Here is a 52899-nt window from a genome sequence, read left to right on the forward strand (position 1 = left end):
AGTTCCCGTTCCTGTTCCCCGGGATGCCGGAGCGGTACCGGGGGCGGGAGGAGATCCGGGCCGGCTACCGGGCCGCCGTGGCCGGGTCGCCGGTCGGCTGGGCGGGCGCCGGGGCGGGCGCGGGTTCGCCCGTCGGTGCCGACGTCGGCACCGGCTCGGTACCGGTCGCCCCCGGCGAGGTGGCGACCGCGCTCTGCGAGGCCGCGCCGTTCGCGCCGCCGTCGTCGGTGCCGACCATCCGGACGACCGCCACCACTCCCGCGATCAGCAGCAGCACCACGATCACGGTGGCGATGGCCAGCCGTCGCCGGCCGGTGCGCGGATCGGCCCCGGCCGCCTGGGTCGCGCCCATCGTCCACTCGCTGGTCACCGGCCGGATCGGCTCCGCGCCCGGCTCCTCGGACGGCGTCCCGGCGGGCTCCGCGTCCTGGGCCCGACTCCCGACCCGGACCGTCCCCAGCAGCCCGCCCACCGACCGCTTGCGGCCGTTCCCGGTCTGCTCCGGTTCCTTCGGCGAAGACTCCGAGGGCTCCGCGGACTCCGCCGAGGTCGACGCCGACGGCTCGGACGGCTCCGCGGCGTTCGACGCCTCCGCCGGCCCCGCCGCCTTCGACGGCCCCGACGCCTTCGAGGCCTTCGGCTCCGGCTCCTCGGCCGGCTTCTCCAGCGGCACCGCGTGCTCGGTGGTGGACTCGGCCCGCGCGGTCGCCTCCGCGACCACCCGCTTGAGCATCGACCGGGTCTGCGAGGCGTCCAGCCGCTCGGCCGGGTCCTTCGCCAGCAGCCCCTCGATCACCGGCTGCAGCGGCCCGGCGTTCACCGGCGCGATCAGGTCCTCGGTCATCACCGCGGTCAGCGTGGCCAGCGCCGAGCCCCGGTCGTAGGGCGGCCGGCCCTCGACCATTGCGTACAGCGTGCCGCCCAGCGACCACAGGTCGGCCGGCGGCCCGGGCTTCTGCCCGCGGGCCCGCTCCGGGGAGATGTACGAGGGCGCGCCGACGAGCATCCCGGTGGAGGTGACGGAGGCGTCGCCCTCCACGCTGGCGATGCCGAAGTCGGTGAGCACGACCCGGCCGTCCTCGCCGATCAGCACGTTGGACGGCTTGACGTCCCGGTGCAGGATGCCGAGCGCGTGCGCCGCGCTGAGCACGCCCAGCACGTCGAGCGCGATCTCCGCCGCCCGGGCGGGGGCCAGCGGCCCGTCTTCCCGGACCACGTCGGCCAGCGAGCGGGACTCGACCAGCTCCATGACGATCCACGGCCGGTCGTCCTCGTCGACCACGTCGAAGACCGTCACCGCCGAACTGTGCCGGATCCGCGCGGTCGCCTTGGCCTCGCGCAGCGTCCGGGTGATCAGCCGGTGCTTCTCCTCCTCGTCGACGCTGGCGTTCATCCGCAGTTCCTTGACCGCGACGGTCCGGCCCAGCATCTCGTCCTCGGCGCGCCAGACGGTGCCCATGCCGCCGCGCCCGAGCACGCCGTTCAGGCGGTAGCGGCCGGCCAGGAGGCGGCCGGTGGAACCCTGCGCCTGGGTCATTCGGAACGTTCCCCCATGTGCTGCTGGCGGTCGTGGTGACGGCGCGTCGGCCCGACCTGGGGCCCGGACGCCCAAGCCTCCATCATCTCCTGTCCGGAGGGCCCGCGACCACCCGGCCCCCGCATCGAGCCGGTACGAACCGGAACGGAGGCGGCGCTCCGTGCCCGATCTGTGATCGAAAACTCGCCAAGATCTGTCCGGACCACTGCTACCGTTCGGCAGCTCATCGTATTCCGGGGGGATTCGACGCCCATGACCGCACCCGCACCGGGCACTGACGGCCCATCGATCCGGCCGCACACCGCCCAGCACTACTCGGTCGCACCACCCCCCGTCTCCCCCGAGGGCTACGTCGCCCCGGGCATGCCCGGCGCCCCCGTGGCCGGCTTCGACCCCGTCGAACCCACGCCCAGGACCACCCCCCGCCACCGCACCGCCCTGGCCGTCTCCCTCGCCCTCCTCGCCATGCTCCTCGGCGGCCTCGCCTACGGCAGCGCCCCGCTGCGCGCCGCCGACAGCCTCGGCTGGCTGGCCATCGCCCCGGCCGGCCTGGTCGCCCTCCCGCTCGGCCGGCTCGGCGGCCAGGGCCGCTTACTCCCGCCGCTCGGCGCCCTCCTCGCGGCCGGCGCCCTGCTCCTCGGCCAGCTGATCGAGCACCTCCGCCGCGTCCGCGCCGACGGCCCGGCCCCCGGCGGCCTGCTGCACGACACCGTCACCGCCTGGCGCGCCGACCTCCGCCCCCTCGACGCCGCCTTCTACGCCATCGCCCTCATCGGCGGCTTCCTCCTCACCCGCCGCAGCGCCACGCGGAGTTGACCGCCCGCCCCGTCCCCTCCCCGCACCGCACCGCACCCGCCTCCCGCACCGGGAAAAGGAGAAGGCCCCCGCCGTCACCCGGCAGGGGCCCCTCGATCAGGTCAGGTCAGGACTCAGCGGTGGTCGAGCGCCGGGTTGACGGTGACCTCGACCCGCTGGAACTCCTTGAGCTCCGTGTAGCCCGTGGTGGCCATCGCCCGACGCAGCGCGCCGAACAGGTTCATGGTCCCGTCCGGCGTGTGCGAGGGCCCGGTCAGGATCTCCTCGGTGGTGCCGACGGTCCCGAGGTCCACGCGCTTGCCGCGCGGCAGCTCCTCGTGGACGGCCTCCATCCCCCAGTGGATCCCCTTGCCCGGGGCGTCCGTCGCCCGCGCCAGCGCGGCACCGATCATGACCGCGTCCGCGCCGCAGGCCACGGCCTTCGGGATGTCCCCGCTGTAGCCGACGCCGCCGTCCGCGATGACGTGCACGTAGCGGCCACCGGACTCGTCCATGTAGTCGCGACGGGCGGCCGCCACGTCGGCCACGGCGGTGGCCATCGGCACCTGGATGCCCAGGACGTTCCGCGTGGTGTGGGCGGCGCCGCCGCCGAAGCCGACCAGCACACCGGCGGCACCGGTCCGCATCAGGTGCAGGGCCGCGGTGTACGTGGCGCAGCCGCCGACGATCACCGGGACGTCCAGCTCGTAGATGAACTGCTTGAGGTTGAGCGGCTCGGCGGCGCTGGAGACGTGCTCGGCCGAGACGGTGGTGCCGCGGATGACGAAGACGTCGACGCCGGCGTCCACCACGGCCTTGGAGAACTCGGCGGTGCGCTGCGGCGAGAGCGCGGCGGCGGTGACCACGCCGGAGTCGCGGACCTCCTGGATCCGCTGCTTGATCAGCTCGGCGCGGATCGGCGCGGCGTAGATCTCCTGGAGCCGGCGGGTCGCGGTGGACTCGTCGGTGATCGCGGCGATCTCGTCCAGCAGCGGCTGCGGGTCCTCGTAGCGGGTCCACAGGCCTTCGAGGTTCAGCACGCCCAGACCGCCGAGGCGGCCGATCTGGATGGCCTGCTGCGGCGAGACCACGCTGTCCATCGGGGCGGCCAGGAACGGCAGCTCGAAGCGGTAGGCGTCGATCTGCCAGGCGATCGAGACCTCCTTCGGGTCCCGGGTCCGGCGGCTGGGGACGACGGCGATGTCGTCGAAGGCGTACGCCCGTCGGCCGCGCTTGCCTCGCCCGATCTCGATCTCAGTCACTTCGAGCCCTTCTGCTTTGTTGCTCATGCCCGCCGGGTCACCCCGGCCGCCCCCCAGTATCCCGTACTGCCGCTGGTCCCGCCCCGACGGCCCGCGCCCGGGCACACCGGCAGGGGCCCGCCGCCGCGGTGCGGCAGCGGGCCCCTCGGTGGCCGGTGGCTCAGCGGGCCGAGTAGTTCGGCGCCTCGACGGTCATCTGGATGTCGTGCGGGTGGCTCTCCTTGAGGCCCGCCGAGGTGATCCGGACGAAGCGGCCCTTGCTCTCCATCTCGGCGACGGTGGCGGCGCCGACGTAGCCCATGGTCTGGCGCAGACCGCCGACCAGCTGGTGCAGCACGGCCGACAGCGGGCCGCGGTAGGGCACCTGGCCCTCGATGCCCTCGGGGACGAGCTTGTCGTCCGAGGCCACCTCGGCCTGGAAGTAGCGGTCCTTGGAGTACGAGCGGCCCTGGCCGCGGGACTGCATGGCGCCCAGCGAGCCCATGCCGCGGTAGGACTTGAACTGCTTGCCGTTGATGAACATCAGCTCGCCCGGGGACTCCTCGCAGCCGGCCAGCAGCGAGCCGAGCATCACGGTGTCGGCACCGGCGGCCAGCGCCTTGCCGATGTCGCCCGAGTACTGCAGGCCGCCGTCGCCGATGACCGGCACGCCGGCCGCCAGGCAGGCCTGGGCGGCCTCGTAGATGGCGGTGACCTGCGGGACGCCGATGCCGGCGACCACGCGGGTGGTGCAGATGGAGCCGGGGCCGACGCCGACCTTGACGCCGTCCACGCCGGCGTCGATCAGCGCCTGGGCGCCGTCCCGGGTGGCCACGTTGCCGCCGACCACGTCGATCCCGACGGCCGACTTGATCTTCGCGATCCAGGCCAGCGCGTTGTGGCTGTGGCCGTGCGAGGTGTCCACCACCAGGAAGTCCGCACCGGCCTCGACCAGGGCCTGGGCCCGGTCGAACGCCTCGGCGCTGGCACCGACGGCGGCGCCGACCAGCAGCCGGCCCTCGGCGTCCTTGGCGGCGTTCGGGTACTGCTCGGCCTTGACGAAGTCCTTGACGGTGATCAGGCCCTTGATCCGGCCCTCGTCGTCGACCAGCGGCAGCTTCTCGATCTTGTGGCGGCGCAGCAGGGCCATCGCGTCCACGCCGGAGATGCCGACCTTGCCGGTGATCAGCGGCATCGGGGTCATGATCTCGCGGACCTGGCGGGTGCGGTCCGACTCGAAGGCCATGTCGCGGTTGGTGACGATGCCGAGCAGCTTGCCCGCCTCGTCGGCGATCGGCACGCCGGAGATGCGGAACTTGGCGCACAGCGCGTCGGCCTCGCCCAGGGTGGTCTCCGGGCCGACCGTGATCGGGTCGGTGACCATGCCGGACTCGGACCGCTTCACCAGGTCGACCTGGTTGGCCTGGTCCTCGACCGAGAGGTTGCGGTGCAGCACGCCGACGCCGCCCTGGCGGGCCATCGCGATGGCCATGCGCGACTCGGTGACCTTGTCCATCGCCGCGGACAGCAGCGGGATGTTGACGCGCACGTTCCGGGAGACCCGGGAGGAGGTGTCCACCTGGTTCGGCAGCACCTCGGAGGCCCCGGGCAGCAGCAGGACGTCGTCGTACGTGAGCCCGAGCATGGCGAACTTCTCGGGTACGCCTGCGGCGTTGTAAGACATTTGGGGGGTACCTTCCGTGGCCGGCCTAATCCGCTCACGCCCTGAGGGTGGGGGCGCATTCATCGCTCACTCGCGCAGACCGCCGAAGCCGGGTACGAATAGGAGGATCCTCCAAGGGGACCCCGCGCGCACCCGTCAAACTTTGGCAACCCGCCCAGGCGCCGATACCCCATGGTACTGGCACCGCGAATGTGTCCTCGTGTGCCCTTGACAACAACCCCGCCCCGTGGATCATTCCGCCCGCAACCGGCGGAAACGGCACGCAACGGGAGGAGTGGTCAGGAGGACTCCTCCGCGAGCGCCCGCAGCCGGCTGAGCGCCCGGTGCTGGGCCACCCGGACGGCACCCGGTGACATCCCGAGCACCTCGCCGGTCTCCTCCGCCGACAGCCCGGCGGCCACCCGCAGCAGCACCAGCTCGCGCTGACGGGCCGGCAGGTTGGAGAGCAGCTCCTTCGCCCAGGCCGCGTCGCTGCTCAGCAGCGCCTGCTCCTCCGGGCCGAGCGCCTCGTCCGGCACCTCCGGCAGGTCGTCCTGCGGCACGACGGTCGAGCCGGGCCCGCGCATCGCGGCCCGCTGGAGATCGGCGATCTTGTGCGCGGCGATCCCGTACACGAAGGCCTCGAACGGGCGCCCCTGGTCCTTGTACCGGGGCAGTGCGCAGAGCACCGCCACGCAGACCTCCTGCGCGACGTCGTCCACGTGGTGGCGGGCCCCGCCGGGCAGCCGGACCAGCTTGGCGCGGCAGTACCGCAGTGCCAGCGGGTGGACGTAGGCGAGCAGCGCGTCGATCGCCGGGTTCTCGCCGCGCACCGCGGCCGCGACCAGTTCGCCCACCAGCGGCGAGCCGCCCGTGCCGAGCACCGGCCGGCGGCCCGGCCCGGTCCCACCGGCGGAACCGCCGGGTTCGGCGTACGACGGACCGTGGCCCGGACCGGAGGGCTCGGCCTCCACCGGGTCCGCCTGGCCGGTCGCACCGGCGACGTCGTCGCGCATCGGTCCATGGTGCCTGGTCGAGCGGGAAAACGCGGCACCGCGTCCGGAGTTGTGCACCGGAACGTTATGCGCTGCGGCACCGTCCGGCGTCCCGCGCACCACCGGCCCCTCCTGCACCGTGCCGCCTCCCGCCCCGCCGCCGTCGGCGGTCCCGTCCGTCGCGCCGTCCGCCGAGTGTCCTGCGGCTGCGTGGTTCGCCGCAGTGCCTGTCCGCTGGTCCCCGAGGTGCTCCACTCCTCCATGGTGCAACCTCGGGACCGTAACGTCACACGCCCGTGCGGCGCCCGCTCCGGGAACCTCCGGCGGCACGCCGCAACCGGCGGCGCCGCCGGTGGTCAGCGGACCAGGCCCCAGCGGAAGCCCAGCGCCACCGCGTGCGCCCGGTCGGAGGCCCCGAGCTTCTTGAACAGCCGTCGGGCGTGGGTCTTCACGGTGTCCTCGGAAAGGAACAGCTCGCGGCCGATCTCGGCGTTGCTGCGGCCGTGGCTCATGCCCTCCAGCACCTGGATCTCACGCGCCGTCAGGGTGGGCGCCGCGCCCATGTCGGGGCTGCGCAGCCGGCGGGGAGCGAGCCGCCAGGTCGGGTCGGCGAGGGCCTGGGTGACGGTGGCCCGCAGCTCGGCGCGCGAGGCGTCCTTGTGCAGGTACCCGCGGGCGCCCGCGGCCACCGCGAGCGCGACCCCGTCGAGGTCCTCGGCGACGGTGAGCATGATGATCCGCGCGCCCGGGTCGGCGGACAGCAGCCGCCGGACCGTCTCGACCCCGCCGAGGCCGGGCATCCGGACGTCCATCAGAACGAGATCGGAGCGGTCGGCCACCCAGCGGCGGAGGACCTCCTCCCCGTTCGTCGCGGTGGTGACCCGGTCCACACCGGGTACGGTCGCGACCGCGCGGCGAAGCGCCTCGCGGGCGAGCGGGGAATCGTCGCAAACGAGAACGGAAGTCATGACCGTCGTCCTCCGCAGCTGATCCGCGTCACGTTGAGCCTCCTGGCTGGTACGAACCTCTACGACACGGCCGATCGGCGACGGACTCCGCGGTGATCGCCCCAACCTGCCCGCGATCGTTCCCGACGTCCGGCGCCCGCTAACCGCCTCCGCACTTCCAACGACCGTCACTCGAATGAGTTACGGCCTTCGGGGCCATCTCCACCACTGTACGTGGCCAACCCATTACCGATCAGCCGCATCGCGGTGCACACGCCGCTCTTTTGCGCAGCTCGCGCGCGGTCGGCGTACGACCCGCACATCGATTCGGCACCCCGCGCGCCCGTCGACCACCCGATTGCCACGTCCGCGCCCGCTGGAGCCCCTTGCCCACTATGCCCGTTTTTATAGCTTTCGTATGGTCATTGACTGTTGTGCCAGTGTGTGGGTGACTTGTCCATGGAGTTGCCTTAAGTCATATTTCCAGGTGTCCACACCAGTGCATCGAAGCCCCGCCGCACCGCTCGGCAGCAGCCCCGCCGAACGCCCGGCCGACGGCCGACAGCCTCTGAAGGGAATGAGCCATGGCAGATTTCTCCCGCCTCCCCGGTCCCAACGCGGACCTCTGGGACTGGCAGCTCTCCGCAGCCTGCCGTGGCGTGGACAGCTCGCTCTTCTTCCACCCCGAGGGCGAGCGCGGGGCGGCGCGCAGTTCGCGCGAGGCCAGCGCCAAGGAGGTCTGCATGCGCTGCCCGGTGATCGCCGAGTGCGCGGCGCACGCGCTGGCGGTCCGCGAGCCGTACGGCGTGTGGGGCGGGATGACCGAGGACGAACGCGAGGAGATGCTGGGGCGCTCGCGGCACCGACTGGTCGAGGTTCCGCTGGCCCCGCCGGCGGTCGCCCAGCGGTAGACCCGTCTCCTTGAGCGCCGTGAAGAAACGTTTCTTCGCGGCGCTTCAGTCTTCTGGCTCACCGTACGTACCGGACCCCGGCAGCCCCGTCACCCACCGTCAGCGGTCGGCGGCCGCCCCCGCCAGCCGCTCCAGCATCAGCGCCACGGCCGGCACCTCGGCCAGGTCCGGGAGGGTCAGCGCGACCACCTGGCGCACCGCGGGCGCCCCGGAGGCCGTCCGTACCGGCACCGTCGACACGCCGTCAGGACGCACCGACCGCAGCGCCAGCCGGGGCAGCACCGCCACCCCGAGACCGGCCGCCACCAGGCCGACCACCGCCGGGTAGTCGTCCGTCGCGAAGTCGATCCGCGGCTCGAAGCCCGCCCCGGTGCACAGCTCCACCAGGTGCCCCCGGCACTGCGGGCAGCCGGCGATCCACTGCTCCTCCGCCAGCTCGGCCAGCCCCACCGCCCCGCCCCGCCCGGCCAGCGGATGGCCGGCCGGCAGCACGCCCACCAGCGGGTCGTCCAGCAGCGGGGTGACCACCAGGTCGGACCAGTCGGTCCCGGCGGTCAGCTGCTGCGCCTCCAGGTTGGCCTCGGCCCGGGCCTCGCGCGGCGTGCCGTGAGCGGGCGCCGGAAGCGCGACGGCGCCGTCGGACTGCGGGTAGCGGAAGGCCAGCGCGATCTCGCACTCGCCGCCGCGCAGCATCGCCAGCGACTCCGGCGGCTCGGCCTCGACCAGCGACACGCGCACCCCCGGATGGCTGTCCCGCAGGCGGGCGACCGCGGGCGGCACCAGGGTGGAGCTCGCGGTCGGGAAGGAGACCAGCCGCACCCGTCCGGCCCGCAGCCCGGCGATCGCGGCCACCTCCTCCTCGGCGGCGGAGAGCCCGGCCAGGATGCCGGTGGCATGCTTGAGCAGGACCCGGCCGGCCTCGCTGAGCTGCATCCCGCGGCCCGAGCGGACCACCAGCGGGGTGTCCACCGACTTCTCCAGGGCCTTCATCTGCTGACTGATGGCGGGCTGCGTACACCCCAGCTCGCGGGCGGCGGCGGAGAAGGAGCCGGTGCGGGCGACGGCACGCAGAACGCGCAGATGGCGGGCCTCGATCATGCCTTAGTTATAAGGCAATCTTTGCATTCTGCAAAATTCTACTGATAGTTGAAGCCTCAAGCGGAACCGCGGACGGAACGCCGGAGGCCCGGCCCGCCCCCCGGGGGAGCGGACCGGGCCTCCGGTCAGGCGTCGGAGCCTCAGTGCGAGTGGCCGTGGCCGTGGCCGTGACCGTTGTCGGCCTCCTCCTCCTTCTTCTCCACCACGAGGGTCTCGGTGGTGAGAAGCAGGGAGGCGATCGAGGCGGCGTTCTCCAGGGCGGAGCGGGTGACCTTGACCGGGTCGATGACGCCGGCCTTCACCAGGTCGCCGTACTCGCCGGTGGCGGCGTTGTAGCCCTGGCCGATCTCCAGCTCGGCGACCTTGGAGGTGATGACGTAGCCCTCCAGGCCGGCGTTCTGGGCGATCCAGCGCAGCGGCTCGTGCAGCGCCTTGCGGACCACGGCGACACCGGTGGCCTCGTCACCCGACAGGCCCAGGCCCTCGTCCAGCACCTTGGCGGCGTGGACCAGGGAGGCGCCACCGCCGGCGACGATGCCCTCCTCGACCGCGGCGCGGGTCGCCGAGATGGCGTCCTCCAGGCGGTGCTTGCGCTCCTTCAGCTCCACCTCGGTGGCGGCGCCGACCTTGATGACGCAGACGCCGCCGGCCAGCTTGGCCAGGCGCTCCTGCAGCTTCTCGCGGTCCCAGTCGGAGTCGGTCGCGGCGATCTCGCCCTTGATCTGGGCGACGCGGCCGGCGACGGCCTCGGAGTCACCGGCACCGTCGACGACCGTGGTCTCGTCCTTGGTGATGGTCACGCGGCGGGCGGTGCCCAGCACGTCCAGGCCGACCTGGTCGAGCTTGAGGCCGACCTCCTCGGAGATGACCTGGCCACCGGTCAGGACGGCCAGGTCGCCGAGGATCGCCTTGCGGCGGTCGCCGAAGCCCGGGGCCTTGACGGCGACGGCGTTGAAGGTGCCACGGATCTTGTTCACGACCAGGGTCGACAGCGCCTCGCCGTCGACGTCCTCGGCGATGATCAGCAGCGGCTTGGAGGCACCGCCCTGGAGGATCTTCTCCAGCAGCGGCAGCAGCTCCTGGATCGAGGAGATCTTGCCCTGGTTGATCAGGATGTACGGGTCCTCGAGGACCGCTTCCTGGCGCTCGGCGTCGGTGACGAAGTACGGCGACAGGTAGCCCTTGTCGAACTGCATGCCCTCGGTGAAGTCCAGCTCCACGCCGAAGGTGTTCGACTCCTCGACGGTGATGACACCGTCCTTGCCGACCTTGTCGATCGCCTCGGCGATCAGCTCGCCGACCTGGGTGTCCTGCGCGGAGAGGGAGGCGACGGCGGCGACGTCGTCCTTGCCCTCGATCTCGCGGGCGACGGACAGCAGGTGCTCGGAGACCGCGGCGACGGCCTTGTCGATGCCCTTCTTCAGGGCGGCCGGGCCGGCACCGGCGGCGACGTTGCGCAGACCCTCGTTGACCAGGGCCTGGGCCAGCACGGTGGCGGTCGTGGTGCCGTCACCCGCGACGTCGTTGGTCTTGGTGGCGACCTCCTTGACGAGCTGCGCGCCAAGGTTCTCGTACGGGTCGTCCAGCTCGACCTCGCGGGCGATGGTGACACCGTCGTTGGTGATGGTCGGGGCGCCGAACTTCTTGTCGATGACGACGTTGCGGCCCTTGGGGCCGATGGTCACCTTGACGGTGTCGGCCAGCTTGTTGACACCGCGCTCCAGCGAGCGGCGGGCGTCCTCGTCGAACTGCAGGATCTTCGCCATGTTCCCTATTCCCTCGGGGCTGCGGCCGGCCCACCGGCCGCCGAACTACGTGAACCAACAACCACGCCCCGGGCCCCTGTCACTGGGACACGGATCCGGGGCGGGTCGGTACGTCTTACTTCTCGATGACCGCGAGAACGTCGCGGGCCGAGAGGACGAGGTACTCCTCGCCCTTGTACTTCACCTCGGTGCCGCCGTACTTCGAGTACAGGACGATGTCGCCGACGGCGAGGTCGAGCGGCAGACGCTGACCGTCCTCGAAGCGGCCCGGGCCGACGGCCAGGACGACGCCCTCCTGGGGCTTCTCCTTGGCGGTGTCCGGGATAACCAGGCCGGAGGCCGTGGTGGTCTCGGCGTCGAGCGGCTGGACCACGATGCGGTCCTCGAGCGGCTTGATGGCAACCTTGCTGCTGGTGGTCACGTCCGAGCTCCCCTTCGGAGATTACGGGGTTTTCTAACGGGTAGGGGCGATCCTGCGGGCCTGCCGTCGCGGGGGTCAGACACACGTCGTCGCGTTAGCACTCCCCTAGTGGTGAGTGCCAAGGATGACCATAGGGCCGTGTTAGCACTCAGTCAACCAGAGTGCCAACGGCGAGTCCCGGAAGTCCCCGGTTCGCGAATGAGTAGCCGTACTCATGTACGACCGGGCCCGGCCCCGCCAGACTCCTGCCATGACCTCGATCCCGGTGCGCATCGGCCCGTCCCGGCCCAAGGACGCCGCCCTCGCCCTGCTGTCGCTGCCCCTGCTGGGGGCCGTGCTGCCGTTCGTCGCCTTCCTCCTCGTCGCCTGCCTCGGCAACATCCCCGGCTACGGGGACGACGGGGACGGGCGCGGGTGGGCCTTCTTGGGCATCGGGATGCTGGCCGCCCCGGTGGTCGCCCTGGCGGCGGGCCTCGTGGTGGCCTTCCGCAGCCGGCGGTCCGGCTACCGGCTCCTCCCGGTCGCCGCCGGGCTCGCCCCGTTCGCGCTGCCGGCGGTCCTCTCCTCGGGCGTGCTGTGGCGGTGAACCGGCTGCCGCTCGCCGACCCGCTGCGCCCGGTCGGCCGTCCGACGGACCTGCTGCTCGCGCTGCTGACGGTCCTGGGGGCCGCCTCGCTGCTGGGGTTCGGCTGGATCGCGGCCTTCCTGGCCGCGCTCGCGCTGGAGGCCCACCCCGCGATCGGCGGCTGGGCGGCCCGGGGCGCCGCGACCGCGCTGCTGCTCGTCCCGGTCGTGGCGGTGGCCCGGTACACCCACCGGCGGGGCTACCGGATCACCCCGGTCGCCGCCGCGGTCAGCCCCGCCCTGCTGACCGCCCTCGCCGGCGCGGGGTGGCTCCGGTGAGCCGGCCCCACGGCGCGCCCGGGCGGCCGCCGGTCCACTGGGCGCCGGACCTGGTGCTCGCCGCGGTGGTGGTCGCCGGGGCCGTCGCGGCGGCGTCCGTCGGGTCGTTCGTGCTCAACTGGCTGAAGCTGCTCGCCCTGTACGGCCCCGGGGTGGAGGCCCTGGACGTCTTCGGCGTCGTGGTGATGCTCGTCCTGCTGGCACTGACCGGCCGGGGCACCCGGCGGCTCGGGTACCGGATCACCCCGTACGCCGCGCTGGCGGCCGCGCCGCTGATGCCGCTGGTGTTCTGGCTGACCTCCGACGTCCCCGTCATCGGCCGGTGAACGCCGCGCGGCCGCTCCGGCCGACCGGCCACCCGGCCGACCCGCGAGAATGGCCCCGTGGACACCGAGAACCTCCAGCCGCTGCTGACCCCCGAGGGCCAGGCCCTGCTCGCCGAGCTGCGCGAGTTCACCCCCGAGGAGGAGCTCGCGCTGGCGACCCGCCTGCGGCGGGAGCACCCGGCGGAGCTGGTGTCGGCCGCGTTCGGGCAGGCGCGGCTGCGGCAGCGGGCGCGGGCGAAGTTCGGGGCGGACGCCGACCTGATGTACTTCACGCCCAACGGGGTCGAGCAGTCCACCCGGCGCAGCGTGGCCGAGTGGCGGGCCCGGCGGTTCGCCGACCTGGGCGTACGGCGGCTGGCGGACCTGTGCTGCGGCATCGGCGGGGACGTGCTGGCGCTGGCCCGGGCCGGCATCGAGGTGCTGGCCGTCGACAGGGACCCGGCGGCCTGCGCCGCCACCGCGGCCAACGCGGCCGCGCTGGGCCTGGCCGACCTGGTCGAGGTGCGCTGCGCGGACGTCGCCGAGGTGGACGTCGCCGGCTACGACGCGGTGTTCACCGACCCGGCCCGGCGCACCGCGCGCGGCCGGGTGTTCGACCCGGAGGCGTACGCCCCGCCGCTCTCCTGGGCGATCGAGGCCGGCCGGCGGACCCCGATCGGCGCGCTGAAGGTCGCGCCGGGCATCCCGCACGAGGCCGTGCCGGAGGACGCCGAGGCCGAGTGGGTCTCGGACCACGGCGACGTCAAGGAGGCGGTGCTCTGGTTCGGCACCAGGGCCACCAGCCCGCACCGCGCCACCCTGCTGCCGCACGGCGCCAGCCTGACCGGCGGCGACCTGCCCGACCCGCCGGCCGGCCCGGTCGGGCGCTACCTGTACGAGCCGGACGGCGCGGTGATCCGGGCCCACCTGGTGGCCGAGGTGGCCGGGCAGGTGGGCGGCCGGCTGATCGACCCGAAGATCGCCTACCTGACCTCGGACGAGCTGGTCGCGACGCCGTACGCGCACGCCTTCGAGCTCACCGACGTGCTGCCGTTCAACATCAAGAAGCTGAAGGCGCTGCTGCGCGAGCGGGCGGTCGGCACGGTGGTGATCAAGAAGCGCGGGATGGCGATCACCCCGGAGGAGCTGCGCCGCCAGCTCAAGCCCTCCGGGCCGAACACCGTCACGGTGATCCTCAGCCGCACCGACAACGGGCCGCTGATGATGCTGGGGCAGCCGGTCTGACCCCCGACGCGGCGGCCCCAGGACCGGGACGGGGCTACGAGGCGGGCGCCTGGATGTAGTCCTCCAGCCGGGCCACCGAGAAGCCCTGCTCCTGGATCCGGGCCAGCAGGTCGCCGAACATCTGGGTCATCGTGGCGCCCTTGAGCTCCTTGGGGCCGCGGAAGTGCGCCAGGACGATGTCGCCGGGCTTCAGCTTCTTGTCCGCGGCCTGGTACTGCATGTCGTGGATCTGCATCGACTCGCGCCAGAGCACGATCGCGCGCGGGCCGCACTGCTGCACCGAGGTGTTGAGCATCGGGGTGTTGGCGCCGTCGCCGAACGGCGGGCGGAACAGCAGCGGGGCGGTGCCGTACTGCTGGGTGAGCGCGGCCTGGTCGTCGCAGATCTCGGCCTTCTGCTTGTCGGCCGACAGCTTGCTCATCACCGGGTGGTCCACGGTGTGGTTCTGGATGTGGTTGCCCAGCGCCTGGAGCGGCTTGAAGTAGCCGTAGTCGTTCTTGACGATGTCCTTCGTCAGGAACATCGAGATCGGCACCTTGAGGTCGGTGAGCATCTCGACGAACTTCGGGTCCTTCTCGGCGCCGTCGTCGATGGTGATGAAGACGACCTTGTCGCTGGTCTTCACATCGCTGAACACCGGTACGGGGCCGGTCCGTTCGAGCTTGATCGGCTTGTCGGCGGGCGGCGCCGGGGCGGGGGCGAGCGGGGTGAGGTTCCACTTGGCCCAGGCCGCCGCGTCCGCGCCCGCCGGGGCGCCCGCCGAAGGGGGCGCGGACGCGCTGGTCGGCGCGGCGCCGGTGGGCCGGGGCGTGGCCGCCGCCGTCGTGGCGGCGGGAGCGGCACCGCCACCGCCCCCGTTGTCCCCGCACGCGGTGGCGAAGGCCAGCAGGGCCAGCGCCCCCACCCCGTACGTCCTGGTCCTGCTCCGCCTGATCACCGCTGCGCGCTCCCGGTTCCCGTCCAGCCTTCTCTCAGCTATGCACGGTACCGACCGCCGCGGCGGTTCCCGGCCAGGGGCTACTCGACGTGCTCGCTGGTGAAGGACCAGCGGTGCACCGGACGGCCGAGCAGCCCGGCCGGCGGGTCGGCGACGGGCACCGGCTCACCGTTCCACCAGGTGATCAGCAGCACCCGCTCGTCCGGGGCGGAGAGCAGTTCGAGGCGCTCCAGCCCGGCCGAGCCGCGGACCGCGGGCAGCACCGACTCCCGTACCCAGGCGGCGAGTTCGTCGCCCCGGCCGGTCGCCGCCCGGGCCTCCCACATCGCGGCGACGGTCATGCCGCGCCGCCGCCGAGGGCGTCGTAGGCCTGGCCGTGGAAGTCCGTGTGGGGCACGTGGGTCTCGGTCACCGGCAGCGAGGAGTCCGCCGACAGGTCGAGGGCGGACGGCGTGCGGTCGCGCCACACCATCTCGGCGCCCAGTGCCGCGACCATCGCGCCGTTGTCGGTGCACAGGCCCGGCCGGGGCACCCGCAGCCGGATGCCGGCCCGGTCGCAGCGCTGCTGGGCCATCTCGCGCAGCCGCGAGTTGGCCGCCACGCCGCCGCCGATCATCAGGTGGTCGACGCCGTTGTCCTTGCACGCCTTGACGGCCTTGCGGGTGAGCACGTCGGTGACCGCCTCCTGGAAGGACGCCGCCACGTCGGCGACCGGCACCTCCTCGCCGGCCCGGCGCTTGGCCTCCACCCAGCGGGCGACGGCGGTCTTCAGGCCGGAGAAGGAGAAGTCGTACGCCGGGTCGTTGCGGCCGCTCAGCCCGCGCGGGAAGGCGATCGCCTTCGGGTCGCCCTCGCGGGCCGTGCGGTCGACGATCGGGCCGCCGGGGAAGCCGAGGCCGAGCACCCGGGCGACCTTGTCGAATGCCTCGCCGGCCGCGTCGTCGATGGTCGCGCCGAGCGGGCGGACGTCGCTGGTGATGTCCTCGCTGAGCAGCAGCGAGGAGTGCCCGCCGGAGACCAGCAGGGCCATCGTCGGCGAGGGCAGCCGGCCGTGCTCCAGCTGGTCGACGCAGATGTGCGAGGCGAGGTGGTTGACCCCGTACAGCGGCTTGTCCAGCGCCCAGGCGTACGCCTTCGCGGCGCTGACGCCGACCAGCAGCGCGCCGGCCAGGCCGGGGCCTGCGGTGACGGCGATGCCGTCCAGGTCGCTCGCCTTGATCCCGGCGGTGTCCAGGGCGCGCTGGATGGTCGGGACCATCGCCTCCAGGTGCGCGCGGCTGGCGATCTCCGGGACGACGCCGCCGAAGCGGGCGTGGTCGTTGACGCTGGAGGCGACCGCGTCGGCCAGCAGCGTGGTGCCGCGCACGATGCCGACGCCGGTCTCGTCGCAGGAGGTCTCGATGCCGAGGACGAGCGGTTCGTCAGCCATGGCGGGTGTCCTCAATGTCCTTCGGGTCAGTGCTGTCAGTGCTCGGGTGGTCGAGGCGCATCACCAGCGCGTCGACGTTGGCGGGCTGGTAGTAGCCGCGCCGGATGCCCACCGGTTCGAAGCCGTGGCGCTCGTACAGCCGCTGGGCGCGCGGGTTGTCCACCCGCACCTCCAGCAGCAGCTCGGCGCACTCGCGCCGGGCGGCCTCCCGGATCAGGTCGGTGAGCAGCGCCGTGCCGAGGCCGGCGCCCTGGTGGCGCTCGTCGACGGCGATGGTCTGGACGTCGCCCTCGCCGGCGATCGCCATCAGTCCGGCGTAGCCGACGATCCTGCCGTCCGGGGCGGCCGCGACGGTGTAGTGGCGGGTGCCGCCGGGGTGGGACTCGGCCAGTTCGGACCAGAACATCCCGGCGGACCAGGCGTCCTCGGGGAAGAGCCGCAGCTCCAGCTCCAGCACCGGCGCGATGTCCCACCAGCGCATCGGGCGCAGGGTGGTGCCGTGGTTCACGCCGGGAGCACCGCCTTGCCTCCCAGAACGTTCTTGTAGGCCGCGGGGACCTGGGCGTCCGGGCGGCGCAGGTACAGCGGGTGGTTGGGCAGCAGCTCGCGCCCGGCGGCCAGCTCGGCGGCGGCGAAGCCGGCCAGGGCGCCGGCCGAGACGTGCTCGGGGCCGTGCGCGCCCGGGAAGGCGTCGGGGTAGAGCAGCGCGCCGGCGCCGACGGAGCGCGGCTGCGGGGTCAGCTCGGCCGGGCGGTCCACGGCGGGGCCCTCGGTGCGGCGGCCCTCGGCGTCGTACGAGGCCCAGTAGACCTCCTTGCGGCGCGCGTCGGTGGCGGCCGTGAACGGCTGCCCGGCCAGGCCCTCGGCGCGGGCCTGGAAGGCGATCGCGTCCAGCGTGCAGACGCCGTGCACCGGCAGCCCGAGGGCGTGGCCGAGCGCGGCGGCGGTCACCAGGCCGACCCGCAGGCCGGTGTACGGGCCGGGGCCGACGCCGACCGCGATGCCGGTCAGCCGGTGCTTGTCCACCCCGGCGGCCCGCAGCACCTGGTCGATCGCGGGCAGCAGCAGTTCGCCGTGGCGCCTGGCGTCGACCTGGTGGGTCTCGGCGAGGACGGCCGTGCCGTCGTGGACGGCGGCGGTGACGGCGGGGGTAGCGGTGTCGAACGCGAGCAGCAGCACGGGTCAAGGTTAGACCGACGTTGGGCCGACCGGCCGATCGGCAGGGTGTACCAGGCGGGAACACAGATCCGAGGCACTGCGACCCGCGCGGATGAACCTGGCACGATGGGGCCGTACGTAAAGGGACGGCGGCGGGAGCGGCAACGTGGCGAAGATGGGTCCTGGAGTGGTGGTCACGGGGTTGACCCTGGGGGCCCTGGCGGTGGTGAGCCTGCTGGCCTTCCAGGCCAACGGCGCCCAGGACCGGGCCGGCGGCCCCAAGCCCACCGCCACCACCACGGCGACCGGCACGGCCACCGCCGCGGCGCCCACCGCCGCGGCCACCCCGACCGTCCCCCCGCTGCCGGCCACCTCGGGCACCGGCACCCGGGTGGTGTACTCGGTCGGCAGCCACTACGTCTGGCTGGTCGACCCGAAGAAGAGCCCGCAGGTCGCGGCCGCCTTCCCGGTCACCCCGGGCTCGGTCGAGCCGGCCCCGGGCAGCTACGCGGTGTACAGCCGCACCCCGACCACCACCGGGACGGACGGCAAGCAGATCGAGCACGTGGTGCGCTTCGCGCAGCAGAACGGCGTGGTGTTCGGCTTCAGCGCGGCGGTGGACGGCGCGACGCCGACCACCGACCCGAGCGCCAAGACCGGCGGCATCCGCAGCGGCCGCGCCGAGGGGCAGTTGCTCTGGGACTTCGCGCCGAAGGACACCAAGGTGGTCGTGATCGCCTGAGCCCGGACGGGACCGGGCGGCCCGGATTCGGGTTCGAATTCGGGTTCGGTTTCGGGAGGAGCGGCCTCAGGCGGCCCGGGGCGTCCGCGCCTCGGGCCGTTCGTCGTGTCCGGGCCGCGGTCCGTCCTGCCGGGGGCGCGGTCCGGGCGGTGTGGACACCGCCTCGGCGGCCGCGCAGGCGGCCAGCAGCGCCCGCATCGGCTCTCCCGGAACGCGACGGGCGGACTCTCCGGCCCCGGCGGCGGTGACCGCGCGCTGCGGGGCGGGGGTGGTGCTCGACATGGCGCCTCCCTAGTTAGGCAGACCTAACCGCAGCACCCATCCCACCACGCCCGGCACCCCGGCCGCAACATCTTGCCGACAGTCTGTCGGCAAGATGTCGGCGAGTCGTCGGAGCCCCGTCGGCGGGTCGTCGGCGCCCTCCCGGCTATCCGAGTTCCGCCAGCGCCGCGTCCGCCCAGCGCGGGCCGATGCCGGTCAGCACCACCCGGCGCGGGTCCTGGTCGTCCCCGCCCTCGGTGCCGCCGATGGCGCGCTCGATCCGGACCTCCAGCCGGTCCTCGGACAGCCGCTCGACCTTGCCCTCGCCCCACTCGACCACGACCACCGACTCGGGCAGCGAGACGTCCAGGTCGAGGTCCTCCATCTCGTCCAGGTCCCCGCCCAGCCGGTACGCGTCCACGTGCACCAGCGCCGGGCCGCCGACCAGCGAGGGGTGCACCCGGGCGATCACGAAGGTCGGCGAGGTCACCGCCCCGCGGACCTGCAGCCCCTCCCCCAGGCCCCGGGTCAGCGTGGTCTTCCCCGCCCCCAGCTCGCCGGAGAGCAGCACCAGGTCACCCGGCCGCAGCAGCGCGGCCAGCTCCCGGCCGAGCCGGCCCATCCGCTCCGGGGTGGGGACGGTGAGAGTGGCGTGCGAGCCCATGCGCGTGTCTTGCCCTTCGGTCCGTACGGCGCGCCGACCACCGGCCGCCACCGCTACCGTGCCACATCGGCGGGCACCCGCGCGGCGGGTGGGCCCTCCGGGCGGGCACCCGGGCCTCAGGCGGGGTCGACGACGGTCTCCGCGGTCCGCTCCCCGGCCAGGTCGAGGACGGCCGCGGGCAGCGGCGCGGCCCCGGCGAAGCCGGCGGCCCGGCGCAGCAGCCGGGCCAGCTCGTGGTCGACCAGCTCCGGGCACTCCAGCATCACCAGGTGCCCGGCGCCCTCGGCCAGCACCAGCTCCGCGCCGGGCAGCCGCTCGGCCATCGCCTCGCTGTGCGTCGAGGGCGTCAGCAGGTCCTTCGTCCCGGCCAGCACCAGCGCGGGCAGGCCGCGCAGGGCGTCCAGCGCCCCGTACTTCTCGTGCGCGCCGAACACCGGGTAGAACTCGGCGACCACGTCGATCGGGGTGGCGTCCAGCAGCTGCTCGGCGAAGCGCACCACACCGGGGTCGACGTCCCGGCCGCCGAAGGAGAACCTCCGGTAGAACACGGCGGCCACGTCCGAGCCCAGCCGCCTGGTCGCCTCGACCAGGTCGACCTGGCGGCCCAGCAGCTTCACCACCCCGGGCGCGACCTTCTTGAACAGCTTCGCGCCGGCCTTCGGCAGGCCGAGGCTGACCTCGTTCCAGTCCCCGGCGAGGGTGCCGATCAGCGCCACCCCGGCGACGCGCTCGCGGAACAGCTCCGGGTGCTGGTCGGCCAGCGCCATCACCGTCATGCCGCCCATCGAGTGGCCCACCAGCACCAGCGGCCCGGTCGGCGCGACGGCGTCGATCACCGCCTTGAGGTCGCCGCCCAGCTGGTCGATGCCGGCCGGCTCGCCCGCCAGGTACGAGCGGGAGCGCTCGGAGCGGCCGTGGCTGCGCTGGTCCCAGAAGACCAGCCGCAGGCCCTCGCGCAGCGCGGCCCGCTGGAAGTGCCAGCTGTCCTGGTTGAGGCAGTAGCCGTGGCAGAACACCACGGTCAGCGGCTCGGCACCGGTCCCGCCGTCCGGCCCGCTCCAGCCGGTGCCGTCCAGCTCGACGTACAGCTCGGTGCCGTCCGGCGCGGCCACCGTCCTCGGGCGCCCGCGCAGCGAGCCGTACGGGGCGTTCGCGTCCAGCTCGGCCCGGGCCCGGCGGCGCATCGCCCGGCCGACGGTCAGCCGCTCGATCGCGACGCCCGCGGCCGCCCCGGCCGCCAGCACGCCGACCGAGATCCCGATCACACCCGCCCGGCTCACCCCGGAGGCGGCACCGGCCGCCCTGGCGACCGCCGCGACCGGACTGCCCTCGGCCGGCCCCCCGGTCATGCCGACCGGACCTCGGCGTGGCTGCCGCCCAGGTAGCGGCGGGGCACCCGGGCACCGATCCGGGTGATGATCTCGTACGAGACGGTGCCGCAGGCGCGGGCCCAGTCCTCGGCGGTGGGCTCGCCGCGCTCGCCGTTGCCGAACAGCAGCACCTCGTCGCCGATCGCCGGGGCGTCGCCGCCGAGGTCCACCACGAACTGGTCCATCGCGACCCGTCCGGCCACCGTGCGCCACTTGCCGTCGATCTGCACCGGGCCGGTGCCGCTGGCGTGCCGGGGGATGCCGTCGCCGTAGCCGACCGGGACCAGGCCCAGCGTCGTCTCGCCCGGCGTCGTGTAGTGGTGGCCGTAGCTGACCCCGTGCCCGCCGGGGACGTGCTTGACCAGCGCCAGCCGCGCGGTCAGCGCCATCACCGGGCGCAGCCCGAAGTCCGCCGGCGAGCCCACCTCGGGCACCGGCGACAGCCCGTACGCGGCCAGGCCGGTGCGGACCAGGTCGAAGTGCGACTCCGGCAGCAGCAGGGTGGCCGGGGAGTTCGCCAGGTGCCGGACCTCGGGGCGCAGCCCGGCGGCCTCGGCCGTGGCCAGCGCGACGCGGTAGGAGTCCAGCTGGGCCTGGATCGACGGGTGGCCGGGCTCGTCCGCCGCGGCGAAGTGCGACCAGACGCCGACGACCGTCAGCAGCCCCTCCGCCTCGGCCCGGCGGGCGGCCGCCACCAGCCGCGGCCAGTCGTGCGGCTGGCAGCCGTTGCGGCCGAGGCCGGTGTCGGCCTTCAGGTGCACCCGGGCCGGGATGCCGGTCTCGCGCACGGCGGGCAGCAGCTCGTCCAGCGCCCACTGGCCGCTGACCGAGATGTCCAGGCCCGCGCGCAGCGCCTCGCGCCACGGCCCGCCCGGCGTCCACAGCCAGCACAGGATGCGGGCCTGCTCGGGGCGGATGCCCGCGGCCCGCAGGGCCAGCGCCTCGTCCGGCGTCGCGCAGCCGAGCCAGCCGACCCCGTTCGCGACCGCCTCCCGGGCGCACTCGACCGCGCCGTGGCCGTAGGCGTTCGCCTTGACCGCGAGCATCACCGCCGTGCTGCCGACGCGCTCGCGCAACGCGGCGAGGTTGCCGCGCAGGGCGGCGAGATCGATGGTCGCCTCGGCCCGTACGCCGTCGGTGAGGGTGGCTGTGCCGATCGTGTTCGCAGTTGTCATCAGGGTCAGTCTCCCAGACGTCCCGGAGTCCTCGCCGAACGGCCCGTCGGCGCGGCGGCCGACGACCGGGCCGCGCGCACCGCGCCGACCTGCGGCGAACCGCTCGTCCGTCCCTTGCACGGACGCGTTCGACGGACCGTCCGGTTCCGGTTGCCGGCCCTCCGGGCGCCTTCCCGGCCTTCCCGGTCAGGGCGTCCGGACCGCCCGCCACACCGCCGGCAGCGCGCCGGCCACCGCGAGCGCCGTCGTCGGGGCGCCCGGCTCGCCCGCCGCCTCACGGCCGGCCAGGCCGTGCAGGTAGGCGGCCGCCGACGCGGCGTCCAGCGGCGCGAGGCCGGCCGCCAGCAGGGAGCCGGCCAGCCCGGCCAGCACGTCGCCGCTGCCGGCCGTGGCCAGCCAGGAGGTGCCGGTGGGGTTCACCCGGACGGCCCCGCCCGGGTCGGCGACCACCGTGGTGGAGCCCTTCAGCAGCACCGTCGCGCGGTAGTCGGCCGCCAGCCGGCGGGCGGTGGCCAGCCGGGCCGCGGCCAGGTCGGCGGCGGCCGGCGGCGTGCCGCCCCCGGCGCCCGCGAGCAGCCGGGCGGCCTCGCCGGTGTGCGGGGTGAGCAGGGTGGGCGCGGTGCGGCCGGCCAGCGCGTCCGGGCCGAGCCGGCCCAGCTCGGTCAGCCCGTCCGCGTCCACCAGCACCGGGACGTCGCTCGCCAGCGCCTCGGCCAGCGCCTGCCGCGCCCCCTCGCCGCCGCCCGGCCCGACCACCCAGGCCTGCACCCGCCCGGCCCCGGCCGGACCGCCCTCGGTGACCAGCACCTCCGGGAAGCGCCGCACCACCTCCTCGGCCGCCGTGCCCACGTACCGGACGGCGCCCGCGCCCCCGTACAGCGCCCCGGCCACCGCGAGCAGCGCCGCCCCCGGGTAGGTCACCGAGCCGGCCGCCACCCCGACCACGCCGCGCCGGTACTTGTCGCTCTCCGCGCCCGGCACCGGCAGCAGCGCCGCCACGTCCGCGTGCTGGAGCGCCGTCACCTCCGCGGCGGGCGGCTCCAGCCCGATGCCGACCAGCTGCACGGCGCCCGCGTACGAGGCCCCCGGGTCGATCAGCAGACCGGGCTTGTACGTGCCGAAGCAGACCGTGACGTCCGCGCGCAGCGCCACGCCCGGCACCTCGCCGGTGTCGGCGTCCACCCCGCTCGGCAGGTCCACCGCGACCACCGCCCCGCGTCGCGCCGCCCGCGCGTACGGCTCCGCCGCGGGGCGCAGCCCGCCCCGGCCGCCGATGCCGACGATGCCGTCCAGCACCAGGTCCGCGCGCGAGAAGTCGGCCAGGCCGACTTCCTGCTCCACCGTCACCCGCCCACGGGCGGCCCGCAGCGCGGCCAGCCCGCCCGGGTGCGCCTTCTCCGGCACCAGCAGCACCGCCGTCACCCGCGCCCCGCGCCGGGCCAGCGCGGCCCCCGCGTACAGGGCGTCACCCCCGTTGTCCCCGCTGCCCGCGAGCACCGTCACCCGACTGCCGTACACCCGCCCCCGACGCCCGGTCAGCAGCCGCGCACAGGTCGCGGCCAGCCCCGCCGCCGCCCGCTGCATCAGCGTGCCCTCCGGCAGCCGCGCCATCAGCTCGGCCTCGGCGGCCCGGACGGTTTCCACAGGGTGTGCATGACGCATGGGGAGAACTCCTTCAGCGGTCGGCTACCGCCGACGCTAGCCCGCGTCACCGCCCCACGGGAGCCGGGCCTGCGGCACACTTTCGAGTGACACCCACTTCGATCCCCCACCGGCTCCGGTCCGTACGCCTACTTTGTCGCTCGGTACAGACCAGCAGGAGGGAGAAGGGCCATGGTCGCCATGCCGGCAGTCGAGCACCCGCTGGGCGAGGAGAGCCTCCTCCAGGCGTTTCTGGGGCTGGACACCCCGCTGGGAAGCAAGGCCGAGTTCATCGAAGGGGAGATCGTCGTGACACCACGGCCGGACGGCGAACACGAGACCGCGTTCTCCCTGCTGAACAGGCAGTTCATGCGCAAGGCCGAGGCCGAGTTCGACCTGTCCGGGAACAAGGGACTGATCACGCCCAAAGGACGGTTCATCCCCGACGGCACTCTGAGCCCGGTCGGCCATTTCGAGCACGCCGACTCGTGGGCTTCTGCGGAAGGGGTCTTGCTGGTCTTCGAGATCACGTCGATCAACCCGCACAAGGACCGCGAGCCCAAGCGCAGGGGCTACGCCGCTGCGGGGATCCCCTGCTACCTGCTGATCGACCGCGGCGAAGGCATGATCACCCTGTTCACTGAACCCGACGGCGAGGACTACATCACCCAGACCAAGGTCGAGTTCGGCAAGGCGATCGACCTGCCCGCCCCGTTTTCGTTCGCACTCGACACGGCGCCCCTGCGGTAGGACGCAGCCACCGCAGGGGCGCCGTACGGCCGAGCGGCTACTCGACGGTGACCGACTTCGCCAGGTTGCGCGGCTGGTCGACCTCGTGGCCCTTGGCCGTGGCCAGCTCGCAGGCGAAGACCTGGAGCGGGACGGTGGAGACCAGCGGCTGGAGCAGGGTCGGGGTGGCCGGGATGCGGATCAGGTGGTCCGCGTACGGGACGACGGCCTCGTCGCCCTCCTCGGCGATCACGATCGTGCGGGCGCCGCGGGCCCGGATCTCCTGGATGTTGGAGACGATCTTGTCGTGCAGGATCGACCGCCCGCGCGGCGAGGGCACGACCACCACGACCGGCAGCCCCTCCTCGATCAGCGCGATCGGGCCGTGCTTGAGCTCGCCCGCCGCGAAGCCCTCGGCGTGCATGTACGCCAGCTCCTTGAGCTTGAGCGCGCCCTCCAGGGCCACCGGGAAGCCGACGTGGCGGCCGAGGAACAGCACCGAGCGGGCGTCGGCCAGCGAGCGGGCCAGCTCGCGCACCGGCTCCATGGTCTCCAGGACCTGCTCGACCTGCTTCGGCGCGTCGCCGAGCTCCTTGATGACGGCGAAGATCTCGTCGCCCCACTTGGTGCCGCGCACCTGGCCCAGGTACAGGGCGACCAGGTAGCAGGCGACCAGCTGGGTCAGGAACGCCTTGGTCGAGGCGACCGCGACCTCCGGACCGGCGTGGGTGTACAGCACCGCGTCCGACTCGCGCGGGATGGTGGAGCCGTTGGTGTTGCAGATCGCCAGCACCTTGGCGCCCTGCTCGCGGGCGTGCCGCAGGGCCATCAGGGTGTCCATGGTCTCGCCGGACTGCGAGATGGCGATGACCAGCGTGCCCGGGCCCATGATCGGGTCGCGGTAGCGGAACTCGGAGGCGACCTCGACCTCGCAGGGGATGCGGGTCCAGTGCTCGATCGCGTACTTGGCGATCATGCCGGCGTGGAAGGCCGTGCCGCAGGCCACGATGACGACCTTGTCGACCGAGCGCAGGTCGGCGTCGGAGATCCGCAGCTCGTCGAGGGTCAGCCGGCCGTCGGTGCCGATCCGGCCGAGCAGGGTGTCGGCGACCGCCTTCGGCTGCTCGGCGATCTCCTTGAGCATGAAGTAGTCGTAGCCGCCCTTCTCGGCGGCGGAGGCGTCCCAGTCGACGTGGTACTCGCGCACGTCGGCCGGGGTGCCGTCGAAGTTGGTGACGGTCACGCCCTCCCGGCGCAGCTCGACCACCTGGTCCTGGCCCAGCTCGATCGCCTCACGGGTGTGGGCGATGAAGGCGGCGACGTCCGAGGCGAGGAAGTTCTCGCCCTCGCCGCGGCCGACCACCAGCGGCGAGTTGCGGCGGGCGCCGACGACCACGTCCGGCGCGTCCGCGTGCACGGCGACCAGGGTGAAGGCGCCCTCCAGCTGACGGCAGACCGCCCGCATGGCCTCGGCGAGGTCGCCCGCGTAGGCCTCGCCCAGCAGGTGGGCGACGACCTCGGTGTCGGTCTCGGACCGGAGGGTGTGGCCGCGCTCGGCGATCTCGGCGCGCAGCTGGGCGAAGTTCTCGATGATGCCGTTGTGCACCACCGCGACCCGCTCGCGGTCGTCCAGGTGAGGGTGGGCGTTGGCGTCCGTCGGGCCGCCGTGGGTGGCCCAGCGGGTGTGGCCGATGCCGGTGGTGCCGCCGGGCAGAGGGGTCTCGGCGAGCGACTTCTCCAGGTTGGCGAGCTTGCCCGCCCGCTTGTCGGTGGCCAGGCTCCACTGCCCTTCGGAGTCCTGGACCTGCACCGCGACACCGGCCGAGTCGTAGCCCCGGTACTCCAGTCGCTGCAAGCCTGCGATTACTACGTCGAGGGCGGTCTGAGCGCCCACGTATCCAACAATTCCGCACATGCGTGCCAGCATAAGGGCGGTTCTGTGGCCGTTTTCCCGCCGCGCGGGAACACTGCGTGACCGACACCACAGCCACCGTGAACGCCGCGACGGCTCACAATGGAGCATGTGCTGACCGAACTCTGTACGCCGGGCGCCGCCACGCCCGGCCCGTCCCCGTCCCCCTACGTGGACCTCAGCCGGGCCGAGTGGAGCGCGCTGCGCGAGCGTACGCCGCTGCCGCTGACCGCCGAGGAGGTGGAACGGCTGCGCGGCCTCGGGACCGCCCTCGACCTGGACGAGGTCCGCGACGTCTACCTGCCGCTGTCGCGCCTGCTGAACCTGTACATCCACGCCACGCACGAGCTGCGCGGGACGCTGGGCACGTTCCTGGACACCCCGGACACCGAGCGCACCCGCACCCCGTTCATCATCGGCGTGGCCGGCTCCGTCGCGGTCGGCAAGTCCACCACCGCCCGTCTGCTGCAGGCGCTGCTGGCCCGCTGGCCCGAGCACCCCCGGGTCGAACTGGTCACCACCGACGGCTTCCTGCTCCCCAACGCCGAGCTGCGCCGCCGCGGCCTGATGGCCCGCAAGGGCTTCCCGGAGTCGTACGACCGCCGGGCGCTGATGCGCTTCGTCGCGGACGTGAAGGCGGGCAAGGAGCGGGTCAGCGCGCCGGTCTACTCGCACCTGGTGTACGACATCGTGCAGGGCGAGCGGCTGACCGTGGAGCGCCCGGACATCCTGATCGTCGAGGGCCTGAACGTGCTCCAGCCGGCCCTGCCCGGCAGCGACGGCCGCACCCGCCTCGCGGTGGCCGACTACTTCGACTTCTCGATCTACGTCGACGCCCGGACCGACGACATCGAGCACTGGTACCTGGACCGCTTCCGCAAGCTGCGGCAGACCGCCTTCCAGGACCCGAACTCCTACTTCCGCCGCTTCACCGAGGTGCCGGAGGAGGAGGCGATGGAGTACGGCCGGCAGGTCTGGCGCACCATCAACAAGCCCAACCTGCTGGAGAACGTGCTGCCGACCCGCGGCCGGGCCACCCTGATCCTCCAGAAGGGCCAGGACCACAAGGTCCGCCGGGCCCTGCTGCGCAAGCTCTGAGCCCACCCCGAAGAGCGCCCCCCGACGAGCGCGTCCCGAAGAGCGCGCCCCGACGAGCGCCCCCCGAGGGGCGCGCCCGGGGAGGCACCTCCGGAGGAGCGCACGACACGAAGGGCCCCCGCGGCGCGCGGGGGCCCTTCACCGTGTCTCCGGGGCTCAGCCCAGGTGGGTGCGCACGGCCTCGGCCAGGCGCTGCCCGACCGTCTCGGCCTGTGCCGGGTCGGCGGCCTCGACCATCACCCGGACCAGCGGCTCGGTGCCCGACGGGCGCAGCAGCACCCGGCCGGTGGAGCCCAGCTCGGCCTCGGCCTCGGCGACCGCGGCGGCCAGCTCGGTGCTGGTCCTCACCCGGGACTTGTCGACGCCCTTGACGTTGATCAGCACCTGCGGCAGCCGGGTCATCACGGCGGCCAGGTCGGCCAGCGGCTGCTTGGTGGCGGCCAGCCGGGCGCCCAGCATCAGGCCGGTCAGGGTGCCGTCACCGGTGGTGGCGTGGTCCAGCAGGATCACGTGGCCGGACTGCTCGCCGCCCAGCGCGAAGCCGTGCTCCTTCATCGCCTCCAGCACGTAGCGGTCGCCGACGGCGGTCTCCACCAGCTCGACGCCCTCGCGCTCCATCGCCAGCTTGAAGCCGAGGTTGGACATCACGGTGGCCACAGCGGTGTTGCCGCGCAGGGTGCCGGCCTCCTTCATGGCGATCGCGAGGATGGCGATGATCTGGTCGCCGTCCACCTCGTTGCCCTCGGCGTCGGCGGCCAGGCAGCGGTCGGCGTCCCCGTCCAGGGCGATGCCGAGGTCGGCCCGGTGCTCCTTCATGGCGACGCGCAGCCGGTCCAGGTGGGTGGAGCCGACGCCGTCGTTGATGTTGAGGCCGGTGGGCTCGGCCCCCAGGGTGTGGACCACCTCGGCGCCGGCCCGGGCGAAGGCCTCGGGGGCGACGTAGGCGGCCGCGCCGTGGGCGCCGTCGATGACGACCTTGATGCCGTCCAGGCGGTTGGGCAGCACGCCGATCAGGTGGGCGACGTACTTGTCGAAGCCCTCGGTGTACTCGCGCACCCGGCCGACGGCCGCGCCGGTCGGACGGTTCCAGTCCTCGTCGCCGAGGGTGTGCTTGCGGTAGTGGGTCTCGATCGCGTCCTCGATGCGGTCGTCCAGCTTGTGGCCGCCGCGGGCGAGGAACTTGATGCCGTTGTCCGGCATGGCGTTGTGGCTGGCGGACAGCATCACGCCGAAGTCGGCGCCGAGCGCGCCGGTGAGGTACGCCACGGCCGGGGTGGGCAGGACGCCGACCCGCAGGACGTCGACGCCGGCGCTCGCCAGACCGGCGATGACGGCGGCCTCCAGGAACTCGCCCGAGGCGCGCGGGTCACGGCCGACCACCGCGACCGGCCGGTGGCCGTCGAAGGCGCCGGCCTCGCCGAGCACATGGGCCGCGGCGACCGACAGGCCGAGCGCCAGCTCCGCCGTCAGGCCCTCGTTGGCCACCCCGCGCACGCCGTCCGTACCGAAGAGTCGTCCCACTGTCCCGTCCTCCATCACCACTGCTCGGAACCCAAACCGATGATCCCGGCCGCCGCGCAGTAGCCGGGGAACACGTCGCCCCGGAGTACGCGAGGTACTCCGGGGCGACGGTTTTTCGCGCAACCAGGGGGTGCGCCGCCAGGGCGGACCGCACCCCCGGGGGAGGCGATTAGCGCTTGCTGTACTGCGGCGCCTTGCGGGCCTTCTTCAGACCGGCCTTCTTGCGCTCGACGGCGCGGGCGTCACGGGTCAGGAAGCCGGCCTTCTTCAGCGCGCCGCGGTTGTTGTCCACGTCGGCCTCGTTCAGGGCACGGGCGACGCCGAGGCGCAGCGCGTAGGCCTGGCCGGAGACGCCGCCACCGCTGATGCGGGCGACGACGTCGTAACGGCCGTCCAGCTCGAGGAGCTTGAAGGGCTCGTTCACGGTCTGCTGGTGCACCTTGTTGGGGAAGTAACCCTCGAGGGTGCGACCGTTGATCTTCCACTGGCCGGTGCCGGGGACGATGCGCACGCGGGCGATCGCCTCCTTGCGACGGCCCAGGCCGGCGCCGGGGACGGCCTCGCCGAAGCGGCCGGCCAGCGACTCGGAGGTGTAGCTCTCCTCGGAGGTGTACTCGCCCTCGACGGCCTCAACGGCCTCGTCGAAGTCGACCTCAAGGGTTTCAGTGGTCTCGGCCACGGTGTTCCTCAGCTCTTTTCAGTGTTGGGGGGCTTGGTGGCCGAATTACTGCGCGACCTGGGTGATCTCGAACGGCACCGGCTGCTGGGCAGCGTGGGGGTGCTGGTCGCCCGAGTAGACCTTCAGCTTCGAGAGCATCTGGCGGCCCAGGCTGTTCTTGGGGATCATGCCCTTGATGGCCTTCTCGACGGCCTTCTCCGGGTTGTTCGCCAGCAGGTCGTCGTAGCGCACCGAGCGCAGACCGCCCGGGAAGCCCGAGTGGCGGTAGGCCAGCTTCTGGGTCTTCTTGTTACCGGACAGGTGCACCTTGTCGGCGTTGATGATGATGACGAAGTCACCAGTGTCAACGTGCGGCGCGTAGATCGCCTTGTGCTTGCCCCGGAGGAGGTTGGCGGCCTGGGAGGCCAGGCGGCCGAGCACGACGTCGGTCGCGTCGATGACGTGCCACTGACGCTGGACGTCGCCGGGCTTGGGGCTGTACGTACGCACGGTCGTAGCCTTCGCTTTTCAGTGAGTGAGTCCTGACAGGAGCACCCGGACGGCAGAGCAGCCTGGCCAACCTTGGACGCAATTCAAGGGTGACCGCTGGTCGACGACCTGATGTCTCCGGCGTACCGACCTCTCACGTGAGATAGAGCGAGCCAATACGCACATCAAGCGTCCAGGTTACCGGCCGGATCCGAAGGGGTCAAAAATGGGTCGGCTCCTTCCGGCCGGAGGCCCGGCCGTCACTCAGCGTTCGCGCTCCACGCGGGTCACGTCCCAGACCGGTTCCGGCGACTCGAACACCCGGCCGTCCGCGCCGAACACCAGGAAACGGTCGAAGGTCTTGGCGAACCAGCGGTCGTGGGTGACGCACAGCACGGTGCCGTCGAAGGCCTCCAGGCCGGCCTGCAGCGCCTCGGCGCTCTCCAGGTCCAGGTTGTCGGTCGGCTCGTCCAGCAACAGGGCCGTGACACCGGAGAGTTCGAGCTTGAGGATCATCAGCCGGGCCTGCTGCCCGCCGGACAGCGACTCGAACTTCTGCTCCTCCTGGCGGTCCAGCTCGTACCGGCGCAGCGCCCCCATCGCGGCGCCGCGGCTGAGCGCGTGCTCCTCCTCGACGATCGACCGCACGGTGCGGCCGAACAGCTCCGGGTGGGCGTGGGTCTGCCGGAAGTGGCCGGGCACGACCCGGGCGCCGAGCTTCCAGGCGCCGGCGTGCTCGACGGTCTCGTCCCCCGCGAGCAGCCGCAGCAGGTGCGACTTGCCGGCGCCGTTGGCGCCCAGCACCGCGACCCGCTCGCCGTAGAAGACCTCCAGGTCGAAGGGCCGCATCAGGCCGGTGAGCTCCAGCTGCTCCAGGGTGAAGGAGCGCACACCGGTGCGCCCGCCCTTGAGCCGCATGGTGATGCTCTGCTCGCGCGGGGGCTCCTCCGGCCGCCCGGCCTCCTCGAACTTCTTCAGCCGGGTCTGGGCGGCGGCGTAGCGGGTGGCCAGGGCGTGGCTGACGGCGGCGGCCTGGCGCAGGGTGACGACCAGCTTCTTGAGCTTGGCGTGCTCCTCGTCCCAGCGCCGGCCGAGCTCCTCGAACCGCGCGAAGCGGTCCTTGCGGGCCTCGTGGAAGGAGTCGAAACCGCCGCCGTGCACCCAGACGCTGCTGCCCGCCGCGCCGGACTCCACGGAGATGATCTTGTCGGCGGTCTTGGAGAGCAGCTCGCGGTCGTGCGAGATGAACAGGACGGTCTTCGAGGTGGCCTTGAGGGCCTCCTCCAGCCAGCGCTTCGCCGGGACGTCCAGGTAGTTGTCGGGCTCGTCGAGCAGCAGCACCTCTTCGGGGCCGCGCAGCAGCGCCTCCAGCACCAGCCGCTTCTGCTCGCCGCCGGAGAGGGTGTTCAGGCCGCGCCACTGGGCCTTGTCGAAGGACACCCCGAGGGCCGCCATGGTGCAGACGTCCCAGTCGGTCTCGTAGTCGTAGCCGCCGACGTCGGCCCAGTCGGAGAGCGCCTGGGCGTAGGCCATCTGCGTCTTCTCGTCGTCCTGGGCGATCATCGCCAGCTCGGCGGCGTCCACCGCGCGGGCGGCCTTGGCGATCCGCTCGGGGGCGACGGAGACCAGCAGGTCGCGCACCGAGGCGTCGGCCGGCAGCGCGCCCGGGGTGGACTGCTGGTCCTCGCGGCCGGTGGTGCCGACGAACTGGCGCATCACGCCGAGCCCGCCGCTGATCGTCACCGTGCCGCCGTGCGGCTGGATGTCCCCCGCGATCATCCGGAGCAGGGTGGTCTTGCCGGCGCCGTTGGCACCGACCAGGGCGACCGCGGCGCCCTCTCCGACCCGGAAGGACGCGTCGTCGAACAACACGCGCCCGTCCGGCAGGTAGTACTCCAGGTGCGAAATCTCGACGTGTCCCATGGGAACGATTCTCCCAAGCGGACGCGCCGGGCCAAAACGGATTAACCGATGGCCGGCTGACCGGGCAGGGTCCGCATCCGCCGGGCCGCCCGGTTGCGCTCGGCCAGCTGGTCGTCCGGCGGGTAGCCGACCTCCTCCAGCGTGAGCCCGTACGGCCGGATCACGTTGACGGCGGAGTTGCGCACCCCGCCGGCCAGCACCTCGCCGGGGAACTCCACCGGCCGGTGCCCGTCGCCGACCAGCAGCATCGCACCGACCAGCGCCCGGACCATGTTGTGGCAGAAGGCGTCGGCCCGCACGGTGGCGACCGCGAGCGAGCCCTCCTGGGCGGCGTACGGGTCCACCGGGACGCGGTCCCAGTGCAGCTCCAGCAGGGTGCGGATGGTGGTGGCGCCCTCGCGCTTCTTGCAGTACGCGGCGAAGTCGTGCTCGCCGAGCAGCAGCTTCGCGGCGGCGTTCATCTTCTCCACGTCCAGCGGCCGGTCGTGCCAGAGCACGTGGCCGCGCAGCAGCGGGTCCACCCCGCCGGGGTGGTCGGAGACCCGGTACGCGTACCGGCGCCAGACGGCCGAGAAGCGGGCGTCGAACCCGGCCGGCGCCTCGCCGACCCGGTAGATCCGGACGTCCCCGGGCAGCCGGCCGGCCAGCCGGCGCAGCAGCTTCTCCCGGTGCTCCGCCCACAGCTCGGCCGGCAGGTCGACGTGGGCGACCTGGCCTCGGGCGTGCACCCCGGCGTCGGTGCGGCCGGCCACGGTCAGCGGGAACAGCTCCGGGCTGCGGGTGACGACCTGCAGCGCGCTCTCGATCTCCTCCTGGACCGTCCGGCGGCCGCCCTTCTGGCGGGCCCAGCCGGAGAACTCGGCACCCTGGTAGGCGAGGTCGAGCCGGACCCGGACGTACCCGTCGGCCGGGCCGTCCTTCACCGGCGGCTGCTCGGCGCACTCGTTGACCACTGCTTCTCTTCTCCCGGGACCTCGAAGAACAAGGAACGGGCCCGCTCCCCCATCACTGGGGAAGCGGGCCCGCAACACACCTAGAGGTGTCAGGCCTGCTCGGCCTCGGCGGCGTCGGCCTTGGTCTCCTCGACCTTGGCGTCGGCCTCCTTGACGGCACGCTTGGTGGCGGCCTCGGCCTCGCCGACGGCGGTCTGCGCGACGGTCAGCGCCTCGACCAGCTCGATCACGGCCATCGGGGCGTTGTCGCCACGACGGGGACCGATCTTGGTGATACGGGTGTAACCACCCGGGCGGTTCTCGTAGCGCGGCGCGATCTCGGTGAAGAGGGTGTGCAGCACCGACACGTCGGTGATGGTCTTGCGCACCAGGCGACGGTTGTGGATGTCGCCCTTCTTCGCCTTGGTGATCAGCTTCTCCGCCAGCGGGCGCATCCGACGGGCCTTGGCCTCGGTCGTGGTGATGCGGCCGTACTGGAACAGCTCCCGGCACAGACCGGCGAGCAGCAGCGGCTCGTGGTGCGGGCCGCCGCCGAGGCGGGCACCCTTGGTGGGACGCGGCATGGATTACTCCTTGGATCTCCGACTACGGCCGTATCAGGTACCGCAGCGGGCGTACGGGCACTGTTGCCCGTACGACTTTCACGACGACGGGGGCGGTTCGTGGAACCGCCCCCGCGGCCAATTCTCTCAGTACTGCTCGGTCTCGGCGAAGTGCGAGTCGTCGAGGTCGTCGGCGCCGAAGGCGTCGGCGGCAGCGGTCGGGTCGAACCCGGGCGGGCTGTCCTTGAGGGCCAGGCCCATGCCGGCCAGCTTCGCCTTGACCTCGTCGATCGACTTCGCACCAAAGTTGCGGATGTCGAGCAGGTCGGCCTCGGAGCGGGCGACGAGCTCACCCACGGTGTGGATGCCCTCGCGCTTGAGGCAGTTGTAGGAGCGGACCGTGAGCTCCAGCTCCTCGATCGGCAGCGCCAGGTCGGCGGCCAGGGCGGCGTCCGTCGGGGACGGGCCCATGTCGATGCCCTCGGCGTCGATGTTCAGCTCGCGGGCGAGGCCGAACAGCTCCACCAGGGTCTTGCCGGCCGAGGCCATGGCGTCGCGCGGACGCATGGCGGGCTTGGTCTCGACGTCGACGATCAGCTTGTCGAAGTCGGTCCGCTGCTCGACACGGGTGGCCTCGACCTTGTAGGTGACCTTCAGCACGGGGCTGTAGATCGAGTCGACCGGGATGCGGCCGATCTCCTGGCCGGAGGCCTTGTTCTGGACGGCGGAGACGTAGCCGCGACCGCGCTCGACGGTCAGCTCCATCTCCAGCTTGCCCTTGCCGTTCAGCGTGGCGAGGACCAGCTCCGGGTTGTGCACCTCGACACCCGCCGGCGGGGCGATGTCGGCGGCGGTGACGACACCCGGGCCCTGCTTGCGCAGGTACATCACGACCGGCTCGTCGTGCTCCGAGGAGACGACCAGCTGCTTGATGTTGAGGATGAGGTCGGTCACGTCCTCCTTGACGCCCGGCACGGTGGTGAACTCGTGCAGGACGCCGTCGATGCGGATGCTGGTGACAGCGGCACCCGGGATCGACGACAGGAGCGTGCGGCGCAGGGAGTTGCCGAGGGTGTAGCCGAAGCCCGGCTCCAGCGGCTCGATCACGAACCGCGAGCGGAACTCGTCGACGACCTCTTCGGTCAGCGAGGGGCGCTGAGCGATAAGCATGGGGGGAATCCTCCAGTTGTCTTCGGCACCCACTATTTGATGCCGACAGGACCAAGCGTACGGGCTCCCGTAGGCAGCGACCAATCACTGCGTGGGAGCCCGTACGAGGTTAAAACATCACCCGCGTGCCCGAAGGCGCTGCGTCAGACGCGGCGGCGCTTCGGCGGACGGCAGCCGTTGTGCGGGGTGGGGGTGACGTCCTGGATCGAGCCGACCTCCAGGCCGGTGGCCTGGAGCGAACGGATCGCGGTCTCGCGGCCGGAGCCCGGACCCTTCACGAAGACGTCGACCTTGCGCATGCCGTGCTCCTGCGCGCGACGGGCAGCGGCCTCGGCGGCCATCTGCGCGGCGAACGGGGTCGACTTGCGCGAGCCCTTGAAGCCGACGTGGCCGGCGGAGGCCCAGGAGATCACGTTGCCCGCGGGGTCGGTGATCGAAACGATGGTGTTGTTGAACGTGCTCTTGATGTGCGCGTGGCCGTGAGCGACGTTCTTCTTTTCCTTGCGGCGGATCTTCTTCGCGCCGGCAGCCTGACGACCCTTGGGGGGCATAAGTCTGTTCTCCTACTGAGGTGGTCGGTCCGCTGACCCGCGGGCCGGAGGGATGTCCGGTTACGGGACGGACTACTTCTTGCCCGGCTTCTTCTTACCGGCGATCGCGCGACGCGGGCCCTTGCGGGTACGCGCGTTGGTGTGGGTGCGCTGGCCGCGGACCGGCAGGCCGCGGCGGTGACGCAGACCCTCGTAGCAGCCGATCTCGACCTTGCGGCGGATGTCGGCGGCCACCTCACGGCGGAGGTCACCCTCGACCGTGTAGTTGGCGTCGATGTACTGGCCCAGCTTGACGAGGTCGTCCTCGGAGATGTCGCGAACGCGGACATCCGGGTTGACACCGGTCTCGGCCAGGGTCTGCTGGGCGCGGGTACGGCCGATGCCGTACACGTACGTAAGGGCGATCTCGATCCGCTTCTCACGGGGGAGATCAACGCCGGCGAGGCGTGCCATTCAAGGCTCCTGTGGTTCTTCAGAGGTCTTGCGTGCTACCTACTCCGACACCTCACGGTGAGGGAGCCCCGGCCTCTGACCGGGGGTGGCAGTCCGTCCGGGAACGGACGGATCGGGTAGCCCGCTTATGACGTTTTCGCGTCGCGCGAAGTACTACGAGAAATGCTGAAGAGTGATCAGCCCTGGCGCTGCTTGTGGCGCAGGTTGTCGCAGATCACCATGACCCGGCCGTGGCGGCGGATCACCTTGCACTTGTCGCAGATCTTCTTGACGCTCGGCTTGACCTTCATGTTTCAGGTTCTCCGGGTCTAGATCTGACGTTCTTACTTGTAGCGGTAGACGATCCGCCCGCGCGTGAGGTCGTAGGGGCTGAGCTCCACGACGACCCGGTCGTCCGGCAGGATGCGGATGTAGTGCATGCGCATCTTGCCACTGATGTGCGCGAGGACCTTGTGACCGTTCTGCAGCTCGACCTTGAACATCGCGTTCGGCAGAGACTCGATCACGGTGCCCTCGATCTCAATGGCGCCTTGCTTCTTAGCCATGAACTGCGAGATCCACCTTCCGGGACCGGCTACCGTATGCGGAACGCTCGTGCGAACCTGGGTTCACCCCTTCCCCGGGGGGAAGAGGGCGCGCTGAAGCACGCTACGAGTGAGCCGACGGTCCATCCTACGCCAGCGCGTCCGGTGCACCAAAACGGGGGTCCCGGAAAGCGGTCGCCGTCACATCTGCTACGTCAGGCCTTGCTGAGGACCGTCAGCGGCTCGACGTGGGCGGTGCAGGCCGAGCAGCGGCGGGCGGCCTCGGGGATGTCGGTCAGGCACTCGGGGCACGGGCGCTTCGGCGTCTTCGGCTTCTTCGGCATGTAGCGCGCGGTCGCCTTGGTGATCGGCAGCACCACGCAGAAGTACAGCACCGCGGCGGTCATGAAGAACGCGATCAGCACGTTGAGGAACTGCCCGTACGGGAAGGTCACCCCCGCGATGTGCGCCTTGTACGAGCTGAAGTCGCCGGCGGCGCCGACCACCACACCCACCAGCGGGGTGAGGAAGGCGGACACGAAGCCGGTCACCACCGCGGTGAACGCGGCACCGATGACCACACCGACCGCCATGTCGACGACGTTGCCGCGCATCATGAAGTCGCGGAATCCCTTGAGCACGTGCTCTCTCCTGCATCGCTCGTAACCGGACCGGCCGGAGCCGACCACTGCCAGCGCATAAAAATAGGACAAAAGCCCTGGAGGTCCAAACCTCCAGGGCCCTGATCCCTTGTCAGCAGCGGCAGTTGAGCGCCGTCAGGACTACGCGAGGGGGTCCGGAGCTGCGGTGATGCCCAGCTTGGCCAGCTCCGCCCTGCCGCCGTCGAAGGCGGTCAGCACCAGCGGACCCTGCTCGGTGACGGCCACCGAGTGCTCCCAGTGCGAGGCCCAGGTGCCGTCGTTGGTGACGACCGTCCAGTCGTCCTCCAGCACGGTGGTGTGCGGGGTGCCGAGCGACACCATCGGCTCGATCGCCAGCACGGTGCCGGGGACGAGCTTCGGGCCCTTGCCGCGGCCGCGCTCGACGTAGTTCAGCACGTGCGGCTCCATGTGCATCGCGGTGCCGATGCCGTGGCCGCCGTAGCCCTCGGTGATGCCCCACTTGCCCTTGGGCGGGAGCGGCTGGCGGCGGATGAAGCCCTCGATCGCCTTGGAGACGTCCACCAGGCGGTTGTTCTTCTTCATCTGGGCGATGCCGGCCCACATCGAGCCCTCGGTCACCCGGCTCAGCATCTCGACCTCCGGGCGGACCTCGCCGACCGCCACGGTGATGGCCGAGTCGCCGTGCCAGCCGTCCAGGATGGCGCCGCAGTCGATCGAGATGATGTCGCCCTCCTGGAGGGCCCGGTCGCCGGGGATGCCGTGCACGACCTCGTTGTTCACCGAGGCGCAGATCACGCCCGGGAACCAGAGCCCGCCGTGGTTGGCCCGGAAGTTCGAGGTGGCGCCGTGGTCGGTGATGACCTTGTCCGCGACGTCGTTGAGCTCCTGGGTGGTCACCCCGGGGGCGACCGCCTCGCGGCAGGCCTTCAGGGCCTCGGCGACGACCAGCCCGGCCGCTCGCATCTTCGCGATCTGCTCGGGGGTCTTGATCTCCACCATCTGGTCACGCCTTCCAAGTCCGGATTACCACTGCTACCACCGTACGACGCCGAAACGGCCGGGCCACCCGCGTGGGGCGGGCGACCCGGCCGTACCGTCGTACGTTCGCCGAGAGACTCAGCTGTCCTGCTTCAGCGCCTCGATCGAGCGGGCGGTGACCTCGTCCACCTTGCCGAGGGCCGAGATGGTCGCCACCAGGCCCTGCTGGACGTAGTAGTCGATGATCGGCTCGGTCTCCGTGTGGTAGACCTCCAGGCGCGTGCGCACCTTGTCCTCGGTGTCGTCCGAGCGCTGGTACAGCTCGCCGCCGCACTCGTCGCAGACGCCGTCGACCTTCGGCGGGTTGTAGTCCACGTGGAAGACGTGGCCACCGTCGTTGCGGCACAGGCGGCGGCCGGCGATCCGGCGGACGACCTCGTCCTCGGGGACCTCCAGGTCCAGCACGCCGTCCAGCTTGATGCCCTGCTCGGCGAGGAACTCGTCCAGCGCCTTGGCCTGCCCCAGGTTGCGGGGGAAGCCGTCGAGCAGGAAGCCGTTGACGGCGTCCGCCTGGAGCATGCGGTCCTTGGCCATCCCGATGGTGACCTCGTCCGGCACCAGGCGCCCCGCGTCCATGTAGGACTTGGCCTCGAGGCCCAGCGGGGTGCCCTGGCTGATGTTCGCACGGAACAGGTCGCCGGTGGAGATGTGGGGGATGGACAGGGTCTTGGCGAGCAGGTGCGCCTGAGTACCCTTCCCGGCCCCGGGAGGACCAACGAGGACGATACGCATCAGCGGAGGAACCCTTCGTAATTGCGCTGCTGGAGCTGGCTCTCGATCTGCTTCACAGTTTCGAGTCCGACGCCGACGACGATGAGCACGCTGGTGCCGCCGAACGGGAAGTTGGTCTGCTGTCCGAAGGCGACCAGGGCGATCATCGGGATCAACGCGATCAGGCCCAGGTAGAGCGAACCCGGCCACGTGATTCGGGTCAGCACGTAGTTCAGGTACTCGGCCGTCGGTCGGCCGGCCCGGATGCCCGGGATGAACCCACCATACTTCTTCATGTTGTCGGCAACTTCTTCGGGGTTGAAGGAGATGGCGACGTAGAAGAAGGCGAAGAAGACGATCAGCAGGAAGTACGTGGCCATGTAGATCGGGTGGTCACCCTTGACGAAGTTCGTCCGGATCCACGTGGCCCAGCCGGCCTGGCTGTTGGTCAGCTGGACCACCAGGGCGGGGATGTACAGCAGCGACGAGGCGAAGATGACCGGGATGACACCGGCCTGGTTCACCTTGAGCGGGATGTAGGTCGAGGTCCCGCCGAACGCGCGGCGGCCGATCATCCGCTTCGCGTACTGGACCGGGATCCGGCGCTGGGCCTGCTCGACGAAGATGACCAGCATCACGACGATGACGCCGACCGCGACCACGGAGAGGAACTCGACCCAGCCGCCGCCGATGGTGCCGGAGGTCTTGATCGCCCACATCGAGGACGGGAACTGCGCCGCGATCGAGGTGAAGATCAGCAGCGACATGCCGTTGCCGATGCCGCGGTCGGTGATCAGCTCACCGAGCCACATGATGACCGTGGTGCCGGCCGTCATCGTGAGCACCATGACGGCGATCCGGAACACGCTGGTGTCCGGGACGATCTGGTTGGCCAGCGGGCAGCCGGAGAACAGCGCGCCGCTGGAGGCCGTCGCCACGATGCCGGTGCCCTGGAGCACGGCGAGCGCGATGGTCAGGTAACGGGTGTACTGGGTGATCTTGGCCTGGCCGGCCTGGCCCTCCTTCTTCAGCATCTCCAGTCGCGGGATCACGACGGTGAGGAGCTGGAGGATGATGCTCGCCGTGATGTACGGCATGATGCCGAGGGCGAAGATCGTCAGTTGGAGGAGCGCGCCGCCGCTGAACAGGTTGACGAGCCCGAAGAGACCGCTGTTCTTGGTCTCCTTCACGCACTCGTTCACGGCCGTGAAGCTCACGCCCGGCATCGGAATGTGCGAGCCCAGGCGGAACAGCACCATGATGCCCAGCGTGAACAGCAGCTTCTTGCGCAGGTCGGGCGTCTGGAACGCCCGCGCGAACGCACTGAGCACGGTGCCTCCTGCGCCTCCCGCGCGTCGTCGGCGGGAGGGTCGGTCCTGAATGGGGAGTTTGCGGTTCGGGCCCCCGTACAGACGGCACAGGCGAGCCTACGCGCAGCCTACAAGGGAACTCCACGGACTCTAACAGTGCGCAGCCACTCGGAAGAAGCGCGTACCGCCCCTCCCCCACTCACGGGGTACGGGATGCCCGGGTTTGCCACACAAAAGAACGAGCGCCTTCCGGCCCGATGTCCCCGGGAACGGCACGAGCCCCGCACCTCCCGGAGGAGGTGCGGGGCTCGAAGGCGGATCTCAGCGGGCTCAGACGAGCTCGGTGACCGTACCGCCGGCGGCCTTGATCTTCTCGGCGGCGGAGCCGGAGACGGCGTCGACCGTCACCTGCAGCGCAACCGAGACCTCGCCGGTGCCGAGCACCTTGACGAGGGAGTTCTTGCGAACCGCGCCCTTGGCGACCAGGTCCTCGACAGTGACCTCGCCACCCTGCGGGTAGAGCTCGGCCAGCTTGTCGAGGTTGACAACCTGGAACGTGATCTTGAACGGGTTCTTGAAGCCCTTCAGCTTCGGCAGGCGCATGTGGAGCGGCATCTGGCCACCCTCGAAGCGCTGCGGAACCTGGTAGCGGGCCTTCGTGCCCTTGGTACCACGACCGGCAGTCTTACCCTTGGAGCCCTCACCACGACCCACGCGGATCTTGTCGGTCTTGGCACCCGGGGCGGGACGCAGGTTGTGGATCTTGATCGGGTTGTCGCCCATGATCAGTCCACCTCCTCAACCGTCACCAGGTGACGGACCGTGTGGGCCATCCCGCGGATCTCGGGACGGTCCTCCTTCACCACGACGTCGTGCATGCGCTTGAGACCAAGCGTACGCAGGGTGTCACGGTGGTTCTGCTTGCTGCCGATGTACGACTTGGTCTGCGTGATCTTCAGGCGAGCCATCAGGCGCTCACCCCAGCAGCACGCGCCCGCAGCAGAGCGGCGGGGGCCACGTCCTCCAGCGGCAGGCCACGACGGGCGGCGATCTCCTCGGGGCGCACGAGGCCCTTCAGAGCAGCCACGGTGGCGTGCACGATGTTGATCGCGTTGTCCGAGCCGAGCGACTTCGACAGGATGTCGTGAATGCCGGCGCACTCCAGGACGGCGCGCACCGGACCACCGGCGATAACACCGGTACCGGGGGCGGCGGGCTTCAGGAGCACGACGCCGGCGGCCTTCTCACCCTGGATCGGGTGCGGGATGGTGCCCTGGATACGGGGGACCTTGAAGAAGTTCTTCTTGGCCTCCTCAACACCCTTGGCGATGGCGGCCGGAACCTCCTTCGCCTTCCCGTAACCGACACCCACGGTGCCGTCACCGTCGCCCACCACGACCAGCGCGGTGAAGCTGAAACGACGACCACCCTTGACAACCTTGGCGACACGGTTGATCGCGACAACGCGCTCGACGTAAGCGGTCTTCTCGACGGCGGGGGCGTTGCCCCGGTCGTCACGCTTACGGTCGCGCCGCTCGCCACCGCCGGTGCCGCCGCCGGCGCCGCTACCGCGGCGCTGGGGTCCAGCCATTGGAATTACCTCTCTCGATTACGTCCGTCGACTGAGCCGACGAGCGGCTTAGAAGTCGAGCCCGGCCTCACGAGCCGCGTCCGCCAGGGCGGCGATGCGGCCGGCGTACCGGTTGCCCGCGCGGTCGAAGACGACCGACTCGATGCCGGCGGCCTTGGCGCGCTCGGCGACCAGGCTCCCGACCTTCTTGGCCAGCTCGGTCTTGTCGCCCTCGGCGCCCTTGATGGACACGTCGAGGGTGGACGCCGACGCCAGGGTGTGACCCTTGGCGTCGTCGATGACCTGGGCGACCATGTGACGGTTCGAACGCGTCACGACGAGGCGCGGACGCACCTCGGTGCCGACGACGCGCTTGCGAACGCGGATCGCGCGGCGCTTGCGAGCGGCGCTCTTGTAGGCGTTGCCCTTGCCGATCTTGACAGAGACACTCATCGCTTACTTACCACTCTTTCCGACCTTGCGGCGGATGACCTCGCCCGCGTACTTGACACCCTTGGCCTTGTACGGGTCCGGCTTGCGCAGCTTGCGGATCTTCGCGGCGACCTCGCCGACCTTCTGCTTGTCGATGCCGTCCACGTGGAACTTGGTGGCCGACTCGACGACGAAGGAGATGCCCTCGGGGGCCTCGACGAGGATCGGGTGGCTGTAGCCCAGCTGGAACTCCATGTTGGAGCCCTTCGCCAGAACTCGGTAGCCGACACCGCTGATCTCCAGCGACTTGCGGTAGCCCGCGGTCACGCCGGTGATCATGTTCGCCACCAGCGTGCGGGAAAGGCCGTGCAGGGCCTTCGACAGACGCTCGTCGTTGGGGCGGGTGACGAGCAGCGTGCCGTCCTCGCCCTTACCGATCTCGATCGGCGCGGCGACAACGTGGGTGAGGGTGCCCTTCGGGCCCTTCACCGAGACCGCCTGGCCATCGATGGTGACGTCCACGCCAGCGGGGACCTGGATGGGCAGCCGTCCAATGCGCGACATTGCTGTACCTCCGTTTCCCGAATTACCAGACGTAGGCGAGAACTTCTCCGCCTACGCCCTTCTTGGCGGCCTGCTTGTCGGTGAGGAGACCCGAAGACGTGGAGATGATCGCCACGCCCAGGCCGCCGAGCACCTTCGGCAGGTTGGTGGACTTTGCGTAAACGCGCAGACCCGGCTTGCTGATGCGCTTGATGCCGGCGATGGAGCGCTCACGGTTGGGGCCGAACTTGAGCTCGATGGTCAGCTTCTTGCCGACCTCGCCCTCGACGGGCTCCTCAACCTTGTAGGAGGAGATGTACCCCTCCTGCTGCAGGATCTCGGCGACGTGCGCCTTGATCTTGCTGGCCGGCATCGCCACGGAGTCGTGGTACGCCGAGTTCGCGTTACGCAGACGCGTGAGCATGTCTGCGATGGGGTCGGTCATGGTCATGATGGCCTCAGGCCTCTCTCGCCGCGGTTTCTCCGCGCCAGGTCCCCCTGCCGCACTCTTCCGAGTTCGTCAGGGGCACAAGCGCAGGGGACCTGCGACGTCGTAAGACTGGGTGCGAGCCCTCCAGAAGGGCCACGGGCGTCCATGGGGAAGCCGTGGCAGGGGGCCCGACCCCACTACCTTACGGGAATCCGTACGGTAGGCCCAAAACGGGCCGGTGTGGGATCGGGCACCTCTGCTTCGCTGTGTGCCTAAAGTGCCTGGTCCCTCTGTTGGGAGAGGACTACCAGGAGCTCTTGGTCACGCCCGGCAGCTCGCCGCGGTGCGCCATCTCACGAAGGCAGACACGGCACAGGCCGAACTTGCGGTACACCGAGTGCGGACGGCCGCAGCGCTGGCACCGGGTGTAGGCCCGGACGCCGAACTTCGGCTTGCGCTCGGACTTCGCGATGAGGGACTTCTTCGCCATGTGTTACGCCTCCTTGAACGGGAAGCCCAGAGCGCGCAGGAGCGCCCGGCCCTCGTCGTCGGTCTGGGCGGTGGTCACGACGGTGATGTCCATACCGCGCTGACGGTCGACCTTGTCCTGGTCGATCTCGTGGAACATGACCTGCTCGGTCAGACCGAAGGTGTAGTTGCCACGGCCGTCGAACTGCTTCGGGGAGAGGCCACGGAAGTCACGGATACGCGGCAGGGCCAGCGACACCAGACGGTCCAGGAACTCCCACATGCGGTCACCACGGAGGGTGACGTGGGTGCCGATCGGCTGGCCCTCGCGCAGCTTGAACTGCGCGATGGACTTGCGAGCCTTGGTCACGGCCGGCTTCTGACCGGTGATCGCGGTCAGGTCGCGGATCGCGCCCTCGATCAGCTTGCTGTCACGGGCGGCCTCGCCGACACCCATGTTGACGACGACCTTGACCAGGCCGGGCGTCAGCATGACGTTCTCGTACGAGAACTGCTCCTGCAGCTGACCCTTGATCTCGGAGTTGTAACGCTCCTTGAGACGGGGGGTCACCTTCTCAACAGTCGTCTCAGACATCAGATGTCCTCACCGGTTCGCTTGGCAACGCGGATCTTGTTGCCCTCGTCATCGAAGCGGTAGCCAACGCGGGTGACGACCTTCTTGCCGTCCTTCTCCACGACCAGCTGGACGTTGGAGACGTGCACCGGCGCCTCGACGGTGACGATGCCACCCTGAGTGCCCGGGCCCGGCTTGGTGTGCTTCTTGACCCGGTTCACACCCTCGACCAGGACCTTGTTCTCGGCGGGCATGGCCTGGATGACCTTGCCCTGCTTGCCGCGGTCCTTGCCGGTGATGACCTGAACCAGGTCACCCTTCTTGATCTTCATGCTGTTCGCCATGAGTTAGAGCACCTCCGGCGCAAGCGAGATGATCTTCATGAACTTCTTGTCACGCAGCTCGCGGCCCACCGGGCCGAAGATGCGGGTACCACGGGGGTCACCATCGGTGTTCTTCAGAACGACCGCGGCGTTCTCGTCGAAGCGGATGTACGAGCCATCCGGACGACGGCGCGACTTCACGGTACGGACGACGACGCACTTGACGACGTCACCCTTCTTCACCGAACCGCCGGGGATCGCGTCCTTGACGGTCGCGACGATGACGTCCCCGATACCGGCGTAGCGGCGACCGGAACCACCGAGAACGCGGATGCAAAGGATTTCCTTCGCGCCCGTGTTGTCGGCGACACGCAGTCGCGACTCCTGCTGGATCACAGCTTTCTCCTGATCGTCAACGAGAGCTGACGGGCCGGCCGCTGCTCACACCAGCGCCCGCGAGGGACCTGGTGCACATACGGCCGTACCGCATCAACTTCGTTACTTGGCCTTCTCGAGGATCTCGACGACGCGCCAGCGCTTCGTCGCGGACAGCGGGCGGGTCTCCGCGAGGAGGACCCGGTCGCCGATGCCGCAGGCGTTCGCCTCGTCGTGCGCCTTCAGCTTGTTCGTACGGCGGATGACCTTGCCGTACAGAGCGTGCTTGACGCGGTCCTCGACGGCGACGACGACGGTCTTGTCCATCTTGTCGCTGACGACGAGACCCTCACGGGTCTTGCGGAAACCGCGCGTCTCGTTGGTGTTCTCAGTCATCAGGCGCTCTCCACCGTCTCGATGCCCAGCTCGCGCTCGCGCATCAGGGTGTAGATCCGCGCGATGTCCTTACGGACGAGCTTGAGCCGTCCGTGGTTGTCGAGCTGCCCGGTCGCCGCCTGGAAGCGGAGGTTGAACAGCTCCTCCTTGGCCTCACGGAGCTTGGCAACGAGACCCTCGTTGTCCAGCTCGCGGAGGTCAGCAGCCTTGGTGCCGGCCGACATCAGCTCTCACCTGCCTCGCGCCGGATGATCCGGCACTTCATCGGGAGCTTGTGAGCTGCGCGGGTCAGCGCCTCACGAGCCACCTTCTCGTTGGGGTACGACAGCTCGAACATGACCCGACCCGGGTGCACGTTCGCGATCCACCACTCGGGCGAACCCTTACCGGAACCCATGCGGGTCTCGGCCGGCTTCTTGGTGAGCGGACGGTCCGGGTAGATGTTGATCCAGACCTTGCCGCCACGCTTGATGTGACGGGTGACGGCGATACGAGCGGACTCGATCTGCCGGTTCGTCACGTAGGCCGGGGTGACGGCCTGGATGCCGTACTCGCCGAAGGCGAGCTCGGTGCCACCCTTGGCAGCGCCACGACGCTTCGGGTGGTGCTGCTTGCGGTGCTTGACCCGACGGGGGATCAGCATGGGAGTCAGGCCTCCGTTCCGGTGTTCTCGGCAGCCGGCGCCTCAGCGGCCGGGGCCGCGGGGGCCTCGGCAGCGGCGGGACGACGGCCACGGCCACCGCGCTCGCCACCACGGCGGTCGCCACCGCGGGCGGGACGACCACCCTCGGGACGGGCCGGGCGGTTGCCCGAGCGGGCAGCGGCGTTCTCAGCGCGGACCTCGGCGATGTTCTTGACGTCGCCCTTGTAGATCCAGACCTTCACGCCGATGCGGCCGAAGGTGGTCTTGGCCTCGAAGAAGCCGTAGTCGACGTTCGCACGCAGGGTGTGCAGCGGCACACGACCCTCGCGGTAGAACTCCGACCGGCTCATCTCGGCGCCGCCGAGACGACCGGAGCACTGGACCTTGATGCCCTTGGCGCCGGACTTCATGGTGCCCTGCATCGACTTGCGCATGGCACGGCGGAAGGAGACGCGGGAGGACAGCTGCTCCGCGACGCCCTGAGCCACGAGCTGGGCGTCCAGCTCGGGGTTCTTGACCTCGAGGATGTTCAGCTGGACCTGCTTGCCGGTCAGCTTCTCGAGGTCGCCGCGGATGCGGTCGGCCTCGGTGCCACGGCGACCGATGACGATGCCGGGGCGGGCGGTGTGGATGTCGACGCGGACGCGGTCGCGGGTGCGCTCGATCTCAACCTTCGAGATGCCGGCGCGCTCCATGCCCTTCGTCATCATGCGACGAATGGCAACGTCTTCCTTGACGTAGTCCTTGTACAGCTTGTCGGCGTACCAGCGGGACTTGAAGTCCGTGCTGATGCCGAGGCGGAACCCGTGCGGGTTAACCTTCTGGCCCATTACCGGGTCCCTTCCTTGCTGCTGACGACCACGGTGATGTGGCTGGTCCGCTTGCGGATCCGGTAGGCGCGGCCCTGGGCACGCGGGCGGAACCGCTTCAGGGTCGGACCCTCGTCAACGTACGCCTCGCTGATGACGAGGTCGTCCACGTTGGAGTGGTTGTAGTTGTGCGCGGCGTTGGCAATGGCGCTGTCGAGCACCTTGCCGACCGGCACGGTGGCGGCCTGCGGAGCGAAACGCAGGACGGCCTGGGCCTCCGTGGCCGGCAGGCCACGGATGAGGTCCACCACGCGGCGGGCCTTCATGGGCGTGACGCGGATGTACCGCGCCTGGGCCCTGGCTTCCATGGTTGTCCCCTTAATGGAGTAAGTCATTGAGTCGTTCTGGCGGTGAAGCTCAGGCGACTAGCGACGCTTCGACTTGCGGTCGTCCTTGACGTGGCCGCGGAAGGTGCGGGTCGGAGCGAACTCGCCCAGCTTGTGGCCGACCATCGACTCGGTGACGAACACCGGGACGTGCTTGCGACCATCGTGAACCGCGATCGTGTGGCCGAGCATGGCCGGGAAGATCACGGAGCGGCGGGACCAGGTCTTGATGACGTTCTGGGTACCCGCCTCGTTCTGCGCGTCCACCTTCTTGAGAAGGTGGCCGTCGATGAAGGGGCCCTTCTTGAGACTGCGCGGCATCTGACCTGCTCCTAGCGCTTCTTGTTGGTCTTGCGGCGGCGCACGATGAGAGCGTCCGACGCCTTCTTCGGGCGACGGGTACGACCCTCCTTCTGGCCCCACGGCGAGACCGGGTGGCGACCACCAGAGGTCTTACCCTCACCACCACCGTGCGGGTGGTCGATCGGGTTCATGGCGACACCACGCACGGTCGGGCGAACGCCCTTCCAGCGCATGCGGCCGGCCTTGCCCCAGTTGATGTTCGACTGCTCGGCGTTGCCGACCTCGCCGACGGTGGCGCGGCAGCGCGCGTCGACCAGGCGGATCTCGCCGGAGGGCATGCGCAGGTGCGCCATCTTGCCCTCACGCGCCAGCAGCTGGATGCCGGAGCCGGCCGAGCGGGCCAGCTTGGCACCGCCGCCGGGACGCAGCTCCACCGCGTGGATGGTGGTACCGACCGGGATGTTGCGCAGCGGCAGGTTGTTGCCCGGCTTGATGTCGGCGCCAGCGCCGTTCTCGATCCGGTCGCCCTGCGTGATGCCGCGCGGCGCGATGATGTAGCGCTTCTCGCCGTCCGCGTAGTGCAGCAGCGCGATGCGCGCGGTGCGGTTCGGGTCGTACTCGATGTGCGCGACCTTCGCCGGCACGCCGTCCTTGTCGTGACGACGGAAGTCGATCACGCGGTAGGCGCGCTTGTGACCGCCACCCTGGTGGCGAACGGTGATCCGACCGGCGTTGTTACGGCCGCCCTTGCTGTGCAGGGGGCGAACCAGCGACTTCTCCGGGGTGGACCGCGTGATCTCTACGAAGTCGGCCACGCTGGAGCCACGACGGCCCGGCGTAGTCGGCTTGTACTTGCGGATGCCCATTTGGCTCTCTCGTCCTCGTCCTTATCGACGATCACGATCTCCGTTAGGAGACCGGACCACCGAAGATGTCGATGCGGTTGCCCTCGGCCAGCGTCACGATGGCGCGCTTGGTGTCCTTGCGCTTGCCAAAGCCCGTCTTGGAGCGCTTGCGCTTGCCCTGACGGTTGATCGTGTTGACAGCCTCGACCTTGACCGAGAAGACCGCCTCGACGGCCTGCTTGATCTGGGTCTTGTTGGCGCCCGGCGACACGATGAACGTGTACTTGTTCTCGTCGAGAAGGCTGTAGCTCTTCTCGGAGATGACCGGCTTCACCAGGACGTCACGGGGGTCCGTGAACGTCTTGCTCGTAACGTCGCTCATCAGGCGGCGCTCCCTTCGAGCTCGCCCTCAGCGGCAACGGCCTTGGCGGACGCGGCCGGACCGGCCACGAAACGCTCGAAGGCGGCCTGGGTGAAGACCACATCGTCGGAGACGAGCACGTCGTAGGTGTTCAGCTGACCGGCGTCCAGGATGTGCACGTGCGGCAGGTTGCGAGCGGACTTCAGGCCCAGCTCGTCCTCGCGCTCGACGACCAGGAGGACGTTCTTGCGCTCGGTGATCTTGCCGAACAGGCTCTTGGCGGCCTTGGTCGACGGCACCTCGGCCGCGACCACGTCGGTGACGACGTGGATGCGGTTGTGGCGGGCCCGGTCGGTGAGCGCACCGCGCAGAGCGGCGGCGATCATCTTCTTCGGGGTCCGCTGCGAGTAGTCGCGCGGCACGGGACCGTGCACGACGCCACCGCCGGCGAACTGCGGCGCACGGGTCGAGCCCTGACGGGCGCGGCCGGTGCCCTTCTGGCGGTACGGCTTCTTGCCGCCACCGCGGACCTCGCCACGAGTCTTGGTCTTGTGGGTGCCCTGACGGGCCGCAGCGAGCTGCGCCACGACGACCTGGTGCATCAGCGGAACGCTGACCTTCGCGTCGAAGATCTCGGCCGGAAGCTCGAGGCTGCCGGTCTTGTCGCCCGAGGGCGACAGGATGTCAATGGTGCTCATATCCTCACAGCCCCTTCGCCGCGGTGCGGACGAGGACGAGGCCGCCGTTCGGGCCCGGGATTGCGCCCTTGATCAGGAGCAGCCCCTTCTCCGCGTCAACGGCATGGATGGTCAGGTTCTGGGTGGTCACACGCTCGTGGCCCATCCGGCCGGCCATCCGTACGCCCTTGAACACGCGACCCGGGGTGGCGCAGCCACCGATCGAGCCGGGCGAGCGGTGCTTGCGCTGCACACCGTGACCGGCGCCGAGGCCCCGGAAGTTGTGGCGCTTCATGACACCGGCGAAGCCCTTGCCCTTGGAGGTGCCGGTCACGTCGACCTTGACACCCGCCTCGAACAGCTCGGCGGTGATCTCCTGGCCCAGGGTGTACTCGGAGGCGTCCGAGGTACGGAGCTCGACCAGGTGGCGGCGCGGGGTGACACCGGCCTTGGCGAAGTGGCCCGCGAGGGGCTTGTTCACCTTGCGGGGGTCGATCTCGCCGAAGCCGATCTGGACGGCGTCGTAGCCGGCCGGGCTGTCGGCGGTGTGGACCTGGGTCACGACATTGGGCCCAGCCTTGACGACGGTCACCGGGACGACCCGGTTGTTCTCGTCCCAGACCTGGGTCATGCCGAGCTTCTCGCCCAGGATGCCCTTAATCTGCTTAGCCATCTTCGGTGCGCCTCTCAGAGCTTGATCTCGATGTCGACGCCAGCCGGCAGGTCGAGACGCATGAGCGAGTCAACCGTCTTCGGCGTGGGGTCGAGGATGTCGATCAGACGCTTGTGAGTACGCATCTCGAAGTGCTCGCGCGAGTCCTTGTACTTGTGCGGCGAGCGGATGACGCAGTACACGTTCTTCTCAGTGGGCAGCGGCACCGGGCCCGCGACCTGCGCACCAGTACGAATCACCGTCTCGACGATCTTCTTCGCCGAGGAGTCGATGACCTCGTGGTCGTAGGCCTTGAGCCGGATGCGGATCTTCTGTCCCGCCATGGCTACTCAGTAGTCCTTTGTCCTTAGTCACTTCGCGACTCCCCCTCCGACCCCCGCGCTCGGGCGTGTCGCACTCGCGCTTGCAAAAAACCGGCGAAGTAATTCGTCGGTTTAAAACTTTCGGGGTGAGGGGTGCCGGGTCGAGGCCCCGCACACGCTTCCCGGAAGATTCCCGTACTTTCGCCCCGCAGCTGCCGTGGCGTAGAACTCACGCTTGACGGCCATCACGGGAACGACGAGTACATGGGACTCGCTTCCGGTCCTCCCGGCGGGAGGCGCGCAGCATCGGCACTCAACCGAGCAACTTGGACATACTGCCACATGGAGCAGCCCGGATGCCAATCGGGGCCGGTGAGGCGCTCCTCACCGGCCCCGATGGGGTGACGTCCCCGCTCAGTCCTTGCGCCAGAGCACCCAGCCCCGGTCCTTGTTGAACTTCGCGACGTGCCAGCCGGGCCGCGCGTCCGGCCAGCTGGTCTGCGGCAGGTCGCCCTTGCTCCAGCCGGCCAGGTACGCGGTGGCCGCCTCCGGCGGGGCGGAGCCGTCCTTCAGGTCGTCCGACCAGACCCGGCCCCAGTACACCTCGTAGGCCATCGACATCCGGGTGTCCCAGTCGAGGTCCATGTCCAGGACGACGTTGTCGCCCTTGCGCAGGCCCGCCTCCTTGGCCACGCCCACCGCCTGGTACTTGCGGGCCTTGGCGTGCGGCTCGGAGACGTTGTCGGTGACGGCGACCGTCGCGTAGGCGGCGAACAGCGTCACGCACCCCACCACCGCGGCCACCACCCGGCGCCCGCCGGCCACCCGCAGCAGCAGGCAGGCGCCCAGCACCGCCAGCGCGCCGAAGCTCGTCCGGACCATGTGCAGGTCGTCCCAGGTCGAGGCCAGGAACATCGCGTCCGGCACCGTCCATGGACTGACCCAGAGCTTGAGCGCGGCGCCCGCGTACGCGCCGACCGACAGCTGGATGATCCCGATCGCCGCCACGCCGGCCAGCGCCGTCCACAGCAGCGCGCGGACCCCGGCCCGCCACAGCGCGGCCAGGCCGACCACCATGAACATCGGCACCAGCACCGCGCAGTACCGGGCGTACACCCAGTTGTCGGTCCGGTCGTTGTCCGCCAGCCCGGCCGCCGAGGCCAGCGCGGTGCCGAACAGCAGGGCCACCATGGTGAAGGCCACCACCCGCTCGGCCACCGTGTACCGGCGCCGGAAGACGACCACCACGCACAGCACCAGGGCGACCGCCCCGAAGCCGTACGTCGAGGTCATGAAGTACCAGAGCTGCCCGAAGGTGCGGGCGATGATCGTGCCGATGTACTTGCTGTCCCCGAGGTTCTCGAAGACCTTGTTGCCGACGGTGCTCGGCGGCACGTCCTTGAACTGGTTCTCGACGAAGCGCGCCAGCAGCTTCGCGCCCAGGTACGACAGCCCGAGCCCGCCGACGCCGGCCAGCGAGGCGAGCCGCGGCGCCCAGCCGACGGCCAGCACCACCACCAGGACCAGCGCGGTCAGCGCCACGACCACGCCGCCGCGGTCGTGGGTGGCCATCGAGAAGCCGGCCGCCAGGCCCGTCCCGGCCGCGTACAGCGCGCGCCGGCGCGTCGTGCCGGGCGAGAGCCAGCCGTGCATCGCGAGCAGCCAGGCCAGCAGGATCACCGGCAGCACGGTGTCCGACATCACGAACTGGGAGTAGAAGACCACCGGCGGCACCAGCGCCACGGCGGCGCCCACCAGGTACGCGTGCGGCCGGGACAGGCCCACCCGGCGCGCCGCCGCCACGGCGAGCGGGAACACCAGCGCGTTGAGCAGCGCGTTGATGCCCATGATCAGGTGGTACGCGGTGGCCGGGGTGTCGGCGATCCGCAGCGCCGGCGAGATCAGCAGCGGGTACCCGCCGGGGATCACCACGCCGACCGGCATCTCGGTGGTCGGCCGTCCGGCCAGCACCCGCGCGATCACCAGGTAGGAGTCCTCGTCGGCGTGCACCGACGGGAAGTAGTTGTGGATCGACAGCACCAGGCGGAACGCCACCTGGCCGCCGTACCCGAGCAGCAGGACCACCGGCCAGAACCAGCGGTGGGCGGCCAGCGCCCGCAGCCGGGGCGGCACGGCCAGGGCCCGGGTGGCGGGCGCGCTCCCGCCGCCTTCCTCACCCCGGCCCGGCCCGTCGGACGTGTGGGCAGAGTCGATCAGCGGCTGCACCGAGACACTTCCCTACTTGTATGAGTTGACGATCTCGTCATGGCCGGCTCCGGACGGCGCGCCACGGTTCCCACCACTCGTCGAAGCGCATCGGCAGTGTGCCACGCGGTGATCGGCCGGAGCCAACGCGCGCCTCCCCCGTTGACGACAACGGCCCGTACGGGAACGGTGGTTCGGCCCGTGCGGATCCCCCGACCGAGGTGCTGGCAGAATCGCGGTGTCCGGCCACCGAAACCACACACCGCCCCCGCATCCGAACCGCTGCGGGAGAGCAGAAGGACCGAACAGTGACGACGAGCGTCCAGCCCGCCCCCGCCGAGGGCAGGCATCAGGGCATACCGCCCAGTCAGAGGAGACGGGCCGCCGCTCTTCGCCTCCCCGCCGTCCTCTGGACCGCGGAGATCCTGACCGCGGCCACGGCGGCGCTGCTGATGACCGGGCTGGCCTGGTCCGTCCGGCTGAACCCCATGTCGAGGGTCGGCCAGGTCAGCGGCCTCGCCGCGCTCCAGCTCCGGCTCCTGCTGCTGATCGGCGTCGTCGTCCTGGTCCTGGTGCCGGCGATGCGCCGCTGGGCGGACCTCCCGGTGCGGTTCGCCGCCGCCGCGGTCGCCGGCCTGTCCTCCGGCGTCCTGGCCGCCGGCATCTCGCTCGCGCTGCGCGACACCAACTGGCCGCTGTACGCCCAGCAGGGCGACTCCGGCAGCCTCCAGGCCTGGGTCGGCGCCCTGATGGACGGCAAGTCCCTCGACGGCGCCTACCCGCCGCTGTTCCCGCACATCGTCGCCTTCGTCGCCGAGCACGTCACCCACGGGCAGGTCGGCTACGCGCTCAAGCTCGTCGACCTGCTGTTCGTCGCGATGCTCGGCCCGCTCGCCTACCTGTCCTGGCGCCTGCTGCTGCCCCCGCTCTGGGCGCTCGGGATCGGCGTCACCGCCGCCCTGCCGATGGCGCAGCCGTACAAGCCGTACACCACCTTCGTGCTCGTCGCCTTCCTCCCCGTGCTGGCGAAGCTGATGCAGCTCCTCCAGCGCGCCCCGGAGCTCCCGCGCCGCACCGCGGCCGTCCGCGGCGCCGTGCTCGGCCTCGGGATCGGGCTGCTGTTCCTCCTCTACTCCGGCTGGTTCGTGTGGTCCGCGGCCGGAGTGGTGGTGCTC

65 protein-coding genes and 1 pseudogene (1 of these 66 only partly in view) are annotated in these 52899 nt (G+C 71.1%); 10 read left to right on the forward strand and 56 right to left on the reverse strand.

Annotated features, from left to right (window positions below):
• Positions 1–717 precede the first annotated feature (717 nt).
• A pseudogene (locus ACWDCZ_RS17445) lies at positions 718–1537 on the reverse strand (serine/threonine-protein kinase); the annotation flags it as partial.
• A gap of 252 nt (positions 1538–1789) precedes the next feature.
• Between ACWDCZ_RS17445 and ACWDCZ_RS17450 the strand changes: the two are divergent.
• Positions 1790–2353, forward strand: a complete 564-nt coding sequence (locus ACWDCZ_RS17450) for a hypothetical protein (protein WP_449811798.1) — start codon at positions 1790–1792, stop codon at positions 2351–2353.
• Between the two features lie 113 nt (positions 2354–2466).
• Here ACWDCZ_RS17450 and ACWDCZ_RS17455 read toward each other — a convergent pair whose 3' ends face one another.
• The 4 genes from ACWDCZ_RS17455 to ACWDCZ_RS17470 form a co-directional block, all read right to left on the reverse strand.
• Complete coding sequence (locus tag ACWDCZ_RS17455; RefSeq protein WP_049654353.1) at positions 2467–3594, reverse strand: GuaB3 family IMP dehydrogenase-related protein; 1128 nt, start codon at positions 3592–3594, stop codon at positions 2467–2469.
• A 160-nt stretch (positions 3595–3754) separates the two neighbouring features.
• Positions 3755–5257, reverse strand: a complete 1503-nt coding sequence (guaB, locus tag ACWDCZ_RS17460) for an IMP dehydrogenase (protein ID WP_049654355.1) — start codon at positions 5255–5257, stop codon at positions 3755–3757.
• Between the two features lie 278 nt (positions 5258–5535).
• Positions 5536–6252 carry an RNA polymerase sigma factor ShbA gene (gene shbA, locus ACWDCZ_RS17465; RefSeq protein ID WP_074003945.1) on the reverse strand — a complete coding sequence of 239 codons (717 nt, stop codon included), beginning with the start codon at positions 6250–6252 and terminating at the stop codon, positions 5536–5538.
• 335 nt (positions 6253–6587) lie between these two features.
• Complete coding sequence (locus ACWDCZ_RS17470; protein ID WP_014136228.1) at positions 6588–7199, reverse strand: response regulator transcription factor; 612 nt, start codon at positions 7197–7199, stop codon at positions 6588–6590.
• 563 nt (positions 7200–7762) lie between these two features.
• On the opposite strand from ACWDCZ_RS17470, the gene ACWDCZ_RS17475 reads away from it, so the two are divergent.
• A complete protein-coding gene (locus ACWDCZ_RS17475) occupies positions 7763–8089 on the forward strand; it encodes a WhiB family transcriptional regulator (protein ID WP_049654358.1) in 327 nt (108 codons plus the stop codon).
• A gap of 99 nt (positions 8090–8188) precedes the next feature.
• Here ACWDCZ_RS17475 and ACWDCZ_RS17480 read toward each other — a convergent pair whose 3' ends face one another.
• The 3 genes from ACWDCZ_RS17480 to groES form a co-directional block, all read right to left on the reverse strand.
• Positions 8189–9187 carry a LysR family transcriptional regulator gene (locus ACWDCZ_RS17480; protein ID WP_074003946.1) on the reverse strand — a complete coding sequence of 333 codons (999 nt, stop codon included), beginning with the start codon at positions 9185–9187 and terminating at the stop codon, positions 8189–8191.
• A gap of 140 nt (positions 9188–9327) precedes the next feature.
• Complete coding sequence (groL, locus tag ACWDCZ_RS17485; protein WP_049654364.1) at positions 9328–10953, reverse strand: chaperonin GroEL; 1626 nt, start codon at positions 10951–10953, stop codon at positions 9328–9330.
• Between the two features lie 115 nt (positions 10954–11068).
• Complete coding sequence (gene groES / locus ACWDCZ_RS17490; RefSeq protein WP_049654366.1) at positions 11069–11374, reverse strand: co-chaperone GroES; 306 nt, start codon at positions 11372–11374, stop codon at positions 11069–11071.
• Positions 11375–11624: 250 nt separating this feature from the next.
• Between groES and ACWDCZ_RS17495 the strand changes: the two genes are divergently transcribed.
• From ACWDCZ_RS17495 to ACWDCZ_RS17510, 4 genes are read left to right on the forward strand one after another with little or no spacing between them, the layout of a single operon-like run.
• Positions 11625–11960 carry a hypothetical protein gene (locus tag ACWDCZ_RS17495; RefSeq protein WP_375876166.1) on the forward strand — a complete coding sequence of 112 codons (336 nt, stop codon included), beginning with the start codon at positions 11625–11627 and terminating at the stop codon, positions 11958–11960.
• Positions 11957–12277 carry a hypothetical protein gene (locus ACWDCZ_RS17500; protein ID WP_143204611.1) on the forward strand — a complete coding sequence of 107 codons (321 nt, stop codon included), beginning with the start codon at positions 11957–11959 and terminating at the stop codon, positions 12275–12277. Before ACWDCZ_RS17495 ends, ACWDCZ_RS17500 begins: the two co-directional genes overlap by 4 nt.
• Positions 12274–12603: a hypothetical protein gene (locus ACWDCZ_RS17505; RefSeq protein ID WP_117488207.1), complete on the forward strand. Its 330-nt coding sequence runs from the start codon at positions 12274–12276 to the stop codon at positions 12601–12603. Before ACWDCZ_RS17500 ends, ACWDCZ_RS17505 begins: the two co-directional genes overlap by 4 nt.
• Positions 12604–12660: 57 nt before the next feature.
• Positions 12661–13827, forward strand: a complete 1167-nt coding sequence (locus tag ACWDCZ_RS17510) for a THUMP-like domain-containing protein (RefSeq protein WP_416873592.1) — start codon at positions 12661–12663, stop codon at positions 13825–13827.
• A gap of 34 nt (positions 13828–13861) precedes the next feature.
• Here ACWDCZ_RS17510 and ACWDCZ_RS17515 read toward each other — a convergent pair whose 3' ends face one another.
• The 5 genes from ACWDCZ_RS17515 to tsaB form a co-directional block, all read right to left on the reverse strand.
• Positions 13862–14764, reverse strand: a complete 903-nt coding sequence (locus ACWDCZ_RS17515; RefSeq protein WP_107418825.1) for a polysaccharide deacetylase family protein — start codon at positions 14762–14764, stop codon at positions 13862–13864.
• Between the two features lie 80 nt (positions 14765–14844).
• Positions 14845–15105: a hypothetical protein gene (locus ACWDCZ_RS17520; RefSeq protein ID WP_449816338.1), complete on the reverse strand. Its 261-nt coding sequence runs from the start codon at positions 15103–15105 to the stop codon at positions 14845–14847.
• The gene (gene tsaD, locus ACWDCZ_RS17525; protein ID WP_049655951.1) at positions 15102–16193 is read right to left on the reverse strand and encodes a tRNA (adenosine(37)-N6)-threonylcarbamoyltransferase complex transferase subunit TsaD; all 1092 of its coding nucleotides are present in this window, start codon (positions 16191–16193) and stop codon (positions 15102–15104) included. Before tsaD ends, ACWDCZ_RS17520 begins: the two co-directional genes overlap by 4 nt.
• A complete protein-coding gene (rimI, locus tag ACWDCZ_RS17530) occupies positions 16186–16674 on the reverse strand; it encodes a ribosomal protein S18-alanine N-acetyltransferase (RefSeq protein ID WP_049655961.1) in 489 nt (162 codons plus the stop codon). The genes tsaD and rimI overlap by 8 nt, the downstream gene beginning before the upstream one ends.
• A 23-nt stretch (positions 16675–16697) precedes the next feature.
• Positions 16698–17372, reverse strand: a complete 675-nt coding sequence (tsaB, locus tag ACWDCZ_RS17535) for a tRNA (adenosine(37)-N6)-threonylcarbamoyltransferase complex dimerization subunit type 1 TsaB (RefSeq protein ID WP_049655952.1) — start codon at positions 17370–17372, stop codon at positions 16698–16700.
• A 154-nt stretch (positions 17373–17526) separates the two neighbouring features.
• On the opposite strand from tsaB, the gene ACWDCZ_RS17540 reads away from it, so the two are divergent.
• Positions 17527–18093, forward strand: coding sequence for a hypothetical protein (locus ACWDCZ_RS17540; protein WP_049655963.1), 567 nt, complete (start codon positions 17527–17529; stop codon positions 18091–18093).
• A 66-nt stretch (positions 18094–18159) separates the two neighbouring features.
• Here ACWDCZ_RS17540 and ACWDCZ_RS17545 read toward each other — a convergent pair whose 3' ends face one another.
• From ACWDCZ_RS17545 to ACWDCZ_RS17565, 5 genes are all read right to left on the reverse strand, one after another.
• Positions 18160–18375: a hypothetical protein gene (locus tag ACWDCZ_RS17545; protein ID WP_049655953.1), complete on the reverse strand. Its 216-nt coding sequence runs from the start codon at positions 18373–18375 to the stop codon at positions 18160–18162.
• 145 nt (positions 18376–18520) lie between these two features.
• A complete protein-coding gene (tsaE, locus tag ACWDCZ_RS17550) occupies positions 18521–19018 on the reverse strand; it encodes a tRNA (adenosine(37)-N6)-threonylcarbamoyltransferase complex ATPase subunit type 1 TsaE (protein ID WP_049655956.1) in 498 nt (165 codons plus the stop codon).
• A gap of 116 nt (positions 19019–19134) precedes the next feature.
• A complete protein-coding gene (locus ACWDCZ_RS17555; protein WP_049655957.1) occupies positions 19135–20367 on the reverse strand; it encodes an alpha/beta fold hydrolase in 1233 nt (410 codons plus the stop codon).
• Positions 20364–21563: an alanine racemase gene (alr, locus tag ACWDCZ_RS17560; protein WP_049655958.1), complete on the reverse strand. Its 1200-nt coding sequence runs from the start codon at positions 21561–21563 to the stop codon at positions 20364–20366. Before alr ends, ACWDCZ_RS17555 begins: the two co-directional genes overlap by 4 nt.
• A gap of 186 nt (positions 21564–21749) precedes the next feature.
• On the reverse strand, positions 21750–23225 hold the full coding sequence (locus ACWDCZ_RS17565) for an NAD(P)H-hydrate dehydratase (protein ID WP_449816339.1): 1476 nt from the start codon (positions 23223–23225) through the stop codon (positions 21750–21752).
• Positions 23226–23405: 180 nt separating this feature from the next.
• Between ACWDCZ_RS17565 and ACWDCZ_RS17570 the strand changes: the two genes are divergently transcribed.
• Positions 23406–23954 (forward strand): Uma2 family endonuclease, encoded by a 549-nt coding sequence (locus ACWDCZ_RS17570; RefSeq protein ID WP_449816342.1) that lies wholly within the window; start codon positions 23406–23408, stop codon positions 23952–23954.
• A 37-nt stretch (positions 23955–23991) separates the two neighbouring features.
• On the opposite strand, the gene glmS is transcribed toward ACWDCZ_RS17570, so the two are convergent.
• Positions 23992–25848, reverse strand: a complete 1857-nt coding sequence (glmS, locus tag ACWDCZ_RS17575) for a glutamine--fructose-6-phosphate transaminase (isomerizing) (RefSeq protein WP_117488219.1) — start codon at positions 25846–25848, stop codon at positions 23992–23994.
• 99 nt (positions 25849–25947) lie between these two features.
• On the opposite strand from glmS, the gene coaA reads away from it, so the two are divergent.
• A complete protein-coding gene (gene coaA, locus ACWDCZ_RS17580) occupies positions 25948–26943 on the forward strand; it encodes a type I pantothenate kinase (protein WP_049649055.1) in 996 nt (331 codons plus the stop codon).
• A gap of 156 nt (positions 26944–27099) precedes the next feature.
• On the opposite strand, the gene glmM is transcribed toward coaA, so the two are convergent.
• The 37 genes from glmM to ACWDCZ_RS17765 form a co-directional block, all read right to left on the reverse strand.
• Positions 27100–28464 carry a phosphoglucosamine mutase gene (gene glmM, locus ACWDCZ_RS17585; protein WP_049649054.1) on the reverse strand — a complete coding sequence of 455 codons (1365 nt, stop codon included), beginning with the start codon at positions 28462–28464 and terminating at the stop codon, positions 27100–27102.
• A gap of 169 nt (positions 28465–28633) precedes the next feature.
• Positions 28634–29143 (reverse strand): 30S ribosomal protein S9, encoded by a 510-nt coding sequence (gene rpsI, locus ACWDCZ_RS17590; protein WP_049649053.1) that lies wholly within the window; start codon positions 29141–29143, stop codon positions 28634–28636.
• A gap of 45 nt (positions 29144–29188) precedes the next feature.
• The gene (gene rplM, locus ACWDCZ_RS17595; protein WP_030055846.1) at positions 29189–29632 is read right to left on the reverse strand and encodes a 50S ribosomal protein L13; all 444 of its coding nucleotides are present in this window, start codon (positions 29630–29632) and stop codon (positions 29189–29191) included.
• 243 nt (positions 29633–29875) lie between these two features.
• Positions 29876–31534, reverse strand: coding sequence for an ABC-F family ATP-binding cassette domain-containing protein (locus ACWDCZ_RS17600; protein ID WP_387967114.1), 1659 nt, complete (start codon positions 31532–31534; stop codon positions 29876–29878).
• A 41-nt stretch (positions 31535–31575) separates the two neighbouring features.
• Positions 31576–32487, reverse strand: coding sequence for a tRNA pseudouridine(38-40) synthase TruA (gene truA, locus ACWDCZ_RS17605; protein ID WP_416873595.1), 912 nt, complete (start codon positions 32485–32487; stop codon positions 31576–31578).
• An 89-nt stretch (positions 32488–32576) separates the two neighbouring features.
• The gene (gene rplQ / locus ACWDCZ_RS17610; RefSeq protein ID WP_049649050.1) at positions 32577–33050 is read right to left on the reverse strand and encodes a 50S ribosomal protein L17; all 474 of its coding nucleotides are present in this window, start codon (positions 33048–33050) and stop codon (positions 32577–32579) included.
• Between the two features lie 126 nt (positions 33051–33176).
• Complete coding sequence (locus ACWDCZ_RS17615) at positions 33177–34199, reverse strand: DNA-directed RNA polymerase subunit alpha (protein WP_049649049.1); 1023 nt, start codon at positions 34197–34199, stop codon at positions 33177–33179.
• A gap of 143 nt (positions 34200–34342) precedes the next feature.
• Positions 34343–34750, reverse strand: a complete 408-nt coding sequence (rpsK, locus tag ACWDCZ_RS17620) for a 30S ribosomal protein S11 (RefSeq protein WP_030232513.1) — start codon at positions 34748–34750, stop codon at positions 34343–34345.
• A gap of 72 nt (positions 34751–34822) precedes the next feature.
• Entirely contained in the window at positions 34823–35203 is a 381-nt protein-coding gene (gene rpsM, locus ACWDCZ_RS17625) for a 30S ribosomal protein S13 (RefSeq protein ID WP_049649048.1), read from the reverse strand.
• 176 nt (positions 35204–35379) lie between these two features.
• On the reverse strand, positions 35380–35493 hold the full coding sequence (rpmJ, locus tag ACWDCZ_RS17630; RefSeq protein WP_003956441.1) for a 50S ribosomal protein L36: 114 nt from the start codon (positions 35491–35493) through the stop codon (positions 35380–35382).
• 33 nt (positions 35494–35526) lie between these two features.
• Complete coding sequence (infA, locus tag ACWDCZ_RS17635) at positions 35527–35748, reverse strand: translation initiation factor IF-1 (protein ID WP_003956442.1); 222 nt, start codon at positions 35746–35748, stop codon at positions 35527–35529.
• 194 nt (positions 35749–35942) lie between these two features.
• Positions 35943–36368 carry a large conductance mechanosensitive channel protein MscL gene (mscL, locus tag ACWDCZ_RS17640; RefSeq protein WP_049649047.1) on the reverse strand — a complete coding sequence of 142 codons (426 nt, stop codon included), beginning with the start codon at positions 36366–36368 and terminating at the stop codon, positions 35943–35945.
• A gap of 141 nt (positions 36369–36509) precedes the next feature.
• Positions 36510–37349: a type I methionyl aminopeptidase gene (gene map / locus ACWDCZ_RS17645; RefSeq protein ID WP_049649046.1), complete on the reverse strand. Its 840-nt coding sequence runs from the start codon at positions 37347–37349 to the stop codon at positions 36510–36512.
• 117 nt (positions 37350–37466) lie between these two features.
• The gene (locus tag ACWDCZ_RS17650) at positions 37467–38120 is read right to left on the reverse strand and encodes an adenylate kinase (protein ID WP_049649045.1); all 654 of its coding nucleotides are present in this window, start codon (positions 38118–38120) and stop codon (positions 37467–37469) included.
• Positions 38120–39430, reverse strand: a complete 1311-nt coding sequence (gene secY / locus ACWDCZ_RS17655; RefSeq protein WP_030055837.1) for a preprotein translocase subunit SecY — start codon at positions 39428–39430, stop codon at positions 38120–38122. Before secY ends, ACWDCZ_RS17650 begins: the two co-directional genes overlap by 1 nt.
• Before the next feature lie 309 nt (positions 39431–39739).
• Positions 39740–40192, reverse strand: coding sequence for a 50S ribosomal protein L15 (rplO, locus tag ACWDCZ_RS17660; protein WP_030280790.1), 453 nt, complete (start codon positions 40190–40192; stop codon positions 39740–39742).
• Positions 40193–40194: 2 nt separating this feature from the next.
• Complete coding sequence (gene rpmD / locus ACWDCZ_RS17665; protein ID WP_049649044.1) at positions 40195–40377, reverse strand: 50S ribosomal protein L30; 183 nt, start codon at positions 40375–40377, stop codon at positions 40195–40197.
• Complete coding sequence (gene rpsE / locus ACWDCZ_RS17670; RefSeq protein ID WP_030055834.1) at positions 40377–41000, reverse strand: 30S ribosomal protein S5; 624 nt, start codon at positions 40998–41000, stop codon at positions 40377–40379. The genes rpmD and rpsE overlap by 1 nt, the downstream gene beginning before the upstream one ends.
• 48 nt (positions 41001–41048) lie before the next feature.
• Complete coding sequence (gene rplR, locus ACWDCZ_RS17675) at positions 41049–41432, reverse strand: 50S ribosomal protein L18 (RefSeq protein ID WP_030280785.1); 384 nt, start codon at positions 41430–41432, stop codon at positions 41049–41051.
• A 3-nt stretch (positions 41433–41435) separates the two neighbouring features.
• Positions 41436–41975 (reverse strand): 50S ribosomal protein L6, encoded by a 540-nt coding sequence (rplF, locus tag ACWDCZ_RS17680; protein ID WP_049649043.1) that lies wholly within the window; start codon positions 41973–41975, stop codon positions 41436–41438.
• A gap of 22 nt (positions 41976–41997) precedes the next feature.
• On the reverse strand, positions 41998–42405 hold the full coding sequence (rpsH, locus tag ACWDCZ_RS17685) for a 30S ribosomal protein S8 (protein ID WP_030055831.1): 408 nt from the start codon (positions 42403–42405) through the stop codon (positions 41998–42000).
• A 283-nt stretch (positions 42406–42688) separates the two neighbouring features.
• A complete protein-coding gene (locus ACWDCZ_RS17690) occupies positions 42689–42874 on the reverse strand; it encodes a type Z 30S ribosomal protein S14 (RefSeq protein WP_030055830.1) in 186 nt (61 codons plus the stop codon).
• Between the two features lie 3 nt (positions 42875–42877).
• Positions 42878–43447 carry a 50S ribosomal protein L5 gene (gene rplE / locus ACWDCZ_RS17695; RefSeq protein ID WP_030393302.1) on the reverse strand — a complete coding sequence of 190 codons (570 nt, stop codon included), beginning with the start codon at positions 43445–43447 and terminating at the stop codon, positions 42878–42880.
• Positions 43447–43758, reverse strand: a complete 312-nt coding sequence (gene rplX / locus ACWDCZ_RS17700) for a 50S ribosomal protein L24 (protein ID WP_030055828.1) — start codon at positions 43756–43758, stop codon at positions 43447–43449. Before rplX ends, rplE begins: the two co-directional genes overlap by 1 nt.
• Before the next feature lie 15 nt (positions 43759–43773).
• A complete protein-coding gene (rplN, locus tag ACWDCZ_RS17705; RefSeq protein ID WP_030393301.1) occupies positions 43774–44145 on the reverse strand; it encodes a 50S ribosomal protein L14 in 372 nt (123 codons plus the stop codon).
• Positions 44146–44247: 102 nt separating this feature from the next.
• The gene (gene rpsQ, locus ACWDCZ_RS17710; protein ID WP_030055826.1) at positions 44248–44520 is read right to left on the reverse strand and encodes a 30S ribosomal protein S17; all 273 of its coding nucleotides are present in this window, start codon (positions 44518–44520) and stop codon (positions 44248–44250) included.
• Positions 44520–44744 carry a 50S ribosomal protein L29 gene (gene rpmC / locus ACWDCZ_RS17715; protein WP_049649042.1) on the reverse strand — a complete coding sequence of 75 codons (225 nt, stop codon included), beginning with the start codon at positions 44742–44744 and terminating at the stop codon, positions 44520–44522. Before rpmC ends, rpsQ begins: the two co-directional genes overlap by 1 nt.
• On the reverse strand, positions 44744–45163 hold the full coding sequence (gene rplP / locus ACWDCZ_RS17720; RefSeq protein WP_030055824.1) for a 50S ribosomal protein L16: 420 nt from the start codon (positions 45161–45163) through the stop codon (positions 44744–44746). Before rplP ends, rpmC begins: the two co-directional genes overlap by 1 nt.
• Positions 45164–45168: 5 nt before the next feature.
• Complete coding sequence (gene rpsC / locus ACWDCZ_RS17725; RefSeq protein ID WP_049649041.1) at positions 45169–45993, reverse strand: 30S ribosomal protein S3; 825 nt, start codon at positions 45991–45993, stop codon at positions 45169–45171.
• Positions 45993–46340 (reverse strand): 50S ribosomal protein L22, encoded by a 348-nt coding sequence (gene rplV, locus ACWDCZ_RS17730; RefSeq protein WP_030055822.1) that lies wholly within the window; start codon positions 46338–46340, stop codon positions 45993–45995. Before rplV ends, rpsC begins: the two co-directional genes overlap by 1 nt.
• Before the next feature lie 57 nt (positions 46341–46397).
• Positions 46398–46679 (reverse strand): 30S ribosomal protein S19, encoded by a 282-nt coding sequence (rpsS, locus tag ACWDCZ_RS17735; protein ID WP_030055821.1) that lies wholly within the window; start codon positions 46677–46679, stop codon positions 46398–46400.
• A gap of 11 nt (positions 46680–46690) precedes the next feature.
• Positions 46691–47527: a 50S ribosomal protein L2 gene (rplB, locus tag ACWDCZ_RS17740; RefSeq protein ID WP_030393297.1), complete on the reverse strand. Its 837-nt coding sequence runs from the start codon at positions 47525–47527 to the stop codon at positions 46691–46693.
• A gap of 43 nt (positions 47528–47570) precedes the next feature.
• Positions 47571–47888, reverse strand: a complete 318-nt coding sequence (gene rplW / locus ACWDCZ_RS17745) for a 50S ribosomal protein L23 (protein ID WP_030280768.1) — start codon at positions 47886–47888, stop codon at positions 47571–47573.
• On the reverse strand, positions 47888–48565 hold the full coding sequence (gene rplD, locus ACWDCZ_RS17750) for a 50S ribosomal protein L4 (protein ID WP_049649040.1): 678 nt from the start codon (positions 48563–48565) through the stop codon (positions 47888–47890). Before rplD ends, rplW begins: the two co-directional genes overlap by 1 nt.
• A 4-nt stretch (positions 48566–48569) precedes the next feature.
• The gene (gene rplC / locus ACWDCZ_RS17755) at positions 48570–49217 is read right to left on the reverse strand and encodes a 50S ribosomal protein L3 (RefSeq protein WP_030055817.1); all 648 of its coding nucleotides are present in this window, start codon (positions 49215–49217) and stop codon (positions 48570–48572) included.
• A 14-nt stretch (positions 49218–49231) separates the two neighbouring features.
• A complete protein-coding gene (gene rpsJ, locus ACWDCZ_RS17760; protein ID WP_012785157.1) occupies positions 49232–49540 on the reverse strand; it encodes a 30S ribosomal protein S10 in 309 nt (102 codons plus the stop codon).
• Between the two features lie 393 nt (positions 49541–49933).
• The gene (locus ACWDCZ_RS17765; RefSeq protein ID WP_449816340.1) at positions 49934–51745 is read right to left on the reverse strand and encodes a hypothetical protein; all 1812 of its coding nucleotides are present in this window, start codon (positions 51743–51745) and stop codon (positions 49934–49936) included.
• A 287-nt stretch (positions 51746–52032) separates the two neighbouring features.
• On the opposite strand from ACWDCZ_RS17765, the gene ACWDCZ_RS17770 reads away from it, so the two are divergent.
• A protein-coding gene (locus ACWDCZ_RS17770) for a hypothetical protein (RefSeq protein ID WP_449816341.1) crosses the window boundary here: on the forward strand, positions 52033–52899 show its beginning. It continues 894 nt past the right edge of the window; only the first 867 of its 1761 coding nucleotides appear in the window; it begins with the start codon at positions 52033–52035; its stop codon lies off the right edge, out of view.

It is taken from the genome of Kitasatospora sp. NPDC001225 (assembly GCF_053597855.1).

What these genes read in the sequence shown, in the direction of transcription:
- rplP (WP_030055824.1), bottom strand. Translation starts at nt 45,163, where the DNA reads ATGCTGATCCCCCGTCGGGTCAAGCACCGCAAGCAGCACCACCCGAAG.
- ACWDCZ_RS17565 (WP_449816339.1), bottom strand. Translation starts at nt 23,225, where the DNA reads ATGCGTCATGCACACCCTGTGGAAACCGTCCGGGCCGCCGAGGCCGAG.
- rimI (WP_049655961.1), bottom strand. Translation starts at nt 16,674, where the DNA reads ATGCGCTGGTGGGACATCGCGCCGGTGCTGGAGCTGGAGCTGCGGCTC.
- rpmD (WP_049649044.1), bottom strand. Translation starts at nt 40,377, where the DNA reads ATGGCTCGCCTGAAGATCACGCAGACCAAGTCGTACATCGGCAGCAAG.
- rplX (WP_030055828.1), bottom strand. Translation starts at nt 43,758, where the DNA reads ATGAAGATCAAGAAGGGTGACCTGGTTCAGGTCATCACCGGCAAGGAC.
- ACWDCZ_RS17615 (WP_049649049.1), bottom strand. Translation starts at nt 34,199, where the DNA reads ATGCTTATCGCTCAGCGCCCCTCGCTGACCGAAGAGGTCGTCGACGAG.
- rplB (WP_030393297.1), bottom strand. Translation starts at nt 47,527, where the DNA reads ATGGGCATCCGCAAGTACAAGCCGACTACGCCGGGCCGTCGTGGCTCC.
- ACWDCZ_RS17600 (WP_387967114.1), bottom strand. Translation starts at nt 31,534, where the DNA reads ATGGGACACGTCGAGATTTCGCACCTGGAGTACTACCTGCCGGACGGG.
- rpmJ (WP_003956441.1), bottom strand. Translation starts at nt 35,493, where the DNA reads ATGAAGGTCAAGCCGAGCGTCAAGAAGATCTGCGACAAGTGCAAGGTG.
- tsaE (WP_049655956.1), bottom strand. Translation starts at nt 19,018, where the DNA reads ATGGGCTCGCACGCCACTCTCACCGTCCCCACCCCGGAGCGGATGGGC.
- rpsJ (WP_012785157.1), bottom strand. Translation starts at nt 49,540, where the DNA reads ATGGCGGGACAGAAGATCCGCATCCGGCTCAAGGCCTACGACCACGAG.
- rpsS (WP_030055821.1), bottom strand. Translation starts at nt 46,679, where the DNA reads ATGCCGCGCAGTCTCAAGAAGGGCCCCTTCATCGACGGCCACCTTCTC.
- ACWDCZ_RS17570 (WP_449816342.1), top strand. Translation starts at nt 23,406, where the DNA reads ATGCCGGCAGTCGAGCACCCGCTGGGCGAGGAGAGCCTCCTCCAGGCG.
- ACWDCZ_RS17690 (WP_030055830.1), bottom strand. Translation starts at nt 42,874, where the DNA reads ATGGCGAAGAAGTCCCTCATCGCGAAGTCCGAGCGCAAGCCGAAGTTC.
- rplR (WP_030280785.1), bottom strand. Translation starts at nt 41,432, where the DNA reads ATGAGTGTCTCTGTCAAGATCGGCAAGGGCAACGCCTACAAGAGCGCC.
- rplF (WP_049649043.1), bottom strand. Translation starts at nt 41,975, where the DNA reads ATGTCGCGCATTGGACGGCTGCCCATCCAGGTCCCCGCTGGCGTGGAC.
- rpsQ (WP_030055826.1), bottom strand. Translation starts at nt 44,520, where the DNA reads ATGACTGAGAACACCAACGAGACGCGCGGTTTCCGCAAGACCCGTGAG.
- ACWDCZ_RS17520 (WP_449816338.1), bottom strand. Translation starts at nt 15,105, where the DNA reads ATGACCGTCGCCGCGATGTGGGAGGCCCGGGCGGCGACCGGCCGGGGC.
- tsaD (WP_049655951.1), bottom strand. Translation starts at nt 16,193, where the DNA reads ATGGCTGACGAACCGCTCGTCCTCGGCATCGAGACCTCCTGCGACGAG.
- rplW (WP_030280768.1), bottom strand. Translation starts at nt 47,888, where the DNA reads ATGAGCGACGTTACGAGCAAGACGTTCACGGACCCCCGTGACGTCCTG.
- rpsE (WP_030055834.1), bottom strand. Translation starts at nt 41,000, where the DNA reads ATGGCTGGACCCCAGCGCCGCGGTAGCGGCGCCGGCGGCGGCACCGGC.
- ACWDCZ_RS17540 (WP_049655963.1), top strand. Translation starts at nt 17,527, where the DNA reads ATGGGTCCTGGAGTGGTGGTCACGGGGTTGACCCTGGGGGCCCTGGCG.
- rpsC (WP_049649041.1), bottom strand. Translation starts at nt 45,993, where the DNA reads ATGGGCCAGAAGGTTAACCCGCACGGGTTCCGCCTCGGCATCAGCACG.
- glmS (WP_117488219.1), bottom strand. Translation starts at nt 25,848, where the DNA reads ATGTGCGGAATTGTTGGATACGTGGGCGCTCAGACCGCCCTCGACGTA.
- rplD (WP_049649040.1), bottom strand. Translation starts at nt 48,565, where the DNA reads ATGAGCACCATTGACATCCTGTCGCCCTCGGGCGACAAGACCGGCAGC.
- rplC (WP_030055817.1), bottom strand. Translation starts at nt 49,217, where the DNA reads ATGGCTAAGCAGATTAAGGGCATCCTGGGCGAGAAGCTCGGCATGACC.
- rplQ (WP_049649050.1), bottom strand. Translation starts at nt 33,050, where the DNA reads ATGCCGCGTCCCACCAAGGGTGCCCGCCTCGGCGGCGGCCCGCACCAC.
- rpsH (WP_030055831.1), bottom strand. Translation starts at nt 42,405, where the DNA reads ATGACCATGACCGACCCCATCGCAGACATGCTCACGCGTCTGCGTAAC.
- guaB (WP_049654355.1), bottom strand. Translation starts at nt 5,257, where the DNA reads ATGTCTTACAACGCCGCAGGCGTACCCGAGAAGTTCGCCATGCTCGGG.
- rpsM (WP_049649048.1), bottom strand. Translation starts at nt 35,203, where the DNA reads ATGGCACGCCTCGCCGGCGTTGATCTCCCCCGTGAGAAGCGGATCGAG.
- rplO (WP_030280790.1), bottom strand. Translation starts at nt 40,192, where the DNA reads ATGGGCGACAACCCGATCAAGATCCACAACCTGCGTCCCGCCCCGGGT.
- groL (WP_049654364.1), bottom strand. Translation starts at nt 10,953, where the DNA reads ATGGCGAAGATCCTGCAGTTCGACGAGGACGCCCGCCGCTCGCTGGAG.
- shbA (WP_074003945.1), bottom strand. Translation starts at nt 6,252, where the DNA reads ATGCGCGACGACGTCGCCGGTGCGACCGGCCAGGCGGACCCGGTGGAG.
- rpmC (WP_049649042.1), bottom strand. Translation starts at nt 44,744, where the DNA reads ATGTCGGCCGGCACCAAGGCTGCTGACCTCCGCGAGCTGGACAACGAG.
- rplV (WP_030055822.1), bottom strand. Translation starts at nt 46,340, where the DNA reads ATGGAAGCCAGGGCCCAGGCGCGGTACATCCGCGTCACGCCCATGAAG.
- ACWDCZ_RS17555 (WP_049655957.1), bottom strand. Translation starts at nt 20,367, where the DNA reads ATGACCGGGGGGCCGGCCGAGGGCAGTCCGGTCGCGGCGGTCGCCAGG.
- ACWDCZ_RS17450 (WP_449811798.1), top strand. Translation starts at nt 1,790, where the DNA reads ATGACCGCACCCGCACCGGGCACTGACGGCCCATCGATCCGGCCGCAC.
- infA (WP_003956442.1), bottom strand. Translation starts at nt 35,748, where the DNA reads ATGGCTAAGAAGCAAGGCGCCATTGAGATCGAGGGCACCGTGATCGAG.
- rplE (WP_030393302.1), bottom strand. Translation starts at nt 43,447, where the DNA reads ATGTCTGAGACGACTGTTGAGAAGGTGACCCCCCGTCTCAAGGAGCGT.
- ACWDCZ_RS17545 (WP_049655953.1), bottom strand. Translation starts at nt 18,375, where the DNA reads ATGTCGAGCACCACCCCCGCCCCGCAGCGCGCGGTCACCGCCGCCGGG.
- ACWDCZ_RS17475 (WP_049654358.1), top strand. Translation starts at nt 7,763, where the DNA reads ATGGCAGATTTCTCCCGCCTCCCCGGTCCCAACGCGGACCTCTGGGAC.
- alr (WP_049655958.1), bottom strand. Translation starts at nt 21,563, where the DNA reads ATGACAACTGCGAACACGATCGGCACAGCCACCCTCACCGACGGCGTA.
- ACWDCZ_RS17480 (WP_074003946.1), bottom strand. Translation starts at nt 9,187, where the DNA reads ATGATCGAGGCCCGCCATCTGCGCGTTCTGCGTGCCGTCGCCCGCACC.
- map (WP_049649046.1), bottom strand. Translation starts at nt 37,349, where the DNA reads ATGGTGGAGATCAAGACCCCCGAGCAGATCGCGAAGATGCGAGCGGCC.
- ACWDCZ_RS17495 (WP_375876166.1), top strand. Translation starts at nt 11,625, where the DNA reads ATGACCTCGATCCCGGTGCGCATCGGCCCGTCCCGGCCCAAGGACGCC.
- ACWDCZ_RS17470 (WP_014136228.1), bottom strand. Translation starts at nt 7,199, where the DNA reads ATGACTTCCGTTCTCGTTTGCGACGATTCCCCGCTCGCCCGCGAGGCG.
- ACWDCZ_RS17650 (WP_049649045.1), bottom strand. Translation starts at nt 38,120, where the DNA reads ATGCGTATCGTCCTCGTTGGTCCTCCCGGGGCCGGGAAGGGTACTCAG.
- rpsK (WP_030232513.1), bottom strand. Translation starts at nt 34,750, where the DNA reads ATGCCCCCCAAGGGTCGTCAGGCTGCCGGCGCGAAGAAGATCCGCCGC.
- coaA (WP_049649055.1), top strand. Translation starts at nt 25,948, where the DNA reads ATGGAGCATGTGCTGACCGAACTCTGTACGCCGGGCGCCGCCACGCCC.